Genomic DNA, 57671 nt, shown 5'->3' with positions numbered 1-57671 from the left:
TCACTCTGCACCACACATACACAGGAGCAGAAACTGAAGACCCTGCATGCCGCACGACGGGTAGGAATGGACCTTTGTTGCGGCGGTATCATCGGTATGGGCGAAACCGTGGAACAACGGATCGAGTTTGCCTTCACGCTCCGCGAGCTCGACATCCAATCCATCCCGATCAACTTGCTGCAACCCATACCGGGCACTCCGCTCGAACATCAGTCACCGCTCAGCGAAGAAGAGGTACTGACAACAGTTGCCCTTTTCCGTTTCATAAATCCTACAGCCTACCTGCGCTTTGCCGGGGGACGTTCGCAGTTAACGCCCGAAGCTGTCCGGAAATCGCTCTATATCGGCATTAACTCCGCCATTGTGGGAGATTTGCTGACTACTCTTGGCTCTAAAGTATCGGATGACAAAGAGATGATTCTCTCGGAAGGCTACCATTTTGCCGACTCACAGTTCGACCGCGAACACTTATGGCACCCGTATACTTCGACTTCCAATCCACTTCCGGTCTATAAAGTGAAACGGGCTGACGGCGTCACCATCACATTAGCAAGCGGGCAGACACTGATCGAAGGTATGTCATCGTGGTGGTGTGCAGTCCACGGATACAATCATCCGGCATTGAACCGGGCAGTACAAGAGCAACTCAGCAAGATGTCTCACGTCATGTTCGGCGGACTTACACACGATCCGGCTATCGAACTCGGCAAACTGTTGCTGCCGCTGGTTCCGCCTTCCATGCAAAAGATATTCTATGCCGATTCAGGTTCGGTAGCAGTTGAAGTAGCGATGAAAATGGCCGTACAGTATTGGTATGCAGCCGGACAACCGGAAAAAAGTAATTTCGTCACCATCCGCAGCGGTTACCACGGAGATACCTGGAATGCCATGTCGGTATGCGATCCGGTAACGGGAATGCATAGCATCTTCGGTTCGGCACTCCCTATCCGCCATTTCCTCCCCGCCCCTACTTCACGGTTCGGAGACGAATGGGATCCGGAAGACATCCGTCCGCTGGAACAACTGCTGGAAAAGCAGTCCGGAAAATTGGCAGCTCTCATTCTCGAGCCAATTGTACAAGGTGCGGGAGGCATGCGGTTCTATCATCCGGAATACCTACGGCAAGCTGCACACCTCTGCCGACAGCATGGGGTATTGTTGATCTTTGACGAAATAGCGACCGGATTCGGGCGTACCGGAAAATTCTTCGCCTGGGAACATGCCGGAGTAGAGCCGGACATCATGTGCATCGGAAAAGCCCTGACAGGAGGATACATGACCCTGTCGGCAGTACTGACCACCAACGAAGTAGCAGACTGCATCTCCAACCATTTCCCGGGTGCCTTCATGCACGGGCCTACGTTTATGGGAAATCCTCTGGCATGTGCCGTGGCGTGTGCATCGATACGGCTGCTTCTGGAATCCGGCTGGCAAGAAAATGTAAAACGGATCGAAGCACAACTAAACCGTGAACTGGCTCCGGCGCGTAAGCTTCCTCAAGTAGCGGACGTACGGGTATTGGGTGCCATCGGAGTGATCGAAATGAAAGAACCGATGAACATGGCACATCTGCAACGCCGTTTTGTAGAAGAAGGGATCTGGCTGCGTCCGTTTGGTAAACTGGTATATGTAATGCCCCCGTTTATCATTACATCCGAACAGTTGACGAAACTGACGGAAGGAATGATAAAATGTATAACCGACGACTCCACCTGTCTCTAAACTGATGATTCACCACAGAGGACACAGAGAATATATTTCTCTTAAACATCCTAATAAACAAGAGATTAAAACTCTGTGTCCTCTGTGTCCTCTGTGGTGAAATAAACTCAAAAACATTACAATCATGAACTATAATCAAGAAACGGAAGGCTATGAATCCGTCCGTTTCTTTGAGGAGTTGAAACTTCTCAAAGAACAGAATAATTTCCGTATCCTCCCTACCCTGATTCATCAAGGCAAAGAGGTCATCATTAACGGGCAACGGATGCTAAACCTATCGTCCAACGATTACTTGGGACTGGCCAATGATACTGTCTTACTAAATGCTTTCTGGCAGACAGTAAAACCGGAAGAAGTCAAATTCTCTTCCTCTTCCTCCCGTCTGCTTACCGGTAATTTTGCCGCATACGGTGAACTGGAAGATCTCTTGTCTTCACTTTTCGGGACAGAAGCAGCATTGGTATTCAACTGCGGATATCATGCCAATACAGGTATTCTGCCAGCCATATGCAACACAAAGACACTGATTCTCGCGGACAAACTGGTACATGCCAGCCTGATAGACGGTATCCGGTTATCGGAGGCCAAATATATCCGTTATCGGCACAATGAATACAGCCAGTTAGAAAAATTAGTTGAAACCCATCACAAACAATACGAACAGGTGATTATCGTTACCGAAAGCATCTTCAGTATGGATGGAGACGAAGCAGACCTGCCCCGGCTGATCAAGCTCAAACAAAAGTATCCGAACATACTGCTCTACGTGGACGAAGCCCATGCGGTAGGTGTCCGGGGAGCAGGCGGACTGGGATGCGCCGAAGCTTACGGATGCATAGCGGATATCGACTTTCTGGTAGGTACCTTCGGAAAAGCGCTGGCTTCTGCCGGAGCCTACGTAGTATGCAAACAAGTAATACGGGATTATCTGATTAATAAGATGCGTCCTTTCATCTTCACCACCGGTCTTCCGCCCGTCACCCTACAATGGACTTCATTCGTACTCCGCCATTTGGCTGAATATCAAGAAAAGAGAGAACACTTAGCAGCCATCAGTAAGCGTTTGCGAGTTGCGCTCCGGGAGAAAGGTTATTCTTCCACTTCAGTCAGTCAGATCGTGCCTATGGTAGCAGGTGAAAGTGTAACTGCCATACAGATAGCGAAAGAGTTACAACGTAAAGGATTCTACGCATTACCTGTCCGTCCGCCTACAGTACCGGAAGGTACTTCCCGCATCCGCTTTTCACTGACCGCAGACGTGACAGACGAGGAAGTGGAAAAACTCATATCAACAGTAAATGATAATCGATGAACTGTAAACGATGAATGATAAACTGTGAACGATAAACAATAAAGCTATGATACTTAAAAGACTATATCAAACAAAATATTCTCAGAACTCTCCTCTCCCCGGGAGAGAGACCGGGAGTGAAGTCATTCTCTTCTTTACCGGATGGGGAATGGACGAAACTCCCTTCATACATTATCTCCCACAACATAGAGACTTGATTATCTGCTATGATTACCGTTCCCTTGACTTTGACAAGACGTTGCTCTCCACATATACCCAAATACAGGTTGTAGCCTGGTCAATGGGAGTATGGGCTGCTTCACAAGTGCTGCAAGGCAGTAACCTTCCCATAACACAAAGCATTGCCATCAACGGTACTCCTTTCCCCATCGATGACGCAAGAGGAATCCCTCCCATCATTTTTGAGGGCACACTCAACAACCTCAGCGAAGCAACGCTACAGAAGTTTCGCAGACGGATGTGCGGTTCGGGAAGTGACTTTAAGGCTTTCTGCGAGATAGCTCCCCAAAGAACGGTTGAGGAACTGAAAGAGGAACTGGCCGCCATCCGCAAGCAATGCAACGAACTGCCCCCATCCGCCTTTGTCTGGAATAAAGCGATTATCGGAGAATCAGACCATATCTTTCCGTCCCGGAATCAGGAACAGGCGTGGGAAGGGCATTGCACTGAAATACAACGATATGAAGGAGCACATTATGACGATAAGATATTGAAAGAGAACCTCTCTCCCATTATTCCCTTTTCCAAACAGCTGATCGCCCAACGCTTCTCAAAAGCAATCGATACCTATCCTCACGAAGCCCGCGTGCAACAGCAGATTGCCCGGAAAATGTGTACCCTGTTACAGCAGCACCTCCCCCGGCAATCTTTCCGCCGCATCGTAGAGTTCGGTTGTGGCACGGGTACTTACTCGCGTCTGTTGCTCCGTTCGTTTCGTCCGGAACGCTTACTGCTGAATGATCTCTGTGAAGAGATGCGCCACAGTTGCGAAGATATCCTGAACGAACAGGTTTCTTTCCTGCCCGGAGATGCCGAAGCACTTGCCTTTCCCCACGGAACGGAACTGATCACCTCGTGTTCCGTCCTGCAATGGTTTGAGCATCCCGACGCTTTTTTCCGCAAATGCGAAAACATCCTGAATGCAAAGGGATACATCGCCTTCAGTACATTCGGGAAAGAAAACATGAAGGAGATCCGTCAACTGACCGGACAGGGACTCGCCTACCGTTCAAGAGAAGAACTGACTGCTTCGCTCTCGGCACTATACGACATCGTGCATACGGAAGAAGAAGTCATCTCACTGAATTTCAGCAATCCGATGGAAGTACTTTATCACCTGAAACAAACCGGAGTGACGGGTACCTGTAACAGAGCCTGGACCCGGAGCAAACTGAGCCTCTTCTGTCAGGAATATGAGCGTCTGTTCAGCCCTGGTAAAGGCTCTGTTTCACTGACCTATCATCCCATTTATATCATTGCAAAGAAAAGATAATAACGACCTGCGGGTCTCAAACATAAGAAGTATGAAAAAGAATGTGTATTTTATCAGCGGCATCGATACAGATGCAGGAAAGAGTTATGCCACAGGTTATCTGGCACGGGAATTGAACCGGAAAGGCCAACGTACCATTACCCAAAAGTTTATCCAGACCGGAAATACGGGTCATTCGGAAGATATCGACCTGCACCGCCGCATCATGGACATCGCCCTTACCGATGACGACCGGGAAGGATTGACCATGCCTGAAATCTTTTCTTATCCCTGTTCTCCACATCTCGCCTCACGCATCGACGGACGGCCTATCGATTTCGACAAGATAGAACGTGCCACAGAAGAGTTGAGCCACCGTTATGACATCGTCCTGCTCGAAGGTGCCGGCGGACTGATGGTTCCACTCACCGAAGAGTTCCTGACCATCGACTATGTAGCGCAAAAGGGTTATCCGTTACTTTTTGTCACTTCGGGCAAGCTGGGCAGCATCAACCATACTCTACTCAGCCTGGAAGCTATTAAAAGCCGGGGCATCGAACTGGATACGGTATTATACAACCTCTATCCCACAGTCGAAGACCGAACCATACAAGAGGATACACAGCAATTTATCCAACGGTATCTGAAGAAGCATTTCCCGGAAACTAAATTCAGGACAGTACCGGAATTATAAACGCCACGGTACACGATTGCAAAATCTCTTTCACCACAGATTAACGGATTACACAAACAGGCAATTCAAGGATAAGCAACTCCGGCTGTTATATCTTTGTGTAATCTCTTAACCTGTGATGATAACAAGTATTTTAATTGCTGTTTACGGAAACTTTATACCGATGATAAATGTTTATTTCATGACATTAGTTTTTAGACACATCAGGTTAAATAGAAGTTTTCAGTATGAGTTTCAACATTGTAAAAAACGACAAGAAGCGTGTCATCATCGTAGGTGGTGGCTTCGGTGGTCTCAAGTTGGCCAACAAGCTAAAGAAATCTGGCTTTCAGGTTGTTTTAGTAGACAAGAACAATTATCATCAGTTTCCTCCCCTGATTTATCAGGTCGCATCCGCCGGACTTGAACCCAGCTCTATCTCCTTCCCTTTCCGGAAGATTTTTCAAAAGCGAAAAGACTTTTACTTCCGCATGGCAGAGGTACGGGCCATTTTCCCCGAGAAAAAGATGATCCAGACTTCCATCGGTAAAGCAGAATATGATTACCTGGTATTGGCAGCCGGCACTACTTCGAACTTCTTCGGCAACGAACACATCGAAGAAGAAGCCATGCCTATGAAAACCGTTTCGGAAGCCATGGGATTGAGAAATGCTCTGCTGGCAAACTTTGAACGGTCAATCACCTGCGCCACAGAACGTGAGCGACAGGAGTTGCTTAATGTTGTCGTAGTGGGCGGAGGAGCCACCGGAGTGGAGATAGCCGGAGTACTTTCGGAAATGAAAAAGTTCGTACTCCCCAATGATTATCCGGATATGCCCAGCAGCCTGATGCACGTCTATCTGATTGAAGCAGGAGACAGACTGTTGGCCGGAATGTCCGAAGATTCATCGCGTCATGCCGAACAGTTCCTACGCGAAATGGGAGTCAACATCCTGCTGAACAAGCGGGTGACGGACTACAAAGATCATAAAGTGGTGTTGGAAGACGGGACAGAGATAGCCACACGCACCTTCATCTGGGTGAGTGGTGTGGCAGCCATCACCTTTGGCAATATCAGCGGAGAGTTACTGGGACGAGGAAGAAGAATCAAGGTAGACGAATTTAACCGTGTACAGGGAACTGAGCATATTTTCGCAATCGGCGACCAGTGTATCCAGACCACAGACAAGAACTATCCCAACGGACACCCGCAACTGGCACAAGTAGCCATCCAACAAGGAGAGCTGCTTGCCAAAAACCTGCAAAGACTGGAAAAGGGAAAACCGATGCAACCGTTCCATTACCGCAACCTGGGATCGATGGCAACCGTAGGACGCAACCGTGCCGTAGCAGAGTTCAGCAGTTTCAAAACCGCCGGATGGCTGGCCTGGGTGATGTGGTTGGTTGTTCACTTACGTTCCATCCTGGGAGTGCGAAACAAAGCAAACGTATTACTCAACTGGATATGGAATTACTTCACTTACGACCAGTCTCTGCGAATGATTGTTTATGCAAAAAAAGCAAAAGAGGTGCGTGACCGTGAAGAACTGGAAGCGAAAACGCATTGGGGTGAAGAGAACCATACACAGCCATAAAGGAATTATCGCTCCGCTCAGGAATCGGAGAAATTAAACCAACTGATTTTGCAATGACTTTTAATCCACCACAGAGTACACAGAGAGCACAGAGTTTTTAATCTCTGTGTACTCCGTGTACTCTGTGGTGAATTGTATTCGTATCTATTCCGTCAGGTTACTCATATCGTAATGACCGTGCCGGTTTTCCCACTATGATCTTCACTGTCTGGCAGGCTACTGTCACAAACGAAATCAGCAGCATCAACACTACCGGAATTATAAAGAACCATGCTTTCAGGTCCGTGCGGAAAGCATAATGACTCAACCAGGCATTCATGCTGAACCAGGCGACGGGCAGCGCAATGACTACTGCTACCAGGATCAATTGGAAGAAGCCTTTACCCAGTTGATAGAACAGATTCCAACGGGTAGCCCCCAATACTTTCCGGATCCCCATCTCCTTGGTACGCGTCGAGCACGAAAACATTACCAGTACCCACAATCCCAGACAAGAGATGAAAATAGCCAGACCTGTAAAACAGCCGATCATGACACCGAACACCTCGTCCTGCCGATACTGATGATCGAAGAACTGGTCGAGGAAGAAGAAGTCGTAACTGGAATCTTCGAAATAGCGATGCCAGATCTCCTCAACCTGTGACACCAGCTCCTTCGGGTCGCCGGACTTCATCACAACAGAGATATACCGCTGCGGCAACCAGTCGATTTTATCTTTATGAATCAACATAATCGGCGTATAGTTTTTATTGAGTGCCTGCTGGTGATAATCCTTCACCACGCCGATGATCTGCATCGGAGCATCGGTACACTCCACCTCTATCTCTTCGCCGAGAGCCTCTTCGTTAGAAGCAAGTCCTAAGTTACGGACAGCAGACTCGTTGACCACCAACTTATTCACGTCGTCTCCATAATCCTCGGAGAACCCGCGTCCAGCCACAAGCTGAAGTCCGTAAGCATCGATGTAGTCCGGGTCACACACCAGCATTTCATAGAGCCGGTTTTGCTTCAAAGCGTCGCTTTTCCGGCGATTGGATAAGAAGGTAGCCACCTCTTCACCCGGAACCGCACCGGAAAAAGTGACTTTATCCACCAAAGGCAGACGGGCAATAGCTTTCTTCATGGCTTCGAGTTTGGTATTCATCCCTTCGGTCCGTCCGGGGAATTTCACCACCAGGGTCTGGTCCGTCTTCACTCCCAACGACTGACTGCGCATGAAGTTCAACTGCGCAAACACAATCAATGTACCGCACAACAGAATCATGGAAGCTGTATACTGAACAACCACGAGCACTTTGCGAGTGCCTTCTCCCGACTTACTGTTGAGGAACTTTCCCTTCAGCAACGTAATCGGTTTACGATTCAGCAGTGCCAGCGCAGGATAGTAACCGGAAAGGAAAATACCGCCAACTAACACGAACAACAGTAACAGCCACCAATATCCGGTCAACCAGACAGAGAAGGTAACCGTACGGCTTACCAACTGATTGAAATACGGGAGAACCAGTTCAATCAGCCCCACAGCCAGCACAAAAGCAACCAAGTTCATCACCAAAGCCTCAAATAAGAACTGTGAAATAAGCTGTTTGCGGAAAGCTCCTATCACCCGGCGTACCCCTACTTCCTTGGCACGTTCCATCGAACGGGCTACGGTCAGGTTGATATAATTGATCCAGGCAATTGCCAGAATGGCTATGGCAGCAAAGATCAGGGCAATCATCGCCGTGCGGTTTCCCTTGATCTCGGCCTCGTATCCCACTTGGGGTTTGAGATGGATATCGGCCAATGGAGTCAGTGAAACTCCCCAGATTTTGTTCTTCAAAGCCTCGTCCGTCTTATATTTCTCCGCCATTGCCGGAAACGCTTCTTCTATTTCTGCCTTCCTTTCGGGAGAATCGAGTAATACGTAAGTATAAACCTCGTGCTTATACCAATAATCATGCAAATACTGTCCGAGCGATTTATAGGAAATCAGGAAATTGTAATGGACATGTGAATTGGAAGGCATCTCTTTCATAACACCGGTCACTTCGCAAACCACCTTGTCATAAGGTCCAGTAAAGATAAGTATCTTACCGATGGGATCTTCATCCTGAAAATATTTACGGGCAATCCGTTCGGTAATGACCACCTGCCGGGGCATGGAGAGGCAAGTGGCCTTATCTCCCTTCACCAACTCAAAGTCGAACAAACGGAAGAAGCCGGGATCGGCATAAGCAATCTGGTTTTCACGTAAAGTAAGTTCACCATACTTCACAATCTGTTCCGGCTGATACAAGGAGACCACCCGCGTATAGTCTTCAATTCCGGCCAGATTCTCTTTCATGGCCGAACCATAACCAAACGAACTGCTGGCCCAATAGTCGGTCTGTACTTCGCCTTCATAGAAAGTGCTTTCCACACGGAAAATGCGTTCGTACTTCTCGTGCATCTTGTCGAAACTGAACTCAAAAGTGACATAAGTCAATATCAGCAAGGCAGATGCCATGCCGACTGCCAATCCGAAAACATTGATGAAACTGAATCCCTTCCGTTTCATCAGGTTACGATAGGCACTATTCCAATAATTCCCTATCATACGCTCTCTGTATTAGTCCCGGAAGTTTCGGCCAACGGACGGTTGATATTCTCGGCTACGATCTTCCCATCGAGCAGGCGGATAATCCGGTGGGCATAAGTCGCATCACGCTGCGAGTGAGTAACGATGATGATGGTAGTCCCCTGACGGTTCAGTTCCTGTAGTAGCTCCATCACTTCCACACCGTTTACCGAGTCGAGGTTTCCGGTCGGTTCATCGGCAAGCAACAATTTACAGTCCGTCACCACGGCACGGGCTATGGCGACGCGCTGTTGTTGTCCACCGGAAAGCTGTTGCGGAAAATGATTGGCACGGTGCAACAAATTTACTTTCTCAAGTACCTGTTTCACCTTTTCTTTCCGTACGGCAGGTTTCATGCCCAGATATACCAGAGGAAGCTCCACATTCTCGTATACGGTCAGTTCGTCAATCAGGTTGAAACTCTGGAAAATAAATCCCAGATTTCCCTTACGCAGGGCCGTCAGTTGGTTCTCGTTCATCTTGTCCACCTGTTTGCCTTCGAAGAAGTAAGAACCGGAAGTGGGTGAATCGAGTGTACCCAGGATATTCAGCAGAGTAGACTTGCCACACCCGGAAGGACCCATGATAGCTACAAATTCTCCCCGCTCCACTTGCATGGTCACTTCATTCAACGCTTTGGTCTGCACCTCCTCGGTGGTGAAGAGCATAGACAGTTTTTCTGTTTTAATCATAATCGTTATATATTATATTAGTTATTCATATTTTAAAATGCGCATAGGTTTCTGGCGGATGGTACGCCATACCTGTTGGAACACAGTGAGAAAGGCTATCAGCATCAGCAGTACAAAAGTGGCTGCATATATCCACCAGGACAGCGAAATGTGGAAAGCGTACGTTTCCAGCCAAGCATTCATCAGCACTGCCGATACAGGAATACCGATTGCAGATGCCAATACGGTAAGCAACAACAGTTCTTTGGTCAGGACAAAGAATAGGCTGGTTTTATTTGCGCCGAGCACTTTGCGGATACCCACCTCCTTCAAACGTGACAAGGTGGAAAACAGTGTTACAATCCACAATCCAAGGCAAGCAACAAATACGGCAAGCAATGAGGCGCTGGCAAATATCCAGCCAAAATTACGATCGGATTTGTATAGGAATTCATTAAAATCATTCAAAAAGAAATAAGAAAATAAAGAAGTCGGGAAGTATTCACGATACATCTGTTCAATTTCCGTCAAGACGCCGGCATCACCCTTTCCTTTCAGACAGACAGAAATATAAGGCGTTGCAATAAAAGGAACACGCTCTTTCAAAAAGAAAATGATAGGCTTGTAAGCCACGGCAAGCGATTGCTGGTGGTAGTTCTCTACCACTCCTATTATCTCAAGCGGGTCACTAACCACTTCCATTTTAAGTTGTTGCCCCAACGCCGCTTCTGCCGATTCGTAGCCCAACAGCCTGACAGCTTCTTCGTTAAGCACCACCCGGTTAAGATCGCCACCATAATCTTCGGAAAAACTTCGTCCGCAAACCATACGGGGCATATAGGCAGACAAATAGTCGTAGTCTACAGAAAACATCTGTATCAATTTTACTTGTGAAGGATCGCTTCCATACGGCCGATTGGTAAAATAGTTGGCAACTTCCACACCGGGAACAGCTCCCGAAACTGTCACGTGACTTACATCCGCCCGTTGCTTCAAACGTTTGGTGAAGCTCTCCATGCGCAGCGACAGTCCCTCAGTGAACGAAGGATATTTAATGACCAGAATGCGGGTATTCAGATCCGATTCGGCCTCACGCTGCATGTAACGGACCTGTTGAAACACAGTAAACGTGCCTGCAATCAGAACAAAAGAAGCCAGGAACTGAACAACAATCAACGCCTTTCTGATCCGGTTGCCTCTCTTTCCGTGCAACAGTTTACCGCGCATAATCTCCGACGGACGGATAGTGACCATCAGCCAGGAAGGATAAAGCCCTACAACCAACGTACCGATGATAACCACTCCGGCTACAATCCCCCAAAAAGCGGGTTGCATAAGTATGTCTGTCCCGAAGTTTTGCCCTGCCCAGCGATAGACAAGGGGCAAGAGGAGTTCCAGCCAGCCGAAAGCTATCAACGTAGCCAGCAAGTTCATGAAACCGGACTCAAGAAGTCCCTGGATAATAATCTGACGGCGCGAAGCACCAAAAGCTTTACGGAGCCCGAACTCCCGTCCACGCTCCAAAAAGCGGGCTACGGTCAGGTTCAAGGCATTTGCCCAACCTATCAGCAGCAGAATGGCGGACATTACGAACAAAATAAGAACCGCCGTCCGGCTTCCTTTCACCTCTTTCTCGTATGCTTTTTGAGGAGTAAGGTGAATGTCTTTCAACGGGATCAGTTCTACAGCCCAGGTTTTATGTTTCAGTGCATCAGTCTTGTACTTGTCGGATATGTCACGGAAAGCCTGTTCAATTTCTCCCGGAGTCTTTCCGGGCATCAGGCGGACGTAAGTATATACACCGTGAATGTACCAGATGTCCTGCCGTTCCTTGGGAATCGTATTGTAGGAAAGCAGGAAATCGTAATGCAGGTGCGAACGGACAGGCATATCGGCAATAATGCCCGTTACTTCAAAGTTTTGCTGTGATGAAGAGGTACTGAAGGTCAGTATCTTGCCTATCGGGTCTTCTTCACCAAAATAGCGACTTGCAGCGCTTTCAGTCAGTACCACCGTATTAGGGCGTACCAGTTGCCCGGTCTTTTCTCCTTTAACTATGGGGAAGTTGAATATTTCGAAAAAGGCAGGCTCGGTATAGCAGTAATGTTCCTCGGCAAATCTCCTGTCGAAGTAATTCACCACCTGCTCGCGATCCTGAGCCGTAACACGGACGTACTTCTCAATTCCCGCTATTTCCCTGTTCATGGCAGGAGCATGCCCATAAGCCGTAGTCGCCCAATTATCCGTCAGCATCTCGCCCTCATACAGTCTGCTTTCAACACGATACACACGGTCGGTATCATGAAATGAATCATAACTTAACTCCGACCAGACATAAAGCATAATAAGAAGTGCCGCCGCAATACAGACCGACAACCCTGTTATGTTTATCAGCGTCAGAGACTTTTTAACCCGCTGGCTTCGTATCACTTGCGAAATGTAGTTCATAGTATTCGGTTCTTATTTCAATATAAGTTTCTCGTTATCCCCAAACAATTCATATCCGGATACAATCACCCGGTCACCCGGTTTCAATCCCTCGGTCACTTCATAATATTGCGGGTTCTGCCGTCCGATCCGGATGGGACGGCGCGTGGCAAATTTACCACTTTCGTCAACAACATACATCCAGCGGCCCCCGGTTATTTGAAAGAATCCGCCACGAGGAACAAGAATGGCCTGGGCAGGATCTCCCAACTGGAGATTGATGTGATAAGTCTGTCCGGCACGGATGTTCTCGGGACGTCCGGAAGTAAATTGAAGGTCGGTGCGGAACTGGCCCTCCTTTACCTCGGGATAGGGTTTGGTCACCTCGAGTTTATAGTTTCCTCCGTCACGGGTAAAATCAGCCGGAAGTCCGGGAACCACCCGTTCCACATAATGCTCATCAATCTGTGCCTGCACTTTCAAATCGGGTGTAATGATCTGTCCGATATGCTCGCCAGCAGCAATGGACTGGCCGATCTGAGCATCGAGGTTCCCCACCTGTCCGTCTATGGGAGCTTTTACTTTCAGGTTTTCCACCCGTTCACGTACCAGGGCAAGACTGCGCTTCATATTACGGATGTTTTCATCGAGACTATGAACCTGACTCTCCCTGAAAATATTGTCCTGACGGATACGTTCGTCCACAACATCCAGTTGTGCCCGTGCCGCCTCATACTCTTCACGTGCCAACCGGAAGTCTTCCTGTGCTATCAGTTGCTCTTTGATAAGACGGCTGTACTGGTCGTAACGACGCTTCTTCACAGCCAGTTCCTTACTCAGCCCGATGCGCTCCTGCTTCAGCCGCAGGTGCTCCTGTTCCATACTGATGCGGGTGTTGCGCAACTCGTTTTCCTGATAGGCGAGATCGGCTTCGCTCTGCATGATCCCGATGTTCAGGAGCGGATTGCTAAGACGGAGAATGACGTCGCCTGCTTTGACGATGGCCCCCTCTTCTTTCAGCCGCTCCTCGACACGGCCTCCCTCTACCGCATCCATATAAATGATGCGGTTGGGCATCACTTGTCCGATGACCCGGATGTAATCACTGAACTCTCCGCGGGTAACAGTAGCAATGGTCAGCCGGTCTTTTTCTACACTCATAGAAGAGGAAGTGTCCCTGAAAATAAAATAAAAGATAAGTCCCACCAGTGCCACGGCTCCGGCAATAGCATAATAATGTTTTCGCTTCATTCCGGGCTTCCGTTCGATCATTGTATCCATAGATAGTTATTGTTTTATGTATGATTCACGTTTGTTTATAAGGTTATGCCGTCAGGTCGTAAAGGAACGATGTACCGGTCACATACCCCGTATATCACTTCTCACCGGGCAACGTACAAAAGCTTCCCGTCCGATAATAAGTTTCCATCTTCCGGGTCATATCCACCTGTAAGCGCACCCGGGTCAACTCGGCCTTGGCAGAGATAAAGCGATTGCGGGCTTCCATCAGCTGGAATACGGAGATAAGCCCCTCTTCCCATTTCCGTTCGGATTCTTTCAGTACCAGTTCTTCGGCCCTGAACTGCTGCAATACCTGCCGGAATTCATCATATCCGGAACGAAGAGAAAGAACCGTTTGCTCCACCTCTGTATAGAGTTGTTGTTTTTGAAGTTCTTCCTCGTTCCGGAGACGGAATATATTCAACTTGTGTTTGCGCAGGGTGGTCAGTCGTTCCAACCCGCTCAATAAAGGGATGGAAATGCCGACACCGATATACTTTCCTAAATTGTCGTTCAGCTGTTTGGTAGAAAAACCGTCGAGATAACGGGAGGCCATTGAGAAACGGGCAAAAACCGTCGGCGAGAACTTACCGCCCGCCATGGCATACTCTTTACGGGCGGCCCGCTGCCTGAGTTCCATCATCCGCATCGAAGGCATTGCTACCAGAGATTGCATATAGAGCTCATCTGTCTGGGGCAGCGAACAAGGCGGAAGAGATTCGTAGTTGATTGTATCCTGAAGTACCAACGTATCCCCGGCATGCAGGTTCAACAATTGTTTCAGTTGGAGCAATGCCAGGCGGCAACCGTTCTCACGCACCTGGTAACGGTAAATATCACCCTCGCGACGGGCTTTGACTTCCTGTAAGTCGGAAACCGACTTCAAACCCAGTTCTACAAAAGCTTCGGTTTGTTTGAGATAACGTTCGCTTAGCCGGCTCTGCTCAAAAGCCAGATCGAGCATCCGCTCTTCAAGCAGGAGTTTATAATAGGCATCCGTCACCCGGCAGGCAAGTTCGTTGCGCCGTTCCTTCAAAGCCCATTCACTCCGGCTGCGGTTCATCTTCTCAAAACGTACCCGGTTGATGCGGGTGAAACCTTCGAAAAGGGAAAGCGTCATGTCCAGCCCCACGGTTCCTTCATCGAACGTATTATTGGTGTATCCGTTGGTGCTCGGATCGATGGAATGTCCGAAGTTTCGTCCGGCTTCGGCCGATACACTGACGCGGGGAAGGAAACTCCCCACGGCAGAGATATAGTTCATCCGGTTTTCCTTGATATCTATCTCGCTATTCCGCAAAGACGGATTCTGTTTCCATGCGATACGAATACATTCGTCGAGCGATCTCTCTGTCTGTGCAGACAAAAGAGCGGAAAAAAGAAATAAAGTACAAAGTGATATAAGATGTTTCATATAAACCATCTGGGCAAAGAGTGTGCCAAAAAGAATAAACAACTAAAATTCAACCACATAGACTTATCAATAAAAAGATACCGTCCAATATTTGGACGCTACTGCGTACAGATATTGGACGGTTGACGTCAACATTCCCCGGATTTGTCCCCACATCCCCTTCCCATATAAATTCTCAATTCGAAAACGTCTAATTATTGGACACTCTCTTGCAGGGAGTTACAAAAACAAATATCTTTACCACGAACTTAAAAACAGGAAGCGAATCAAAAGGAGATATCATGAACACGGGAACTATTCTGATTGTAGACGATAACAAAGGGGTGTTGGCTTCACTCGAACTTTTGCTTGAAAACTACTTCTGCAAGATACTGACGGCTTCGAACCCGAATCAGATCACTGCCCTGCTGACGACCCACCGCATCGACGTGGTCATCCTGGATATGAACTTCTCGGCAGGCATCAATAATGGCAACGAAGGGCTGTATTGGCTGGGACATATCCGGAAGATGGCTCCTACTCTGCCCGTAGTGATGCTGACTGCTTACGGAGACGTGGAACTTGCCGTAAAAGCACTCAAAAACGGAGCTGCCGACTTCCTCCTGAAGCCATGGGATAATCAGGCCCTGATCGATAAAGTGACGGAAGCCTACCGCAATAACATGAAACCTTCGGAACGGCAGACAAAGGAAAACAAAAAAGAAGGGTTCGAAATGCTGGTTGGACATTCGCCTGCCATGCTGCAACTGATGAAAGTAGTATCTAAAGTGGCACGGACAGATGCCAACATCCTGATAACAGGAGAAAACGGAACCGGTAAAGAGATATTGGCACGGGAGATTCACCGCCTTTCACCTCGCGGTGCACGCCCGATGCTGAACGTAGACATGGGAGCGATCAGCGAATCACTGTTCGAGAGTGAACTGTTCGGGCACGAACGGGGGGCTTTCACCGATGCTTACGAAAGCCGCCGGGGAAAGTTTGAGGCCGCCGACGGAAGTTCACTGTTTATGGACGAAATAGGCAACCTGCCCCTGTCGCTCCAGGCCAAGTTGCTCACGGTACTCCAAAGCCGCAATGTGATGCGGTTGGGAAGCAACAAAGTGATCCCGGTAGATATCCGCCTGATTTCGGCAACAAACAAGGACATACCCGCAATGGTAAAAGAGGGGATGTTTCGTGAAGACTTGTTCTACCGCATCAACACCATCCACCTGGAACTGCCTCCCTTGCGTGAGCGGGGAGACGACATTTTGCTCTTTATCGACGGTTTCTTACGTAAATTCGCTTCCAAATATCAACGTCAGGAAATACGGATGCACGAACAGACTGTTGAAAAACTGCGCGGGTATCACTGGCCGGGCAATATCCGGGAGTTGCAGCATACCATCGAGAAAGCGGTCATCTTGTGTGAGGGCAGCGTGATCCGCCCTAAAGATATCTTGGTGAAACAGACCTGGCAGCCACAGGCAGCAGTCACCGTTCCCAATCTGGAAGAGGTGGAACGGCAAGCCATCGAAACTGCCATCCTGCAAAACAACGGTAACCTGACTGCCGCTGCCGAGCAACTGGGCGTGAGCCGGCAAACGTTGTATAACAAGCTCAAACGATTCAAACTCTGACCCCGATGATATTCAGCCGACGCATCTATTTCATTATACTGCTCCACATCGTACTGATACTCGCTACGGCAGGTGCCGGACTATGGCTGATCTTATCCGGCACCGGATACATCATCGGCAGTATATTATTGCTATGTTCTCTTTTTCAGATCGGTGCACTGACCCGGCGGCTAAATACATTCAACCGAAAAATCAAATTGTTCTTCGATGCAGTGCAGGATAAAGACAATATGCTCTACTTTCCGGAAGTGAATGTCAGCAAAGAACAGGAACAACTGAACCGTTCGCTCAACCGGCTCAATGACCTGCTTGCCCGTACCAAAGGCGAAAACCAGAAACAGGAGCACTTCTACCGGTCGTTACTTGAAGAAGTGCCCAGCGGCGTGCTTGCCTGGGATGCTTCGGGCCGAATCATCACTGCCAACAGTGCTGCCTTCTCTCTGCTGAAGTGCAACCGTCTTTACACCGAAATGCAACTGGCACAACTGTTGAATGCAACCGGCATTCGCGACAGCCTCAGCATATCCCGAAAAGAGATGATCCTGGAAGGTGAAACCATAACCATCTTATCCATCAAAGATATCGGTGACGAGCTGAGTGATAAGGAGAGTGAATCGTGGAGCAAACTGACACATGTGCTGACCCATGAAATCATGAACACGATTGCACCGATCATTTCACTCTCACAAACCTTATCCGCATATCCGGATATCAACGAAAAGTCAGCCCGCGGACTACGGATTATCCAAACGCAAAGCGAACGGCTGATGGAATTCACGGAATCATTCCGGCATCTGTCCTACCTCCCTCACCCGGAAAAGAAACGTTTCTCACTGACCGATATGTTGCGCAACCTGGAAGAACTGTTGCAAAGTGATTTCCGCGAACGTGGCATTCACTTCGTGTTACAATCCACACCGGATTCGATAGAAACCAACGGCGACGCAAACCAGCTGTCACAAGTATTCCTCAACTTACTGAAGAATGCGATGCAGGCTCTCGAAGGACAGACGGAAGGCAGAATCATCCTCCGCCTGCAACAGGCAGACCGTCTGCTGATAGAAATAGAAGACAATGGTCCCGGCATCCCGGAAGAGATACGTGAGCAGATCTTCATTCCTTTCTTTACCACAAAAGCGGAAGGAAGCGGAATAGGACTCAGTCTCTGCAAGCAGATCATCCGACAACATGACGGACACTTATCGATCCGTAAGAGTCGTCCGGGACAAACAATTTTCAGTATCGACCTGCCTCAGGACTGAAACATTTTAGTAGGTGTAATGTTATAAATAGAGAGGAATCTCTACTCTCCTTTTTATTTATTATGAAAGAAAAATATTGGAAATATTCTTTGATTATCATCATCATCGGACTGGGCATCATCTTGTTCCGGCAAATTACCCCTTTTCTCGGCGGATTATTGGGAGCACTCACCATCTATATCCTGGTCCGGCGACAAATGATGTATCTCGGTGCACGAATGAAACGAAGTTTCGCAGCCCTGCTGATTACAGGTGAAGCCATCCTGTGCTTCCTGGTACCTATTTCTCTGATTGTATGGATGCTGGTCAACAAGTTGCAGGACATCAATCTGGACCCACAGGCCATTATTGCCCCTGTTGAAGAATTGGCAGGGATCATCAAGGCGAAAACAGGATATGACGTACTGGGCAGTGACACACTTTCGTTCATCGTTTCTCTGCTCCCCAAAATAGGACAGGCAGTCATGGGAGGTATCAGCAGCTTTGCAATCAACCTGTTTGTTCTGGTCTTTGTACTTTATTTCATGCTGATAGGAGGAACCAAAATGGAGTCCTATATTGACGACATCCTACCTTTCAATGAGAAAAACACCCGGGAGGTAACACACAATATCAACATGATTGTCCGCTCCAATGCCATCGGCATTCCCTTACTTGCCGTTATTCAGGGAGGAGTCGCACTGATCGGCTACTTTATCTTCGGAGCACCGAATGCCTGGTTAGTGGGTGTTCTGACTTGTTTTGCTACAATCATCCCGATGGTGGGGACTGCTCTCGTCTGGTTTCCGGTGGCTGCCTACCTTGCACTGACCGGTGAATGGGCAAACGCCATCGGGCTGGCAGCTTACGGAGGAATTGTCGTTTCGCAATGTGACAACCTGATACGCTTTATCTTACAGAAGAAAATGGCAGACACCCATCCGCTTATTACAATCTTCGGTGTAGTCATCGGATTACCGTTGTTCGGATTCATGGGAGTCATCTTCGGACCGCTTATATTATCGCTGTTCTTGTTATTTGTCGATATGTTCAAAAAGGAATATCTGGACAATAAGAAATAAGAAAGAAACAAATCACCTAATCTCTGAAAAATTATGTACTTTTGTGACGTAAACATCTTGTAAGATTCAATGGAAGCATTCACATTCAATACGGCCGAACTGATACTGCTATCAGCCGCAGGCGTTCTTTTGATCGTTCAACTTATCTACTATCTCGGACTGTATAACCGGATACACACCCACAACCTTGCTGTTGGAAAAGATGAAGTACACTTCGGACGGGAACTTCCCCCCCTGTCTGTAGTCATCTGTGCACGCAACGAATCGGAAAACCTACGCCGAAACCTGCCCGCTATCCTAAAACAGGATTATCCGGACTTTGAAGTAATCGTCATCAACGATGGTTCTACGGACGAAAGCGAAGATCTCCTGTCAGAGTTGGAAGAAGAATACCCGAACCTGTATCACAGTTTCACACCGGACAGCGCGCGGTACATCAGCCGGAAGAAACTGGCACTGACGCTGGGCATTAAAGCCAGTAAATATGACTGGCTGGTATTCACCGAGGCCGACTGCACTCCGGTCAGTGACAAGTGGCTTCGACGGATAGCACGCAATTTCACGCCGAGTACAGACATCGTACTGGGATATAGCGGTTACGAACGGGGAAAAGGATGGCTACACAAACGGGTATCTTTCGACTCGCTTTTCACCTCGCTTCGTTATCTGGGTTTTGCCCTGGCGGGTAAACCGTACATGGGCATCGGGCGCAACCTGGCCTACCGCAAGGAATTGTTCTTCAAAGTCAAAGGATTTTCTACCCACTTGAACATGCAGCGGGGAGAAGATGACCTGTTTATCAACCAAATTGCCAATGAAAACAATACCCGGGTGGAAACCTCACCGGATTCAGTGATACGGATGCAACCTGTGGAACGCTATAAGGACTGGAAAGAAGAAAAGGTAAGCTATATGGCAACCGCACGCTTCTATAAAGGTTCACAACGCTGGTTACTGGGGTTGGAAACCGCCACGAGGCTATTGTTTTATGTCGCCTGCCTATCGGGAATCGTATTCGGTATCCTCTCTTTTCACTGGCTGGCTGCGGGACTGGCTCTATTGTTATGGATCGTACGTTATTCGGCGCAAGCCTACGTCATCAACAAAACAGCCAATGAGATGGGAGACAACCGCTCTTACTACTTTACACTACCGGTTTTCGACATCATCCGTCCGCTACAATCCCTGAAGTTCAGACTCTACCGTCTCTATCGCAGAAAGGGTGATTTTATGCGAAGATAACTTGACTACTCGTACCGCATAGAACTGGCTGGATTGATCTTGGTAATCAAATAAGAGGGACCGACCAACATTAATACAGAAGCCAATAAGGTGCCGGCATTGATCAGAAGGAAAAGCCAGATGTTCATGGAAACCGGCACCATACTTACATAGTAAGTTTCGGGATCGAGTTTAAAAAGTCCCAACTGTGACTGCAAAACACAGAAAGTAATCCCAATTGCATTTCCCCACAACATCCCTTTCCCAATCAGAAAAACAGAGAACCACAGAAATACTTTACGGATAGTGAAATCATTGGCTCCCAAAGCCTTCAGGATACCAATCATCTGTGTGCGTTCAAGGATGATAATCAATAATCCGGAAATCATCGTGAAGCCGGCTACCCCAATCATCAGGATAAGAATGACCCATACATTCAGGTCGAGCAGATCGAGCCAGGCAAATATCTGAGGATTCATTTGTTCGATGCTCTGTACGTAATAAGTCCCCCCGTAAACATCTTGCTTATTGTCCGTATCAACGGCTATACCATAGGTTATATCTTCCAGTTTGTCATAGTCACGTACCTGCAACTCTGCTCCGCTCACTTGTCCGGGGGCCCAGTTATTCAAACGGTTCACCAAATACAAGTCAGTCAGCAGAAAGAGATTATCATATTCAGAAAAGTTCGTTTGGTAAATACCTTTCACCGTCAATCGGCGGGCACGCACATCTTTCTGGATAAAATAGGCATATATTTTATCTCCCAGTTTCAGTTTCAGCCGGTCAGCTATCGCTTTCGATATGACCACCTGATTGGTGGAAGCCGTATCACTGAAGACCGGTATCTCTCCTTCTACCAGATGGTCGCGGAAAAAGGCAGGATCAAACTCCGGACCGACACCTTTGAGCACCATGCCCTGAAAAGCGTCATCTGTCTTTATCATCCCCGGTTTGGTGGAATATCGCTGCACATGTTTCACTTCCGGACGGGCGGAAAGAGCGATCATCATACTGTCATCCACCACAACCGGATGAGTTTCGTAGGACCCTACCGCATCAAAATTACTGATTTGGATATGGGAGCCGAAGCCGATCACTTTATTACGTACCTCACTCTTAAAACCAATCACTACAGATACGGCAATGATCATCACCGCCAAGCCGATAGCAATGCCAATCATGGCAATCAGGACAGCAGGACGGGAAACTTGTTTCCCCCCGTCCGTATCACGATAAATCCGACGGGCAAGAAAATAGGAAAGCCTCACCTTGCCCTTCTCTTTGGAAAAGGGAACGGAGTTGCTTTGACTATGTGAATGAATGGATGACATCAGGTCTTATTCTGTTCTTCCCGGATAAGCCTCCAATGCTTTTTGCAGAACAAAGAGCGCACGGGTTAAATCTTCCTTTTTCAATACGTAAGCAATACGGACTTCATTCTTTCCGGAGCCCGGAGTAGTATAGAAACCGGAAGCCGGAGCCATAAACACTGTCTGTCCTTCATACTCAAACTCAGACAGACACCAGGCACAGAATTTATCCGAATCATCGACCGGTAACTTGGCTACTGTATAAAAAGCTCCCATCGGAATGGGGGAATAAACACCCGGTATACGGTTCAGACCGTCAATCAGACATTTACGGCGCTCAACGTATTCGTCATAAGTTTCGCGTGAGTACTCTTCGGGAGCATCCAGTGAGGCTTCGGCAGCAATCTGTCCGATCAGCGGAGGACTCAAACGTGCCTGACAGAACTTCATCACTGCATCACGCACTTCTTTATTCTTGGTTATCAAGGCACCGATGCGGATACCACATTCCGAATAACGCTTGGAAACAGAGTCAATCAGTACCACGTTATTCTCAATTCCTTCCAGATGGCAAGCCGAAATATAAGGGGAACCGGTATAGATAAACTCACGGTACACTTCGTCGGAGAAAAGGAAAAGATCATACTTCTTCACCAAGTCACGGATCTGGTTCATCTCACGTCGGGTATACAGATAGCCGGTCGGATTATTCGGATTACAGATCAAGATACCCTTGGTACGTTCGTTGATCAACTCTTCAAATTTCTCTACTTTCGGAAGAGAGAACCCCTCCTCAATTGTCGTAGCAATGGTGCGTATTTTAGCTCCGGCCGAAATGGCAAAAGCCATATAGTTGGCGTAAGCAGGTTCGGGAACAATGATCTCGTCTCCCGGATTAAGGCACGACATGAATGAGAAAAGTACAGCTTCGGAACCTCCGGTAGTAATGATTATATCATCTGCTGTCAGGTTGATATTGAATTTCTCGTAATATCCTACTAATTTCTCGCGATAGCTACGATAACCGGCACTGGGACTATATTCAAGCACCTTGCGGTCGATGTTGCGTATCGCGTCAATCGCGGCCTGAGGAGTGGGCAGGTCCGGCTGTCCGATGTTCAGGTGAAATACATGGATTCCCCGCTGCTTGGCAGCATCTGCCAGGGGAGCCAGCTTTCTGATAGGAGATGCAGGCATCTCTGTTCCGCGAATCGATATGGTTGGCATAATCTTGAATTATAAATGGTCAATTAATAAATATGAGCGGCAAATGTACACAATAAATCGGACACAAAGACATAAAAACTTTAAAAACCTTATCAAGGGTAAAAACGTTGTGGTAATATCAACGGAAAACGATACATTTGTATAACTACAAACCTAAAACGATAACATAATGACCATAAACCTGATCACATTTGCATCGATTCTGCATAAGCAAGCCACTGTACGTAGTTCGCACGAAGCGATTCTCAGTGAACTGGAAAAATATTTCACCGTAAATTTTATTGATTACCGGGACATCAGCCAGTTGCCAAAAGATGAATTCAGCATCATTTTCATTGCTACCGGAGGGGTAGAAAGACTGGTAATGCAATGCTTCGAATCGCTCCCCCGCCCTGCCATTATACTGGCCGACGGAATGCAAAACTCCCTGGCTGCAGCACTGGAAATTTCCTCTTGGTTACGTGGGCGGGGTATGAAAAGTGAAATCCTCCATGGAGACTTTATGAGTATCGTTCAACGAATCCAGGTACTTTATACCAATTTCAAGGCACAACGTTCATTAGTAGGGCTTCGCATCGGAGTGATCGGCACCCCTTCTTCATGGCTGATTGCAAGTAATGTGGATTATCTGCTCGCAAAGCGGCGTTGGGGAATTGAGTATCTGGACATTCCGTTGGAACGGATTTATGACGTATACGACCGTATTACAGACAACGAAGTCGGTGCCTCATGCGCCGCGGTTGCTTCGCAAGCTCTGGCATGCCGTGAAGGGACTCCCGAAGATATGATTAAGGCAATGCGCCTTTACCGGGCCGTCAAGCGAATCTGTAAAGAAGAAAAACTAAGCGCCGTCACCCTGAGTTGTTTCAAACTGATAGAGCGCACCGGTACTACCGGTTGCCTGGCTCTTGCCATGCTGAACGACGAAGGGATCATTGCCGGATGTGAAGGGGATCTGCAATCTGTATTTACATTACTCGCCGCCAAAGCACTGACCGGGAAAGTAGGTTTCATGGCAAATCCTTCAATGATTAACGCCCGGAGCAACGAAATAATACTGGCACATTGCACAATCGGAATGAAGCAAACCGAACGTTACATCATCCGCAGCCATTTTGAAACGGAAAGCGGTATCGGTATTCAGGGACTGCTGCCGACCGGAGATGTCACTATCGTGAAATGTGGTGGAGAATGTCTGGACGAATATTACCTTTCTACGGGAACTCTGACCGAAAACACCAATTACATCAATATGTGCCGTACACAAGTACGTATAAAAATGAATGCACCGGCTGATTATTTCTTGAAGAATCCACTCGGGAACCATCACATTTTGTTACAAGGTAATTATGAAGATGCACTGAACGAATTCTTACAGGCAAACTCCTGTAAACGTACGGAGTAAATGCACTCAGGGCTTAACGGAGGTAAATTCAGAACTCACCACAGAGAATACAGAGTGACACGGAGAGAATCTCAGATCATTGGTTACCAACACAGATAATCTGTGTTACCCCGTATTCTCCGTAGTGGAAAGAGTATTGACACATTCCTCCCGTCAAGGCCTAATTTAATACATGCAATGAAAGACACACGATATATGAAAAGAATCTTCCTATCAGTACTGTTTATCTGTACTTTCCTTTCTCATCTTACTGCACAAACAGGCAAAGAAAGCGAACTTATCAAGCAGAATTATATCCGGTCGGTTATCGGACAGGACGAGAGCAAACAAGCTTTCTTACAACTATTATCTAAAATTCCTCCCGAAAAAGAGGTATCCGACCAGAACGTTATCGAACTTCAACAACTTTACCCTATTCGCCGGGAAGAGATACACCGACTGATCAGTACGATACGGGGAGACGGTTCATGGCCGGACATCAATTATGCCGATACCAAACGTTCGGGATGGGAACCGAAACAACACACAGAGCGGATACTGAAACTAACCAAATATTATGCCCGCGAAAAAGAGAATGCTTCCGCACAGGAGATTTCAGCCGTAACCAGCATTATTCACCAAGCCATGAATTACTGGTTCACCGAAAAACTGGTCTGCAAAAACTGGTGGTACAATCAAATAGGTATTCCCCGCACCTTGGGACCGGCTTTCCTCCTTTTCGAAGCAGAAATAACGGAAAAAGAAAAGCAGGAAGCCGTGCGGGTGATGGAACAATCCCATTTTGGCATGACAGGACAGAACAAAGTATGGCTGGCAGGCAATGTACTGATCCGGGGCTTGCTCTTGAATGACTCCCAACTGGTAAAAGAGGCACGGGAAAACATTGGCTCGGAAATCGTACTGGGACAGAAAGAGGGTATTCAGCCGGACTGGAGCTTCCATCAGCATGGTCCCCAACAACAGTTCGGCAATTACGGACTTTCTTTCCTCTGCAACATGAGTTTTTATTCCGAACTGTTTGCCGACACCCCTCTTGCATTCAGCCAGGAACAACAGGATATCCTTGTATCCCTTCTTCTGAAAGGGTATCAGTGGATTGTATGGAAAGGTCATTGGGACGTAAACGGATTGAACCGGCAACTCTTCCACAGCGCCGATCTTCACAAATCATTCAACCTGCTCTTCGCAGCCTGCTCACTGATGAAGGGAAGCAATGAACAGCAGACACAGGAAATAAAGGCATTTATAGCCCGCAACTTTCTACATCCGGATGCAAAAAACGATTTCACAGGAAATAAGTTCTTCAAAGATTCCGACTTGACCATTCACCGTACCTCTGACTGGATGGCATCTTTACGCATGGCATCCAGTCGGGTGATCGGTACGGAACTGGTAAATGAGGATAACCTGAAGGGATATTACATGGCAGACGGAGCTGTCTATACGTATATTCGGGGAGATGAATACCACAATATTTTCCCTTTCTGGAACTGGCGTCGGATACCCGGTATCACAACCTATGAAAGCAATGCTCCCATCCCGACAGATAACGGACCGAATTCACGCAACAAAACCAATTTCACAGGTGGAGTAACAAACGGAAAACAGGGAATCACCGCCATGCACTTGAACCGTAACGGGCTATCCGCGAACAAAGTATGGATATTCACCAATGAATTTATCCTGTGCCTGGGAAGCGATATCCATGCAGACAGCACTGCCACACTTATCACCTCCATCGATCAACGGTTCAAGAATGGTGAAATATGGACGGAAGGAAACCGCCGTTATTTCCACGACAACACCGGATATATCCTTCTGCAGGACGAACTTTGCCTGGCACTGGCAGAAAAGAAGAAAGGACAGTGGCACGACTTCATGGGAATGTACGCTCCCCGGATGTTGGAAGATGAAATTTTCTCTATTTACATCAAACATCCGTCAGGTGTCCCTGCTACTTACCGGTATTTGGTGCTCCCGGCTTCCACTCAGGAGAAGACGGCTGCATTCGATATTTCAAAAGTACAGGTATTGCAAAATGACAAAAAGGCACAGGTGGCATTTATCGACAAAATGTACTACGTTGCTGTTTGGCAGGCAACGACTCTCAAGCTGTATAACGGAAAAAAGATACCTATAAAAAAACCGGGAACCTATCTGTATCGTGCAGACGGTACCCCGGTTTCCCAAGCTGTTTTTCCCAAAGGAGAGATCTAAGAATCTACCTTCCGGCTATCTCATATTTTCAGGCAATTCGTAATATCTCACCCAGTCGACCTCCATCTGTACGGGAAGCTCCGCATCGTCTATCTCTCCTGCCCATCCCCCGAGTATCTGGTTGAGCAGCAGGAAGAACGGAACATCGAAAGGCCACTGCACAGAACCCTCCTCTTTGATGCGGGGATAACTGAAAGTGAGCGAATCATTGATGAACATATCAATCTTATCCGGTGTCCATTCCATCCCAAACACATTAAATTCATGCGGATTGTAGGATGCAGTGGTATAATAGTCCGGATCTGTTTTATGTCCTAACACTTTGATATATTCGGTATGCATGGTATGATAGACGAATGTATCTTTGTTCAATTGTTCCATTATATCGATCTCTCCACATTTGGGCCACGCACCATACGTTGTAGAATCGGTCGGTTTGAGCCAGATAGCAGGCCAGGAACCTTTAGCACTGCCCAGTTTGGCACACACTTCAAAGCGTCCGTACAAGAAATCTTTTTTACCCAAAGTCTCGACACAACCGGCCATGTAGCGGATCGTATCATTCGGATCGCTATTGGGCAAAGCACGCAAAATCAACTTACCGTCTTTTACGAATGTAACAAAGTTATTGTCCCGACAAAAGGGATGCCAAGGAGAGAACACCCACTTTTCCGGATCGGGTGTACCGTCTTTCTCGAACTCATCTTGCCAAGTGAGCTTCCAGTCTATATCGCTTTTATAAAGCTTACGGACAGGAGTATCTTTACAGGATGACAATGATATGCCGGCAAATGTCCAAAAGACAAACGGCAAGGTTAACAATAAGTTTTTGTGTTTCATGATATATTGATTTAAAGTGAGACCTCCACCCATTTTCCACCATGCCATTCGGTCACTGTCTCAAACCCGTCCTTCCGTAAAGCCTCCAATGCTTCGGGACGTCCGCTGTTGATACGTTCGGGATAATGCGAATCACTGTTCACCTGTACACGGACACCCAACTCCTTCAACAACGGGAAATAGCGTTCGTTCGGGAAGAAGGTACCCAAGTGATGCAAAGCCTTGGTATTGATCTCTACGATATACCCTTTGGCCGCAACAGCAGAGAAATAATCGTGCATCAAGTCATCATACCAAGGTTCGTCCAACAGGCCGGGACGATAACAGGCTGCATTGTGATGCATCTTGTCGGCATGTCCTAAGATATCAAACCCTCCCAATTCCACCATCCGCAACAGACGTTCGTAATACAGACGTACCACACGATCGAGATCACCACCGAAATGCTGATCGACAATATCCCTGAATACTTCCGCACACACATCGATATCAACCACTTCTTCCCGGTCGTTATAGAGCAAATGTACCGAGCCGATACGATAATCGAGCGGCAATTCGCGGAAACGCGGCACAGCCGGATTACTGTCTTCATTCAGGTAGTCTATCTCCAGCCCGATAGCGAGTTCAATCTCCGAAGCATACTTCTCCTTCATCCGGGCAAACTCAGCCAGATAGTCGTCCATACGATCCCACTCCATCGTCCAATGGGTAGGGAACGGTAGCGGAGCATGCGAAGAAATACCATAGGATGTAAATCCCTGGCTGATGGCAAAACGGATAAAATCCTCCATGCCGGCCCGGCCGTCACAATAGAGGGTATGGCTATGATAATTAGTCAGATTCATGATTCTATTTCACTAAGTTCAAGCCAGCGCATGGTTTTCTCGTCTATCAAATCGTTTACCTCCGGCAGCCGCTTTGATTTATCGGTCAGTTCATCCACCGAAAGTGTACCGCTGCAAAGCAGTTCCTCTATCTGTGCTTTCTCGGCTTCCAGCCCGGCTATTTCTTTCTCCAGTTGTTCGAACTCCCGTTTCTCTTTGAAACTCATCTTACGCTTATCGTTCAGACGGACACGGGCTGTCTTTTCCTCCTGCGGTTTCTCAGCTTCCTTCTCCTTTTGGGACTTCGCTTCTTTCCAGTCCCGGTAATCGCTATAGTTACCGGGAAAGTCACGGATATCTCCCTGTCCATTGAATACCAGCAAGTGATCGACCACCTTATCCATAAAATAGCGGTCATGGGAAACGACAATCACGCATCCCTTGAAGTTCTGCAAATACTCTTCCAGCACATTCAGGGTAATGATGTCGAGATCGTTTGTCGGTTCATCAAGTACCAGAAAGTTCGGATTACGCATCAGCACGGTACAGAGATAAAGACGACGGCGCTCTCCACCGCTCAGCTTATAAACATAGCTGTGTTGAGTTTCGGGAGTAAACAGGAAATGTTGCAGGAACTGAGAGGCTGTCAGCTTCTTGCCGTTACCCAGCTCAATCACTTCGGCGATATCCTGCACAACGTCAATCACCTTCATTTGCTCGTCAAACTGCAATCCGTCCTGCGAGTAATATCCGAAACGTACGGTCTCCCCGATATCCAGCGTACCGCTATCGGGCTGCACCTGTCCCATCAATATCTTTATAAAAGTAGACTTACCCGTACCGTTGTTCCCAACAATCCCCATCTTCTCGTAACGGGCAAAGATGTAAGAGAAATCTTCCAATATCTTCAGGTCACCGAAACTCTTATAAAGATGATCGGCTTCAAATATCTTACTGCCAATGTAGGAAGCCTTCACCTCCAGTTTCACATTATCGTTGTTAAACCGTTGTTTGGCTACTTTCTCCAGTTCGTAGAAAGCATCTTCACGATACCGGGCTTTATGTCCGCGGGCTTGCGGCATACGGCGCATCCAATCCAGCTCGGTACGATATAAATTATTGGCACGCTCTATCTCTACCGTCTTCGCCTCAATCCGTTCCTGGCGTTTCTCCAGATAATAGCTGTAATTCCCTTTATACTGATAAACCTGACAGTTGTCTATCTCGATGATTTCAGAACAGACCCGGTCGAGGAAGTAACGGTCATGCGTTACCATCAACAGACTAAGGTTCGTACGACGAAGGTACTCTTCCAGCCATTCGGTCATATCAAGATCGAGGTGGTTGGTGGGCTCATCCAGAATCAGCAAGTCCGGTTCGGTAATCAGGGCATTGGCTAAAGCCACCCGTTTGAGTTGGCCTCCGGAAAGATGTTTCACCTGTTGCTCAAAATTCCGTATCTTGAGTTGAGAAAGAATCTGTTTGGCTTTCTGTTCGTACTCCCAGGCTTTTTCATGGTCCATACGCACCAACAGGTCATCCAGTCCCGGATGTCCTTCGGTTTCCATACAGCGTTCGTATTCCTTAATAAGCTCCACCGTACTGTTGCCATGATGAAAACAGGCTTCCAATACAGTCAGTTCTTCGGGATATTGCGGATCCTGTTCCAGATAGTCTACACGAAGGTCACGGCGGAACACAATATTTCCACTGTCATATCCTTCCTTACCGGAAAGTATATTCAGCAAGGTGGTTTTACCTGTACCGTTTTTAGCTATCAAGCCGATACGCTGTCCTTCGGCAATACCGAAGGAAATATTTTCGAAAAGTACCAGATCCCCAAAGGATTTGGTAAGGTTATCTACTTGCAAATAAGGGGTCATAATAATCGTATATGATAAAATGTGGTTAGTGTGCCAGTGCTTTCTTATATGCCTCTGCCACCTCGCATCTTTCTCCGGCTTTCACCCGGCTCCACAACAGTTTCATCGGATCAATCAGATGTTCCGCATCTTTATACCGAAGCACCGGTACTTCCCGGTTACCGTCAACCAGCGTCATCCATTCCATGCCTTCCACTTCATTAGCCAGAATCGTGCAGATGGCAATACCGAATGCCAGCCAGGGCTCTTTCTTTTTGGGCGAAAGGACACCGCTGTCAATCACCTCCTGTATCTTTTCGAGGTCTTCCTCCACACCCTGAAAGTCCTTCTTCAGCTGTGTCTTCACTGTATCTGTCACCCACTCATAAGCCTCGTTCACCTGATAGATTTCAGAAAGGCGAATGGGAATTACTTCTGCGGGATACTTCTGTCCGTCTTTACGAATTTCAAGGCTGGATATGATCTTTTCCGCCTCCTCCACACGCTCTCCTTTCGGTACGGTGAACGAACATTCAAAGGCCATATTGTCAATGCCTGTCACCCAAAGATGGCTGGTGTAATAGGTACCTTCTTCCTCAAACATCTCTTTACTATAGGCACACTCCAGTTGCCCCACCTTCACCAAGGAGGCCGAAGGATTTTCCTTGAGTTCTTGACGGATGGAGTCCTTTCCATAATTCATGCCACCTTGAGCAGCAGCATCCGCTTTATAGGCCGAGATACGGAAGTTACCCGTCCAAAGTTCGGGATTATAAAAGAGGAAGGAGCCTTCGCCGTCTTCAAATTCGCTCCAATCTGACGGATATATCATTGAGAACCATGTTCCCGGAGAGATAAATTTCTTACCTTGTATCATATTGCTTACTGAATGTTGATAACCTCACAAAAGTAACAATCCCAACGCTGATATGCAAAAAATAGAATAAAAAAACAGCCGATTCTCACGAACCGGCTGTTCCAATCATCATCTATGAATGAAGACAGCTTTTAGCGTCCTCAATATTTTCTTAACTCCAGACGGGCATAGTCCGACCGGAGAATCAATTTGTTACTGTTCAGTTTCTCTACGGCAAAATCCTGTACCCGGGCATCCATGCCGAAAGTTTTCATCTGTTCCGCCGTAGCGTCAAGTATCTGTATATGCATAGAATCGTTCTCGTAGGTATATGTCCCATAGAACTCACCATACCCCAACTTCTTCAGATTGATAATGTCCATCTGGAAACTGAAATAAGTGTCCAGCGGAGTTTCCGCATTACCATCTTTATATTCTATACGCTGCATCTGCCACATCCCATCCAGATAGCGATGCCCGAACTTCTCTCCACAAGACGTAAAAGCCATCAGGGCGACGAACAATAATAGGATTCCTTTTTTCATTTCTTCTTACCAATTAAACCTGTTTTACGAATGGTGAGCATACCGCCCCAGCTCTCTCCCAACATATTACCTCCATCCACTGCACCGGCCAGTGTGAAGCTCCATCCCGGAATCTGTTCGGGTTTATAAGTCACCTCCAACAATCCGTTCTGGTTTCTCCTGATAGTCCGGTAAGGACTTCCGTAAGTTCCCCAATGCTTGGCTACACTTACCAAAATCCGGTAATCTATCTCCGGAGTCGGACTGCCGTTCAGCCCGATATGGAATCCTTTAACACGGTTACTTTCAAAAGCCAGATTTCCATCCTTATTATATATAGGCGAGGTAACCAGCGGATTGCCGATCCCCTGTCCCCAATGTTCCCAACCGGCATACTGCGAGTTATTGTAATAATTATCAGCCCCGGTAAATGAATGATCAATGGCCGGAGTAGCAAAATAATGGAAAGCACCTGACTGGTGCTTCGTATACAAAAACTCTCCGACAACCGTCTTCACAAAAGGATTCTCCGGCAAAGTCACCTCCAATCCGGTCAGACAATCACGCCACATACCGTAAGTCAGCGTCATCCCCGAACGGTCTTCAAAAAAGTGTTCCCAATATGCTTTTACTTTCCAGGTCGGGAAATGATACCCCACAGCAGCACTGTAACTGCCTACGTGGTTTCCCAGAATATTGATCTGGTCACTCTCCGATGCGCCACTGTCTCCATTACTCGGAAAGAAAATACGGAAAAAGTCCTTCCAACTGTCCGGTGTGCGCAACACCGTTCCGTCCGGATAATAGCAATCGCCTCCGAACTGGGCCGCCATTTCAATACCCAATTCCACCGAAACCGGTGATTTCTCCAGGTTCTCGACTTTCAGGAAAGCCGCTTTCGAGTGAAACAACGTCTCTTTCGTATATTTAGAACGTCCATCCGTGAAACGCTCCTGAAACTTTTCATCCGTAAACATTCCATAAGCCACGTGTCCCTTTATATGCAACCAATGTTTGGTCCATGGAAAAGGTATATATTCGGGAATTGAAATCCGAACCTGCGGGATGGGACGGGCATTGGTAGAAAAAGTCATGCTACCGGAACTCAACTGGTCATTTTTCATTTCGTTGCCACGCTCCTTACTGCCGACACTGATTTCCATCCCCCGATAACGCAAGTCTACATAGGCCTGTTGAATGAAGAACTTAGACGTGAAGCGACTCGCACCGACCATTTCCAATCCAAAAGCATAAGAGAACTTTTTATCCTTCTCCAAATCCCGAAAGATTCCTGCATCCAAGTAAGCATTGTTTTTACGAATAGACGACAGCCCGTGCTTATTTGCCACGAGCCAGAAAGGCGTATTGTGTCCACCACTTACAGTTGCACTGGTTTCAATCTTATAGTTTAGGCCTTTGTCAAACTGCGCCTGCACAGTGGCAGGGGCTATCAGCATCAAGCAGCTGATAATGAAATAGTTTCTTCGTTTCATTCTAACGTGTGTTTGGAATATATCCAAATATTGAACGACAAAAATACAACAAAGAGGCGAAACTCATCGATATATCAGAGTTTTATTAGGATTATTTAGCTACGAACCAGACAACGGGAATAGTGATTCACTTCCCTATCGGCTGTATTCTCCTGCGTACATCTTTCGATATTTCAAGGAACATATAGTTCAGTTTACCGGAATGGATACCCTTTTCATTCTCTTTATACTTCTTATTGGCATATTGCTTCGACTTCTCGAAAGTGAGCAGGGACATCTGATTCTGTGATTTGCCTACCATGGTGGAATCTAACTGCTCGTCTGGGAAGAAGTCGTCCAGATCGACATCGCCTATCATGGTTGTTTCCAGGAAATTCATATCCTTATGCGAATTGTCGGTATAATATCCCACGAACATATGGCCGGGAGTACGCACCAGAATCGGTTCGATATTAATGGCACGGAGCAAAGAGGCAAACAAGACACTGCCATCCACACAGTTGATCTGTGACGACTCCAGTGCATCATCAAATGTACGCACACGCTGCGAATAGACCACATTGCTGGAAAGGCTGGTGTTCGACACCGAACTATAGCGGAATTTACGTTTCTGCAAAACGTTCCATAACGCATATACCTGCTTATCCACAGCTCCGGGAGCCGGATTCTGATAGCCCAGAAAGCGGTTGACGATACGGGTATTCAATGCTTCGCGCAGCAGCTGGTCGATCATCGGATTTTCTTCGTTGACATAAGCGGCAAAGAAAATACCCGTATCATGGAATTTCGTACCATTCGTCACATACCCCAGCAGGCACTCGTTGACACTGCGTACAGAGAAGGTACGCACTCGCTGTCCCAGATCTTCCCCATTCATCTCTACCGTAACGGCTACGCTGATGGGTTCTGCCTGGTTGTTATTCTTTAGCGCTTCATAGTTCCAGATGATATCGGGATAAATCGTATACTCGGTACGGGGCTTGTTGAGTACAAACTCCGACACGGAACGGGAAAAGAAAGGGGTTTCGGCTACGTCAATCCGCACACGGCTATAGGCGGAACGGGACTTCACCTTGATGGCAATGCATGATTTGGGATTGCCCAAGTATACGGAGTCACCCGGCTGAATGACCTGGGCATCAGTCGTTGCCACCGAAAGGATGGCCGAAGGAAAAATGTTCCCTCCCAGTTCATCGGTTATCTCAAAACCGGAAGTAGCAGAAGAGAACTTAAACACGGACACGCCTATTGCTATAAAGAACAAAGCGACAACCGTCCAAAGCACTTCACGTTTGCGTTGCCTGAAATCTATCTTAATCATTGTGGCATTTCAATTTATTGACATAACAAAGATACGACTTTTTTGTTGATAAAGTATCTCCGAACCTGCGGATTGTTGGTTTAAAACCAAGATGTCGTTAGTTTAAAACCAAGAGAACTTTGGTTTAAAAGGTAGGCACTGTCGGGTTTAAAACCAACCGTATCAGCCTATAGAGGCTCTCAGAGGGGATAAAATGTAATCAAATCGTAATACGTGTTTCACCCCCTCGTAACAAAAAGCCTCCATCTTTGCAAAAGAAAAAGGAATAAAGTTTAACTTTGTAGCATTACATTAACAAAGAATACAATGAACGATTACCGTATTTTAGTGGTCGACGACGAAGAAGACCTCTGTGAGATTCTGAAGTTCAATCTTGAGAACGAAGGGTATGAAGTAGATACAGCCAATTCTGCCGAAGAAGCTCTGAAAATGAATATCAGCAGTTATCACCTGCTGCTATTGGACGTGATGATGGGAGAAATCTCCGGATTCAAGATGGCCAATATCCTGAAGAAAGATAAAAAGACAGCTCAGGTTCCCATCATATTCATTACTGCCAAAGATACGGAAAACGATACCGTCACCGGATTCAATCTGGGGGCAGACGACTATATATCGAAACCTTTCTCACTGCGTGAGGTCATTGCCCGCGTGAAAGCCGTGTTGCGTCGTACCGCCACTTCGGATATGGAAAAGGTACCGGAACAGCTCAGTTATCAGTCACTGGTAATCGATATCACTAAAAAGAAAGTAAGCATCGATGGTGAAGAAGTGCCGCTGACCAAAAAGGAATTCGAAATCCTCTTCCTGCTGCTACAGAACAAAGGACGTGTTTTCTCGCGCGAAGACATCCTGAGCCGTATCTGGAGCGACGAAGTCTACGTACTGGACCGCACCATCGACGTCAACATCACCCGACTGAGAAAAAAGATCGGCATTTATGGTAAACGTATCGTCACCCGGTTGGGATACGGTTATTGTTTCGAAACGGAATAGAAATGAATACGATTCACCACAGAGTACACGGAGGACACAGAGTTTTAATCTCTTGTTTATTAAGATGTTTAAGAGAAAGATATTCTCTGTGTCCTCTGTGTCCTCCGTGGTGAATTAAACTCAAAAACAAATGAATAAAGAATCATCTGTTCTTTTGTTCTTATGTCTAAAAAAAACTCCGTGTCCTCTGTGTTACTCTGTGGTGAATCCAACTTAAAAACCAAATTTGTATGAACCTACCTGTCACCCAAAAGCATTTTCTCTCTTTCAGCCGGAAGTTATTTCTTTCGGTCATCTCCCTGTTTCTGGTCTTCGCGGCTTGCTTCATGGCCTATCAGTATCAGCGGGAGAAAGAGTATAAAGTAGAGTTACTGAACATACAATTGCAGGACTGCAACAACCTGCTGTACGAAAAGCTATACGACCACCCTCAGGATATGACTCCAATAATCACCGATTACCTGCGTCATAACGTACTGAAAGACTTACGCATCACCGTAGTCAATCTTGAAGGAAAAGTTCTTTTCGATAGCCAGGAGCAGAACACGGGACAGTTAGGCAACCACATCGGACGCGAAGAGATACAGAAAGCCCTGCATAACGGCATCGGTTTCGATGTTCGCCGCACCTCCGAAACCACCGGAGTCCCCTATTTCTACTCCGCTACTTTATATAAAGATTATATCATCCGCTCGGCTCTGCCCTACAGCGTCAGCCTGATCAATAACCTGAAAGCAGACCCACACTACATCTGGTTCACCGCTATCGTCACTCTGTTGCTAATGGTCATCTTCTATAAGTTCACCAACAAACTGGGCACTTCCATCAATCAACTCCGGGAGTTCGCCATGCGCGCCGACCGTAACGAGCCTATCGAAATGGCGATGCAGTCCGCCTTCCCCCACAACGAACTGGGAGAGATCTCGCAACATATCATCCAGATATACAAACGCCTCCACGAAACGAAGGAAGCACTCTACATAGAAAGAGAGAAGCTGATCACACACCTCCAGATTTCGCACGAGGGACTGGGGGTATTCAGCAAAGACAAGAAAGAGATTCTGGTAAACAACCTGTTTACGCAATACAGCAACCTGATATCGGACTCAAACCTTGAAACGGCAGAAGAGGTATTCAACATCAGCGAACTGAAAGAGATAACGGACTTCATCAACAAAGCTCCCAAACGCCCCGTCGGCAAAGAAGAGAAACGGATGTCCATCACGATCAACAAGAACGGAAAGACCTTCATTGTGGAGTGCATCATCTTCCAGGATATGAGTTTTGAAATCAGTATCAACGATGTCACTCAGGAAGAGGAACAAATCCGTCTGAAACGGCAACTGACACAAAACATTGCCCACGAGCTGAAGACCCCGGTCAGCAGCATTCAGGGTTATCTGGAAACCATCGTCAACAACGAAAATATCCCAAGGGAAAAGATCAACGTCTTCCTTGAACGCTGCTATGCACAAAGTAACCGCCTGAGCCGGTTGCTGCGCGACATCTCCGTGCTGACCCGCATGGACGAAGCCGCCAACATGATCGACATGGAAAAGGTGGACATCAGCGTACTGGTGACCAACATCGTGAACGAAGTGTCATTGGAGCTGGAAGAGAAGCATATCACGGTTGTCAACTCACTGAAAAAGGAGATTCAGATGCGGGGCAACTACTCATTGCTCTACTCCATCTTCCGCAACCTGATGGACAATGCCATCGCTTATGCCGGAAACAATATCCACATCCACATCAATTGTTTCCGCGAAGACGAGAACTTCTACTACTTCAGCTTTGCCGACACAGGTATAGGCGTATCGCCCGAACATCTGAACCGTCTTTTCGAACGCTTCTACCGGGTGGACAAAGGACGCTCACGCAAGTTGGGAGGTACAGGGCTTGGCCTGGCCATTGTCAAGAATGCGGTCATCATCCACGGTGGAAGCATTTCGGCCAAAAACAGCCAAGGCGGCGGACTGGAGTTTGTATTTACTTTGGCTAAAGAAAAGTAAATCCTGTCACCACACTCTGTCTTTAAACCATTTAGTGTCCAGATTCTCCAATCCGGAGTTTCCGGACAAGTTGTCTATAGCTACCTGCACAGCCTCTTTTTCGGTGGAATGGCGTCCGGACAGAGAATCACTGCTTATCCAGAAAGCCTTGAGGAAGCGGAGCCGTTCGGTCACCTCCTTCTTCCGGGCTTTTCCCGTAAACGGGGCAAGCGGATAGGCACGCACCCAATCTTTGTTCCGGTTATCCATCACCAAGCCTTCCAATTGCTCTACCGTATACTTCCCGACAAGCGCATCGGTGTATTTCCGAAGTCTGCTATATACTCCGGCCGAATCCGTAATGGCCTTGGATGCCGCAAAAACCTTTTCGTAACGTTCGCGCCCCAGCGTATTGTATACCGACCAGAACCATGCCGTATCCAGCACACCCATAGAAATCTCCAAGGCCGAAAGGGTGGTGTAAGGCGTAAATCTCGACTCTTCCATATCCCGATGATACTCCCTGGTATAAGCATAGAAGAAGTCGGCCGCAGCGGTCAGCCCTTCCCAACCGATAGCCCCTTCCGTCATCCTGAGCCAACGGGGGGAATATACAGCCATCTCGACCATGCGCTTCGGAGTAATGCCGGCACGTTCGGCAAGCATCTTCAACCATTCCGGTGTGTCCGTAGGCAGAGGGGCACAATGAAGCATCAGGTTGCAGAACATGCCGATACGGCTTTCGCTGGTATCATAGTACCACTTGTCCAGTCGTATGAACTTCTCCTTCCTCATCAGGCTCAGCAGGCGGATCATCACTTCGGCACCGAACACCCCGTCCAGTTTCTGGGCCAGCGAAGTAACATCGGTACGGGCTTTCCCCCGTTCCAGTTCGATGTCCAGAATGCGTACGGTCACCTTTTCCAGCACTTTCTTAAATCCACTGAAATCATAATCCCGGCAGTCGGTATATATCCGTCCGTCCCTTCCCTTTTTCTGATAAAAAAAGCCCGCAGCCTCCTCTATCAGCGTAGGCGAAAGCGGGCGATCCATCAGTTCGGTGATCAAGGCATCTTCGGACAGAAGTCCCATCTGGTAGGCCCTGCCGAAATCGACGGCACGAATGGGAAACTCAACCGGATAAGGCTCTACCTTATAAGAAAGGAAATTACACAAGCGGTACAACTCGTAGCGGATCTTGAAATCGGTTATAAACTCATTATCCGTCAGCAAACGTTTCGGATGTTTCAGCCAGCAATCTATCCAATAGCAATGAACCAGTACGACACGATAATCGTGGGAGGAACCATACCATTCGCGGACGCTGTACAGAAAGGTGATATTCTGGGGAGTAAGCATCGGAAGCAAATGAAGCAGGACGTAGTGTGAATACTTCAGATACACCTCCTGGTCGCGGTAATCCCACTCCAATGCCCAGAGAATCTCACTCAGTGCATAGGGATGTTCAAGGCGCTCCAATGCCTGTTCGTATGGCGCCAGAGGGATTTCTCCGTATAATTTATCAAGTAACGTACCGAAACCTTTGCGCCAGACACAAGTCCTCGAATGTGACGCCATAAGGCACATTTCCAACAGAAGTGAGTAATCACGCACTTCTTCTTCATAAAACCGTATCCATACATCGGCAAACGGATAGCGCCCTATCGCTGTTGGTGAATCCGAATCATGCTTCGCACTTTCAAACTGTTCTTTGAACAAATGCACCTCCCCCCAGGGATCGCTATAGGTCAATTCACCATGAATTACGATCTGATATTGCAGTTTGTCAAAAAGATCAAATACTTCTCCTGACTGTATTCCTTTAAAGATTGCCTCTGTAGTTGGTTGTCCTTTTTTATTCTTCATGTCTGACTTGTTTGTTGTGTGTATAACGTTTTCATCACTGAGTACAAATATAGAATAAAAATACTATCTTTGTCCCATATCAAAACAAAAGATTATGATAAGCAATGTAAAATACCTTTCATTTATACTGTTATTGGTGCTTACTGCCTGTAAAAGCGGCCCCGCGGCCAGCCAGGAGCAGAACGGAAAGCAAGATACGGTTAAAGTTTTCAATTTACCCGACATACCCGTAGTGCTGAACACGGTGTCGCAACGGGCAGATTATATGGTAAAGCACTATTGGGATCGCTTTGACTTTACAGACACCACCTACGTCAGTCAGATCGACGTTGCCGAACAGGCTTGGGTGGATTATTGCGATTTGTTGGAACATGTGCCCTTGTCCGACGCGCAAACTGCCATAAAAGAGACGATCGGCCGGGCCGGGAAAAACAAAAAGATGCTGGACTTCTTTGCGGAACTGGCCGATAAATATCTCTACGACCCTAACTCGCCTATGCGTAACGAGGAGCTTTACATCCCCGTGCTGGAAGCTCTGACAGCCTCCCCCATGCTGAATGAAACGGAAAAGATACGTCCGCAGGCGCGGCTGGAACTGGCACAAAAGAACCGGTTGGGCACAAAAGCCCTCAACTTCACCTATACACTGGATTCGGGTGCAAAGGGTACGCTTTATCAGTTCCCGGCGGAATACACGTTACTGTTTATCAACAATCCCGGCTGCCACGCCTGCTCTGAGATGATAGAAGGGCTAAAGAGTTCTCCGGTCATCAACGGGTTCATAGCCGACAAGAAGCTGAAGGTGCTGTCTCTCTATCCGGATGAAGAACTGGATGAATGGAAAAAGCACCGGAGCGATTTCGCGAAAGAATGGACCAACGGATACGATAAGGAGCTGGTCATCAAAAACAAAAACCTGTATGACCTGAGGGCTATTCCCACCCTCTACTTACTGGATAAGAACAAAACCGTATTGTTGAAAGACGCCACCCTGCAAAAGGTAGAGCAATATCTGGCAGAGCGCGGTTAAGAAAAACATACCGGAACGGAGCATTTGCCCCAAAGATGTGAAGAAGGTCGGATTATCATTTTGACAGAATGATAATCCGACCTCTCTATTTTCCATTCTTTCGGCCCGACGCACGATACGCCTCTCAAAAACGTCTCCAATTCGATTTACCGATTATCTCTTTGCCCGTAATTTCCTACTTTTGCTTACCGAAAGAAAGAGACCGGAAAGTGTTCCGTCCATAAAGCAGGTTTTAACCTTGAAACCATCTCTTTCCGACACTTCCGGAACGATCATATCGGGTGAGCAACCGGAGCAAAATCCGGAGCTATAAGCCCCGGTTTTCATAACAATATATGTAATGGAGCATAACATATAGAGATATTTGAAAAAGAAGTAAGCATTTTCGGAAAATGCTTACTTCTTTCGGGGGAAATGTAACCGTCTTTTGGAGTGAATGCTTACTGCTTTTCCGCAAAACCCCGGCTCTAATCCACCCAAAGCCCGGCTTTCGGAACAGAAAAGGCCGGCTTTCCCCTTGTTTTCCCTCCGGTTCATCCGTTTTAAAGAAAGAGTGTGTCAGTCAAAAGGCTGATTAACCATCATTCTGCCATCATAACCCTCCGGAATCAAGATAAATGGCATCGCCTATCTAAGTCATTCCAATGTGCCGCCTGACACTATCCGGACGACCTGTCCGATGTTGCTCCGTCCGTTCCGCAATGCATAACGAATAATCACAAATTATTATGCTATTTCTAATATTCTTTTTATCTTTGCAGTGCATTGGTTTGTATTCTCCGTGTACCGGGGATGCAATTAAAAGGGAATCAGGTGCAAATCCTGAACAGTCCCGCTGCTGTAAGTTTCACATCAGATTGTTGTAAGCAACCACCACTTGCCACTGGGAAACGTTTTCCTGGGAAGGCGCTTATCAACAGAAACGAGTCAGAAGACCTGCCTGTGCATCTATTTCATTGCTTTCGAGGAAAAAGCGTTGAGTCTAATGAGCCGGAATTATTCCATCCGTCATTTCATTCATCACTCTGATTCAGAGAAAGTAAGTTATGATAATAAACTCTGCCAAGTTTATTTAGTATGTCCGGCCGAAGTGACTTCGTCCGGACATTTTAACAGTAAAAAAACGAAGATGAATATATTTAGATTGCCTAAGCTACTACACGTCTGTGTTGCTTTCTGTTGCTGCCAGGGGCTTACCGTTTCACTTTTCGCCCAACAGCAGAAAGTAGATACCGCCCGTATTTATTCAATCCCCGAAGTAACCGTTGCCGAAGCTTACCACACCCGCGAAGTAAGAGCGATGGCTCCCACCCAAGTGTTCTCTAAAGAAGAACTCAAAAGCCTCAACGTATTGCAAGTATCGGATGCCGTGAAGCACTTTGCCGGAGTTACGGTGAAAGACTACGGCGGCATTGGCGGACTGAAAACCGTTTCATTGCGAAGCCTCGGAGCCGAGCATACCGCCGTGGGATATGACGGAATAACAATCAGTGACTGCCAGACGGGGCAGATCGACATCGGACGCTTCTCACTGGACAATGTAGACCGCCTCTCGCTCAGCAACGGACAGAGTGATAATATCTTTCAGCCCGCAAGGTTTTTCGCTTCCGCCGGGATACTGAACATACAGACGCTGACACCGCAATTCAAAGACAACCGGCGTACCAACCTGAGCGCCTCGTTCAAAACGGGTTCGTGGGGACTGGTCAATCCGTCTCTCCTGATCGAACAGAAACTGAGTCGGAAATGGGTGCTCTCCGCCAACGGCGAGTGGATGTCGGCTGATGGGCACTACCCTTTCACATTGCATTATGGCGAAAACAATGACCTGAGCTCGCGCGAGAAACGGAAAAACACGGAAGTGAAAAACCTCCGTGCCGAAGCGGGATTGTTCGGCAACTTTTCGGATACGGAACAATGGCGGCTGAAAGCCTACTATTATCAGTCGTCCCGCGGACTGCCCAATGCCACCACTTATTATTACGACTACTCTTCACAGCACCTCTGGGACAAGAATGTCTTCGTGCAAAGCCAATATAAGAAGGAGTTCAACCGCCAATGGGTTTTCCAGACTTCAGCTAAGTGGAACTGGAGCTATCAACGTTACCTCGATCCTGATTATAAAGGTTCGGAAGGCAAAACGGAAAACAGTTATTATCAACAAGAGTATTACCTCTCGGCTTCGGCGCTCTACCGGGTGCTCAGCAACCTCTCATTTTCGCTTTCGACAGACGCAAGCATCAACCGGCTGAACGCGAACCTGAAAGATTTTGCGTATCCTACCCGCTATTCGTGGTTGACGGCCTTTGCCGGAAAATACGTCAACGACTGGTTGACCGCTTCGGCCTCGGTACTGGCAACGGTCATCAACGAGGAGGTGCGCCAAGGCAGCGCCGCAGCCAACCGACGGAAACTCTCTCCGTACGTCAGCGCGTCGTTCAAGCCCTTTGCCGGCGAAGAGTTCCGCATCCGCCTGTTCTATAAAGACATCTTCCGGTTGCCCAGCTTCAACGACCTGTACTACGGACAGGTGGGCAACACGAACCTGAAACCGGAAAGCACGACACAATACAACTTAGGACTGACATACAGCCGGTCGATCTGTGAACTGATTCCCTATGTATCCGTCACGGCAGATGCTTATTATAATAAGGTGAAAGACAAAATCATAGCCATACCCACCAAGAACCTCTTTATATGGAGTATGGTGAACCTCGGCAAAGTGGACATCAAAGGAATCGACGTTGCCGGAAACATCAGTCTGCAACCCTGGGAGAAACTACGGGTGAACCTTTCGGGGAACTACACTTACCAGCGCGCATTGGATATGACCGAACCGGGAGGAAAAACCTACAAGCAACAAATCGCCTATACTCCCCGTGTATCCGGATCGGGACAAGCCGGTATCGAGACTCCGTGGGTGAACCTCTCCTACTCGTTCCTCTTTTCGGGCAAGCGCTATATGCTGGGGCAGAACCTCCGCGAAAACCGGCTGGACAGCTACAGCGACCATAGTGTATCCGTCAGCCGCGATCTGCGCATCCGTAACGTAAACACATCCCTGACAGTGGAAGTGCTGAACCTACTGGACAAGAATTACGAGATAGTAAAAAACTTCCCCATGCCGGGACGCTCAGTGAGAGTGACGATGAAAGTAAGATACTAAAGATACTTCAGACATTGAATCAGTAATTATCAAAAGAAACAGCAATATGAAAATGAACCCATTTAATAACAGCAGAAGCAATTCTTCTCCTCGCTTCCGGAGAGGAGCTGGAGGCGGGAGCTTCCTTTTCCTCCTCTTCCTGCTTCTCTTCGCCTCGTGTGACGACCTGGAAGACACGGATACTCCTTCGGGCGGTGGCGACGGTATGCCTGTCGAAACCGGAACAACCGAACTCTACATTCTCAGCGAAGGGCTCTTCAACCTGAACAACAGTTCGCTCGCTTTGTATTCCTTCAAGAACAATCAGCTGAATACCGACTACTTCCGCAGCATCAACCGACGCGGCCTGGGAGATACCGCCAACGATATGGCCATCTATGGCAGCAAACTCTATATCGTAGTCAATGTATCGAGCCAGATAGAAGTAGTCGACTTGCAAAGCGGAAAGTCTGTCAAACAGATACCGATGTTATCGGAGAACGGCAGTTCCCGGCAACCCCGTAACATCGCCTTCGAGGGAGGAAAAGCATACGTATGCTCCTTTGACGGAACCGTTGCGCGGATAGATACCGCTTCCCTCTCTATCGATGCACTGACCCGGGCAGGCAGGAATCCCGACGGCATTTGTGTGCAGAACGGGAAGTTGTATGTCTCCAACTCCGGAGGCCTGGACTGGGAAGGCATCGGGGTAGACCGTACGGTCTCTGTGATCGACATCCCTTCTTTTACCGAAATCAAGAAGATAGAAGTAGGTCCTAATCCGGGAAAGATACAGGCCGGACCGGACGGAAACATCTATGTAGCCACGCACGGCGAGAATATCGAAGCGGGGGACTATCACTTCGTGCAAATAGACGGTCATACTGATCAAGTGGTACGGACCTTCGACGAAAAGGTGTTGAGTTTCACCATCCACGACAACATGGCCTATTTATACAATTATGATTACCGGACTCAGGACTCGCAAATCAAAGTGTTCAACCTGAAAACCGGAAAGACGGAACGGGAAAACTTCATCACGGACGGCACCGCGATACGTACTCCTTACAGCATCAGTGTCAACCCTTACAGCGGAAACATCTACATCACCGACGCTTACGACTACAAGGTGAAAGGCGATGTGCTCTGCTTCAGCCCGCAGGGACAACTTATATTTAAGTTGCCCAATGTGGGAATCAACTCCAATACCGTCCTGTTCCGGAACAAAGCCTCGCAAGGCAATCCCGACGAAAATCCCGCAGACCCGGAAGCAGGTGCTTTCGCCAATAAAGTATTGGAGTATAATCCGGCGCCATCACAATATATGAATACTTCTTATACAGCTTACGAAGAGGGATTCACCGACGTTCAGGTATTGGCACGCGCCACCGAACTGCTGCAGGACCGTACCACCTGCCTCTTCACTCTCGGAGGATTCGGGGGCAACATTACCGTGGGATTCGACCACACCATCCCCAACGTCCCCGGTGAATATGACTTCAAGATATACGGCAACGCCTATTATGATATGTATGGCACGCTGCTGGATAAACCCGGAGGAAACTCCGAACCGGGAATCGTACTCGTATCCAAAGACACGAATGGCAACGGACAGCCGGATGATGAGTGGTACGAATTGGCAGGAAGCGAATATAACTCGCCTGCTACCATCCGCAACTACGAAATCACTTACTACCGTCCCACTCCGGTAGACGGGGATGTGAAGTGGAAAGACAATCAAGGCAAAGAGGGATACATCTACCGGAACACGTATCACACCCAGGGTTCTTATTATCCGGCATGGATGCCGGACCAAATCACATTCCGGGGAAGTCGCCTGGCGGACAACTCCATCAACGAGCCGCGTCCGGGCATGCCCGAGCATTGGGTAGGCTACTGTTATGCCTGGGGATATGCCGACAACCACCCGAACAATACGGAATATTCTCAATTCAAGATAGACTGGGCGGTAGATAAAGACGGCAAGCCGGTTCATCTGGACGGTATCGACTTTGTGAAGATTTATACAGCCGTCAACCAGAACTGCGGCTGGCTGGGTGAAGCCTCTACGGAGATACAGGCGGTGGAAGATTTGCACTACAAGAAATAAAACCAAGTGGAAAAGAGATAAGAAATGAACATTTACCAATTACTTAATTTATGACTCAAAAAATGAAAATGAAAAAGTATCTATTGCTATTTGTGACAGCATTAGCGTTAGGATTTGCTTCTTGCTCGGATGACGAAACCATCCCTAATCTGACGGGTATCGCCATCGAAAGTGAAGGCGGAGTGACCGAAGTTATCCAAGGTGGAACACTCGCACTGACCGCCAACTATACAAGCAACGTGAACCCCGAAGTAAGATGGGAAGTCAACGGAGAGGTGAAGTCAACTGATAAGGAGTTCAGCTTTACTGAAGCCGAACCGGGAAAATACTATGTAACTCTGGTGGTATCTACGGAAGTAGGAGAGAAAAGAGTAAACCTTCCGGTCACCGTATACGGCAAATACAAATATGGAACCTTTGTTCTGAATGAAGGCAACTTCGGCAATCCTCCCAGCTCTCTCATCTTCATTTCTCCGGAAAATGAAATGACGGAAGAAGCATACTTCGAAGCAAACGGTACACACTTGGGAGTTGTATCACAAGACCTGTTCATTGCAAACAATAAGATGTATATCATTTCTCAGAATGGCGGCGAAGACGGTATGCTTGTAATTGCCAATGCCGAAACATTGAAAAAAGAGAAAGGATTCAGCAAGGATCAACTGGCCGACCTCAATTGGCCTACCCACGTAGCCGCTCTGGATGACTCACACGTATACATCCGTGACAACAACGGCGTGCACTTGTTCGATCCGACAACAACCTCCCTGAGTTTAATAGAGGGAACAGACGGAGCGATAAAAAACAGAATGGCGGTAACAGCCCAGAAAGTATTCGCAGGAGCCAACAACAGTCTGCTGGTGATTAAAGATAACAAAGTGATAAAAACCATCGCTTTGGAAGGCACACCGACAGGAGTTGTAAAAGCTTCGGACGGTAATGTATGGGTTTCTGTCAACAGCACTCCGGCAAAGATTATGAAGGTATCATCTAAGGACTACTCAATCTTGAAAACGAATAAATTAGGAAGTTTCCAGGTATCAGCCGGCTGGGGAGCTACTCCGGCAATCAGCGCCAAAGGTGACAGCATTTATTTTGGTAACAACAGCACTACTATCTATCTCCATGATTTCGCGAAGAATCAGACCAAAGAGCTGGCTAAAATCGGTGATTACATACAAAATGCCACAATGACTTACAATAACCTTGCAGTAAATCCGAAAAACAGTGATGTATACGTCACTACAATCAAAGGTTACGGTAACGATTACCTGACCAACAGCATCGGCGTATTTAACTTCACAAGCGGTACTACTAAATTGGTGCAGGATTACAAAAATGCGACTCGCTTCCCCGCGGGAGTATTCTTCACTTACGACTTTGAATAAAAGTAAAAAGGTGTAGTCCCCGGCATACCAGGATATAACCATATTAAAAAGGGGATGTGTCATCATTCACCACAGAGTAACACAGAGTTCCATAGAGCGAACTTAATCTATTGATTTATCTGTGTAGTCTGTGGTGAATACGAATTTCGACACACCCCCTTTTTATTTTTTAATACTGCACCGGTGGTGTACTCCAGCTACCGGACAGCGTCAGGTTATCGGTTCCAAGCAAAGGAAGATTCACCGGAACGGTAACCGTTATATTGCCAATCAATAATTTAACGGTTCCATTCAACACAGGACCGAGTAAGGGGATTCCTCCCAATATACCATCCAGGTTAGCAATATTCTTCAACTGTACAGAGAGTGTCAGCGAATGGTTTCCGTCGTTCTGTTGTGCATACGATTTCAGCCCCAGGCTGACAAACGAATAGTTCGAACGATACCTGTAATTCGTATTGACTGTTGCCTGTATCGGATCTGTGATATTCACAAATACTCCATTCAGCAACAACGGACCGTCAATCACATCGTCCACCAACAATCCGGAGATCAGTCCGGGTTTGGCAACATGAATCTCCCGTACGTCATAAAGGCCATGAAAACCTCTGATCAGAATATCCTTCTCACTATTCGTCGTACCGGGTGTAGGTGTAAATCCATACCGGAAACGATGATTACCCGTATAGAAATCCTTCACATTCAGGTCTAAGTCCACAGTCTTAGGGAAATTGTTTATGGTCACTAAAGCATAAGCAGCATCACTGCCCCTCCAGGGATTCAGTAAATCGCCCAATGCTCCCAATGCACCATTCTGCGTAGCATTACCGGAGAGAGTCAGCCCTATCTGATTGACCAACCCTTGCAAAAGTTGTGCATACAGTACATCCACGACCGGTTCGACCAATGCCGCCACCACCAGATTGACTGCGGCATCGAGTCCGCCAACAACATTATAGACAGCATTACCAACCACTCCCAAGTCCATTGCCGTTTTCAGTAACCCTGGCAAAATGCCTTGTACCGTCGTCCGGATTATATTCCTATATCCTATTTGCGTCACAATATTGTTGGTCAGAGAATTCAAAGCGGTTTGTGCATCCACAAACACTCTTCGCAAATTCAGCATACTGATAATGCGCTGCAACAGTACATAAGGCTGAGCAGAGGTATCCGAGAAAGATACATTGGCCAGATAAAATTCCGAAGTGTCGGTAAACTCCGCACCGGGTAACACGATCCGGGCATTCGCACGTGTTGTCTGGTAATTCGTCAACACATCCGCATAGTTGGTTCCACCGCCCGAAACGGGAATCGGGAACTGTGTTTTCTCTACATTGGCCAGAAATACAGCTGTATACTGTCCTTTCGGAAGCGTATCTTTCAAGGCAGCCATCGGCCAGGAAGGAGCAGCATCCGTAGTCTTCAGCACCACCTTTTCTTTCACAAACTCACCTGTCGACTTATAAATGACGTAACGCAGGTGACGAACCCGTGAATCGGTCCCCGTGACGGGCGTACGGGTATCCGCTCCTCCGTATCCGGCAGAGAAGGTTACTTCAAAATATCCGTCGGGCAAGTCCGAAGGCTTACCTTCCGGAGGAAGTTGCCCGGAGTCTTCACCGGGCACTTCGACCAGCTCTTTCTCACATCCCGTCAGGAAGAAAGAAAGAAAAAGGCTTATCATTATTATCACTTTCGTTTTCATCTCCGGTTCTTTTTGCTTTCAGTTTCTATTGAAGGCCATCCCAGGCATTGTCATCCAAGTTGATGTTTCCTGCCAAAGTGAAACCTATATTGATATTCGCATAACTTCCGGTCACTTTCACCCAATGATTAGGAGTAAAAATAATCCGGTTTCCCGAAACCACACCGGGAGTATCCGGCAGTTTCACCGTATAACGTTCGGTGAAGAGTCCATAAGAAGACACATCCAGATAGAACAGAGTCTTTCTACTGTCCGGAATAGCCAGCAGAAACTGGTTGAAACTGACTTTCCCCGAGACCGGTGCCTGAGTAGCCAACGTCTTCGTACCGCTGTCACCGGCTGTTTGCCATGTCAGTGCCGTCCCATCCGTTGCACGGGTAGCCGTCACAAGTTGCTCGGCTATCAATGTCATAGAGTTGACATATGCGGGAATATTGGTCACTTCGAGCGTTAAACCACTAACCAGCCTTTTCAGTGTACCTGTCACATAATTGATTTGCGAAGGTTTAAAAACAGGACCAACCAACGTTGTACCCTGGTAACCGTTTCCGAAACACGAAAAGAACTCCGGAACTACCGTCGGATTGACCGGTTGCAAATACAAATTAGCCAACGTAGCCGGATTACCAGTCGAACCGATATTAAACCGCTTCGTTGCACCTCCGCCACTGGCAAAATCATAATCACTCCGATTATATCCGATCACCAACAACTGATAGGTAGAGGCTGCTGAAAGATTAAGCATCGTGACTACTGCCGGAAACGAATTGACATCCAATTGTCGGGCTGCGCTATATTCCGGAACGAAATTAGCTGCATCGTTTGGCAATGCTTCATCCGTTTTCCGAAATGGCAGAATCAGTATCCTGTTGACAGAGAGAGCTGCATCTCCCGGCGCACGACTCATGACCCCGTCCCGCTTTATTTCAAAACGGACCGGAACCCCTTCTTCCAAGGGGAGTTCGGCAACATCATCTGTTGAGCAGCTGCCCAACAAGAGCGTTGCCAGAAATCCCGTCAGAAGGATAGTTATATAGCCTGCCTTTCTCATAGCCATACCATGATTCTGTTTTTGAGTTACTTTTACTGAATTACCAGGTTATGTATCAATTCCCATGCCGGACTGATAGTGATCACAATATTCTGATCGGTCAGCAAATCTACCGGAGCATCATCGTCACCCGGGTTACCCGGTGTTCCGCCATCCACACTACCCGTAGCACCTTTCACACCTAATGCATAAAAATGATTTGCCAGCAGATTAAACTGTGTTGCTCCCGAACTATTAGTGTCGCTCACGGTCCACTCTTTTATAGCGGTACCACTCGCATCATAAAGTCCTAAAGTCATGCTCACGCCACTAACCGGCATATAGAACGAACCTCCCAATTGTGAATTAGGCACTTTCACCACTCCCTGTCCGGACAAATCGTTGCCCACATACACGCCGTTGGAAACAGCCTGGCCGGAAAGATCCATATCTATTATATTATAAGGAGTAGCGGCAGTATTGATACCTACACCATTAGTCAGATTCACCTGCTGATTGGAGTTGCTGACTTTCAGACGCAAATACTTCACAGTGGTTCCGTTAAGCACTTGAGGAACATTCTTGAAGTATCCCAGTACACCGGCCACCTTACGGGTCATCTCAATGCTGACACGAGTTCCGCCCTGAGCCATTACTTCCGCATCGGCCGAACCTGCAAAGATTTCCGATTCATCGCCCGAATTCACGATAGTAGCAAGCATATCCGTATAATTGGTATTACCGGAAGTCGGCGTAGTCACAGAGAAGCGGTCACTTGCGTCACGGCCTACAGCCAAAAACTTATATACCCCTGCAGGAAGCTTGTCAGCATCGGGAACGGCAAAACGTTTGAAAGTAGTACCATCGGTCCAGCCGGTGATATCATAGGTCTTTTGATGCAGATAAGTCGAACCGTTCTGCATAAAAGCATAAACACTGACACGAGTGACATGCTGTGTAGCCTCCTGGCTATACACCGGCATTCGGGTTCCAATCCCATCTGTCAGACCATTAACCGCGGACAGTTCAAATGTAATCCCATTATTTTCAGGATTCACTTCAGACGAAGGATCATCTTCGCTGGAACAAGCAGCAAATACAAAGAGGCTTGCTGCCACCAGAAACATTAATTTTTTCATAATAGCAAAGTTTAGTTTAAATAAATAGATAAGGAAAAAGAGATCAGTAGATATCCAGGCGATGTATCGTGAGCCATTCCCCACGGATAAACATCTTGATTTCCCAGATTCCTTCTGATGTATTGTAGTCTATAGAGACAGCGGTTATTTCATTGCGCCGCATGTCCACTTCCATTTCGGGCAATTTCAAATAAGGAGATTCAGAAGCTCTTGTATCGGTGGCATAGAAAGTTAAAGCTAACTTTGAATGTCCATCTACCGAAGAGGGTGCAAGCACTGTCTCCAACATATTGGTAAATGGCACACTTTTGTCAACCTGCGTGCTTCCGCTATAATTGAGATCGGCATCCACCGACTGATAAACGTGGTTTACATGTTGTTCTATCCGACTTATTTCAGCCGGGAAATTGGAACAGAGTAACAACAGCTTTCCCTTGGTACGTTCCAATGTCAATTCTTCTGTCTGATATTCGGGAGAGAAATGCAAGACACGGGTCGCCACATAAATATCCGTATGCTCCTTCCCGTCCTGATGCAAAATGCCGTCGGGGTAATCAGTAGTCAGGTTCCCCCAAACAGCCAATTTATAATCACCATCGGGTATTCCGGCGAAAGAAATAGTATACTCCTTATCTTCACCGTTGATTTGATCAATCTCCGACTCTCTTTTCAATGCTCCGGTAGAAGCGTCGTACAGAGCATAATAAATAGTTCCCGTATAGGTGCGGAAAGGCTGGTTCTCGTCTACGCTACCCAGCTGCGGAAACTGCGATATATTCAAATAGTTCTTGTCCTTAACAGATACCCGAACCGAGTAAGGTTGTTCTACCGGACATTCGTCTCCGCAAGAGGAAGCAAGTACTATGCCAACTACCATGCAGAAGATCTGTATTACTCTTCCATTCATAATCTCTAAAGTTTAAATATAAAACAATTCGTTCATTCACTCAGAAATCAGTATCCCAAATCAAGATACTCCCATATGGTAGTTTTGCAGGCGGAGCGCTGTTGCCCCGCATTTGTCCAATATCAACAGAAAGAGTATGCATTTGTTTTGCCACGAATCATTATTATCTGTTAAAATTATGACCGGTATACAATTGTTTAAACGATTCATAAACAGGCAATCGGAGGAAACAAAATATCACCTTCAAATGTTGTAGAATCAAACAATTTTTAAAAGAAAAATGATTATGGCTGAAAATTATGAACTGATAGACAATGAAGAAAAACATCAATATGAATTCCATATTGAAAGTTATACTCCCCGAATAGAATACATCAAATCCTCGAATGGTGAAATCTACCTCACGCACACCGAAGTCCCTGCCGCTTTAGGGGGGCACGGAATAGGTTCTCAGCTCGCAGAAAAAGTCCTTACCGACATTGAGCGGCAAGGTCTGCGCTTGGTTCCTCTTTGTCCGTTCGTTGCGGGATACATACATAAGCATCCGGAATGGAAACGCATTGTACTTCGTGGTGTTCACATTCAATAATATAAAAAACAGTTATGGGAAAACAAATAGAATACAGCAATGGCGAACTGACCATTGTATGGCAGCCGGAGCTTTGCCGGCATGCCGGAATCTGCGTGAAGACATTGCCCAATGTGTATCACCCTAAAGAACGTCCGTGGATAAAGATGGAAAATGCTACTACCGAAGAACTGATTGCTCAAATCAAGAAGTGTCCATCGGGGGCTCTAAGTTATAAACTAAAGAAATAAAAAAATCTCCGGGAGCCTTGTTTAAAAGATGTTCCCGGAGATTCTTTTGTTTTTATCCGTAGTCATAGATGATTTACAAAACTTAATTAGCTTTTCTAATCACTCTGAATTCGCATTTATCACTCCCTAAAAGACCTGTTCCATCCACTCCCTCCGCCATGCCAATGAAACCTGTATTGATATCCGAACAATAAAATGAAACGGTGGCTTCTCCTTTCTCATCCGTCACAACCATAGGCGACCAAAACAATGTATTGCGGGCATCCGGTATAGGCAACTGCATGTCCACTTCATCCGGTTGATAGAATTCGCGAAGAGCATAATATCCTTTCGTACGCCAAAGGTTATTCATGCGGAGCAGTTCTTTTTCAGAATATATGGGGCCGTGATATGTCACAGTCTGCCGGTCTATAACACTGAAGGCATTGCCTCCCAAATGCTTGAACTTCACAATTTCATACTGTTTTCCTTCCACCGGTTTAGTCCTTTTATCAGACGGTTCACCACAAGGTTTCCACCAAGGATGGGCATCATATCCGGGTTTATAATTTTGCAGATAGCCACATCCGCAAACATAAACATTTTCCATGCTCATCTGTGTCATGCTGTCTAACCGCCCCATAAACTTATCTCTAAATGGTCTGCGTGCCTTACGGCTGACTACGACTTCATCCAGCAGGATTATACTGTCACTGCTTACAACCGGCATATCAACGAACTCTTCTTTCACCGCCTGTGTCCGGACTGTAACCGAATGACCGGGATATTTCTTTCTTCTCACACTGTCAATCACCGGAAAGTAATCTACGATCTCCAGTTCAGGCTTAAACTCTTTCGACAACATTGGTTTCAGATAAATATATCCACCACGAAGCTCTTTCATCCGATTCGTATCAATCGTGAAGTGTCCTACCGAGTCTGTCCACAAGAACGCAGAATTACCTTCAGCACCCGTAACCTGAACAAGTTGCTTATCCCCCTGTTTTTCTCGGCTCTTTTTCCTGCCTCCTGTAACCTGAACTCCTGATATATCATCGCTTAAAAACGCTTCTCCCTGATAAACCGGGCCATTAAACTCCCAGATATATCGTCTCCACCCCTGTGTCAATAGCAACAAATCCATTGCCTGCACACGATCTTTGTTCCTTTCATCAAAATAATAAGACGGACGATGAACTGCACCGCGTATCTGCGACGACAGATAGCAATGGGTCAGAATATTCACAGGATCAACCGGATTACTATATGCTTTATCAAAAACGCTAATTCCCAGATTGACTTTTACAGGCCGGTTCTTATCATCCGTAACCTTAATATGTAAGGCCGCTTTTTCACGAAGAGCGTAGCTTTCCTTCTCCGGTACGATACGAATATGCAGTTTCTTTTCGGGATGTACATACACCAGCCTCTCGGCAACCGGCTTCATTGCATTGTCAAAGAGGGTAAACTCGACTATCCCCTGATAAGGAAACTCGGCCAGAGGCATCTTTATCTTCAAACGGTCTTTAAGCATTCCCTTTGCAACACAACACACCATCCCCCGCATCTGACCCACCAAACAGACTTCCTGATCAGGCAAATCTTGTGTTTGAGAGATGATAAACTCCAATTGTTCCTGATCCTGTTTCAATAATCGCAGTGCTACTCCTTGTTTATACACCTCAGGCAAAAGGTAACTATGTCCATCCTTCAGCTCTATCCGGTATTCTTTATCGGCAAACGGAGTAAAAAGTAACTTTCCCATTCCGTCATGGCTGCTTTTGAATGGCATAAGAGGAAGTCCGCCTTCACACAGCACCCCTTCCACATCGACCGGATACCCTTTCGTGTCAGTAGCTTTGAACGCCAGGCAAAACGGCAAACCCGAAACCAGATTTCCGCCTTCGGGGAAGAGTTCGAATCTTAAATCACCTGTCTCCTCTCCCTCTTTTGCCGGAGTATTATAGCTGATGTTCTTTAATACTTTGATTTTACGTACCGGAGATATTCCGACCGTATCTTTATAATAGGAATGACGGGTATAGGCTTCCAACCGATAACTCCCTTCCGGCAGTTTCGTATCCACATATATGTGGCCGTCTGCAATACCGTTTTCTATGGGATACTTCTCTTGCCAGACTACACTGTCTTTATCACTCAACATTTGCAGATAAAGTGTCTTGCTCTGGGTTGACAAACCGAATGATTTCGCATCAAGCTGATATGCTTTAAACCAAAGATCTTCTCCCGTTTCATAAATCTCCTTACTGGTCTGCAAATACACCAGTTCAGAAGGATAACCCGAAAAGCGTTGGCTAACAGATGTAAATAAGGAATCGACACGATTCTGAGCAGCAACTCCCATACTGTAGCCAATGACAAGCACCAGCAATAAGATACGATTTATCATTTTGTTTACTTCATTGAAAATCAATCATTTTTTCCAAACGAAGACCCCACCTGCCAGGTCATCACAAAATCCGGATGCAGCAAATATCGGATATGGAATTTCATCCGGCGTTCCGTACGATATTCCTCGGCAAAAAATTCTCCGCATTCACATACCTGAAACGGTACTATACGGAGATGCTCCCGGAAATCGACCTCATCCGCATCCATACACTTAAACATCACTTCTTTGGCGGACCAATGTAAAAGCAGCGACCAGGTATCGTCTCCCTGATAAACGGACATCGTTTCATCCTCACGCATATATTTATGTGCAACCTTGTGTACCCGTTGTCCATATTGCTCAATGTCAATACCGACTTCGGATACGGCGCTTAAGATAACCGCCACATATCCGCGGGTATGGGAAATACTAATAAAAAAAGAGGAATCCGCCAAACGGGGTTTACCACTGGGAGCATATTCTATTGACTTTTCTTCCCCCAGCAACCGATAAAGCAATACACGCACAGAAAGCCACTCCAACCGGCGGTGGGGTGAAGAGAAACGCTTTAGCTGCCGTTCGTATTTCTCAGGACCAGGGAGCAAAGCCAAAAGTTCTTCGAGAGATTCATCTGTTTTCCAGATACCCCAACGATAACAGTCCGCCTTATGTTCCGACAACAATGCCATAATGAAATCAGGAAGCAACTTCCGTTGTGGAAGGCTCGTTTATGGTAAACTTCACTTTCAGGATGCGGCGGCTGTCCATCGCCAGAACTTCAAATTCATAATGATGATAAAGTACTTTCTCATGCAGCGCGGGAAACTCCCCTTTGATCTCAAGCAACAGTCCGGCCAGCGTATCGGCATCACCGTCCACCTTCTCAAAATCGTCCTCATTTACCTTAGTAATCTTGTAGAAGTCTGTCAGCTGGGTCTTTGCTTCAAAAACCCAGGTATGATCGTTGATCACTGTATAGGTACGCTCTTCATCATCATACTCATCATGGATTTCTCCAACAATTTCTTCTATAATGTCTTCCATTGTCACTATTCCCGATGTACCTCCGAATTCATCAACGACAATGGCAATATGAATTTTATTTGCCTGGAAGTCACGCAGAAGATCGTCGATCATTTTAGTCTCAGGCACAAAATAGGCGGGACGAATCAATGATTGCCAACGAAAATTATCCCCCTTATTCAGATGGGGCAGCAAGTCCTTGATATAAAGCACTCCTTTGATATTATCGCGTGTACCGGAATAAATAGGGATACGGGAGTAGGCATTATCAATTATGCACTGAAGCACGTCTTTAAACGAAGTACGTATATCAAGATCCACTACATCCAAACGGGAAGTCATAACCTCTTTGGCCGTCTCCCCGCCAAAACGGATAATTCCTTCAAGAATATTGTTTTCTTCCGAAAGTTCGGCTTTATCTGTCAGTTCAAGGGCATGGGAAAGTTCATCAACAGATATATTATGATTTTTCTTGGCGAAGTGTTTATTTAAAAAAGCGGTAGAATGTACCAGTACGGCAGATATCGGTGCAAATACCTTGCGCAGGACGTAGATGACCGGAGCGGAAAAACGGCAGAAAGCCAACGTCTTTTGTGCTGAATAGATCTTAGGCATTATCTCTCCGAAAAGCAACAACAGAAAAGTGAGGATGACTGTCAGTATCAAAAACTCTGCGAGAACCGAATGAAAAACAAAAACATTCATAAAAAAGAAGTTACAGAGCATGATGATGGTCACATTCACAAAATTGTTTGTGATAAGAATGGTTGCCAGCAAACGTTCGGAATCTGCAAGCAGATTGCTGATCTTTCCATCAGAAGGGTGATTACCCTCCTCTATATCATTCAGATCGGAAGGTGAGAGTGAGAAGAAAGCAATTTCGGATGCCGAAGCAAAGCCCGAAGCGAGCAGGAGCAAACCGGCCAGTACGATGGCTATTATTGCTGATAATGATGGTGTGTGTACGGATATTCCGTTAAAAATTTCTGCCAACTGGCATAAATAAGCGTCTGGGTCCAAAATATTGGTTTTAAGTTAATAATAAGCAGCCGCGAGTTAAACTCTGGCTACAAGTTGTTAGTCAAGAGTTATGAACTACAAGTTAAGGTAACAGCCGGATGACAACTATCATCCTTAACTTGTAGTCCGCAACCATTAAAACGGCAGATCGTCTGCCGGATTATCTTGTGAAGATGCCGATTGCTGCGGTTGTTGCGGTTGAGGCCGTACGGGAGCAGCAGCAGCCTGCTGCTGTGACGGAGCATACGATCCGGCACCGGCACCTTTCGGAGTCAGCATTTCCATATTATCTACAAATATCTCGGTAACATAGCGTTTTGCCCCACTCTGGTCATCATAAGAACGAGTTCTTATCTTACCTTCCACATAGAGCTTATCACCTTTATGTACATATTTCTCGGCAGTTTCTGCCAGTCCTCGCCAAAGTACAAGATTGTGCCATTCAGTCCGCTCAGGCACTTGTGTACCATTAGACAAAGTATATGCACGGTCGGTTGTAGCCAAAGGAAAACTGGCCACAGCAATACCCGTATCCAAATATCTCACTTCAGGGTCTTTACCGACATTTCCTATCAATATCACTTTATTTACTGACATATTCTCAGAGTTTTATGTTTCTAAATACCGATTTTTGTTGCCAAAATTAAGTAGAATAACAATAGAATGCAAGAATTGTTACAACTTTTATAAAGCTCTATAAGTTTTATTGCGCACTTTCCTTAAAATCGTTTGCAGTTCAAAGAGCTTTGCCGGGTTCTTCTCTGCAAGGTTTTCTTGTTCATAGGCTTTAGTCATATCATACAATTGAGGGATACTCGAATTGCCGGTTTCGATTTTCGGTCCCCACGTAATCATTTTCGGTCCGTCGTTGGGTTCAATGTATTTCCAGTCCTTGGTACGTACCGACAACGTATG

43 protein-coding genes and 1 riboswitch (2 of these 44 only partly in view) are annotated in these 57671 nt (G+C 46.9%); of the genes, 19 read left to right on the top strand and 24 right to left on the bottom strand.

Features of this window, described 5'->3' with window-relative positions:
- The 5 genes from bioA to R3O62_RS12035 form a co-directional block, all read left to right on the top strand.
- Nucleotides 1–1722 carry the 3' portion of an adenosylmethionine--8-amino-7-oxononanoate transaminase gene (gene bioA / locus R3O62_RS12055; protein ID WP_317472630.1) on the top strand. Its footprint begins 516 nt before the window's first position, so only the last 1722 of its 2238 coding nucleotides appear in the window; its start codon lies off the left edge, out of view; the stop codon is at nucleotides 1720–1722.
- Nucleotides 1723–1846: 124 nt separating this feature from the next.
- Nucleotides 1847–3034, top strand: coding sequence for an 8-amino-7-oxononanoate synthase (locus R3O62_RS12050; RefSeq protein ID WP_032531860.1), 1188 nt, complete (start codon nucleotides 1847–1849; stop codon nucleotides 3032–3034).
- A gap of 46 nt (nucleotides 3035–3080) precedes the next feature.
- A complete protein-coding gene (gene bioC, locus R3O62_RS12045; RefSeq protein WP_317472632.1) occupies nucleotides 3081–4526 on the top strand; it encodes a malonyl-ACP O-methyltransferase BioC in 1446 nt (481 codons plus the stop codon).
- Between the two features lie 31 nt (nucleotides 4527–4557).
- Nucleotides 4558–5199: a dethiobiotin synthase gene (bioD, locus tag R3O62_RS12040; RefSeq protein ID WP_032539804.1), complete on the top strand. Its 642-nt coding sequence runs from the start codon at nucleotides 4558–4560 to the stop codon at nucleotides 5197–5199.
- A 227-nt stretch (nucleotides 5200–5426) separates the two neighbouring features.
- Entirely contained in the window at nucleotides 5427–6773 is a 1347-nt protein-coding gene (locus R3O62_RS12035; protein ID WP_005776382.1) for an NAD(P)/FAD-dependent oxidoreductase, read from the top strand.
- A gap of 157 nt (nucleotides 6774–6930) precedes the next feature.
- Here the strand turns inward: R3O62_RS12035 and R3O62_RS12030 are convergent, their stop codons facing one another.
- The 5 genes from R3O62_RS12030 to R3O62_RS12010 form a co-directional block, all read right to left on the bottom strand.
- Complete coding sequence (locus R3O62_RS12030) at nucleotides 6931–9351, bottom strand: ABC transporter permease (RefSeq protein WP_005776381.1); 2421 nt, start codon at nucleotides 9349–9351, stop codon at nucleotides 6931–6933.
- Nucleotides 9348–10064 (bottom strand): ABC transporter ATP-binding protein, encoded by a 717-nt coding sequence (locus R3O62_RS12025; RefSeq protein ID WP_250704248.1) that lies wholly within the window; start codon nucleotides 10062–10064, stop codon nucleotides 9348–9350. The genes R3O62_RS12030 and R3O62_RS12025 overlap by 4 nt, the downstream gene beginning before the upstream one ends.
- A 21-nt stretch (nucleotides 10065–10085) precedes the next feature.
- A complete protein-coding gene (locus tag R3O62_RS12020; RefSeq protein ID WP_250726633.1) occupies nucleotides 10086–12491 on the bottom strand; it encodes an ABC transporter permease in 2406 nt (801 codons plus the stop codon).
- A 12-nt stretch (nucleotides 12492–12503) separates the two neighbouring features.
- Nucleotides 12504–13751 carry an efflux RND transporter periplasmic adaptor subunit gene (locus R3O62_RS12015; protein ID WP_022013030.1) on the bottom strand — a complete coding sequence of 416 codons (1248 nt, stop codon included), beginning with the start codon at nucleotides 13749–13751 and terminating at the stop codon, nucleotides 12504–12506.
- A 94-nt stretch (nucleotides 13752–13845) separates the two neighbouring features.
- Nucleotides 13846–15165 carry a TolC family protein gene (locus R3O62_RS12010; protein ID WP_032536354.1) on the bottom strand — a complete coding sequence of 440 codons (1320 nt, stop codon included), beginning with the start codon at nucleotides 15163–15165 and terminating at the stop codon, nucleotides 13846–13848.
- Nucleotides 15166–15446: 281 nt separating this feature from the next.
- Between R3O62_RS12010 and R3O62_RS12005 the strand changes: the two genes are divergently transcribed.
- The 4 genes from R3O62_RS12005 (at nucleotide 15447) to R3O62_RS11990 (ending at nucleotide 20352) form a co-directional block, all read left to right on the top strand.
- Nucleotides 15447–16787 carry a sigma-54-dependent transcriptional regulator gene (locus R3O62_RS12005; protein ID WP_032531853.1) on the top strand — a complete coding sequence of 447 codons (1341 nt, stop codon included), beginning with the start codon at nucleotides 15447–15449 and terminating at the stop codon, nucleotides 16785–16787.
- Between the two features lie 5 nt (nucleotides 16788–16792).
- Entirely contained in the window at nucleotides 16793–18049 is a 1257-nt protein-coding gene (locus R3O62_RS12000) for a sensor histidine kinase (RefSeq protein ID WP_044301645.1), read from the top strand.
- Between the two features lie 62 nt (nucleotides 18050–18111).
- Nucleotides 18112–19110 (top strand): AI-2E family transporter, encoded by a 999-nt coding sequence (locus R3O62_RS11995; RefSeq protein ID WP_005809158.1) that lies wholly within the window; start codon nucleotides 18112–18114, stop codon nucleotides 19108–19110.
- Nucleotides 19111–19179: 69 nt separating this feature from the next.
- On the top strand, nucleotides 19180–20352 hold the full coding sequence (locus R3O62_RS11990) for a glycosyltransferase (RefSeq protein WP_005809282.1): 1173 nt from the start codon (nucleotides 19180–19182) through the stop codon (nucleotides 20350–20352).
- 5 nt (nucleotides 20353–20357) lie between these two features.
- On the opposite strand, the gene R3O62_RS11985 is transcribed toward R3O62_RS11990, so the two are convergent.
- Both R3O62_RS11985 and R3O62_RS11980 read right to left on the bottom strand, forming a co-directional pair.
- A complete protein-coding gene (locus R3O62_RS11985) occupies nucleotides 20358–21602 on the bottom strand; it encodes an ABC transporter permease (protein WP_032531923.1) in 1245 nt (414 codons plus the stop codon).
- A gap of 69 nt (nucleotides 21603–21671) precedes the next feature.
- Nucleotides 21672–22871, bottom strand: a complete 1200-nt coding sequence (locus R3O62_RS11980; protein ID WP_005776370.1) for a pyridoxal phosphate-dependent aminotransferase — start codon at nucleotides 22869–22871, stop codon at nucleotides 21672–21674.
- Nucleotides 22872–23040: 169 nt separating this feature from the next.
- Between R3O62_RS11980 and R3O62_RS11975 the strand changes: the two genes are divergently transcribed.
- Complete coding sequence (locus R3O62_RS11975; RefSeq protein WP_005809286.1) at nucleotides 23041–24276, top strand: fucose isomerase; 1236 nt, start codon at nucleotides 23041–23043, stop codon at nucleotides 24274–24276.
- A 195-nt stretch (nucleotides 24277–24471) separates the two neighbouring features.
- Nucleotides 24472–26493: a polysaccharide lyase 8 family protein gene (locus R3O62_RS11970; RefSeq protein WP_317472636.1), complete on the top strand. Its 2022-nt coding sequence runs from the start codon at nucleotides 24472–24474 to the stop codon at nucleotides 26491–26493.
- A 15-nt stretch (nucleotides 26494–26508) separates the two neighbouring features.
- Here the strand turns inward: R3O62_RS11970 and R3O62_RS11965 are convergent, their stop codons facing one another.
- The 7 genes from R3O62_RS11965 to R3O62_RS11935 form a co-directional block, all read right to left on the bottom strand.
- Nucleotides 26509–27333, bottom strand: coding sequence for a glycoside hydrolase family 16 protein (locus R3O62_RS11965; RefSeq protein ID WP_022013027.1), 825 nt, complete (start codon nucleotides 27331–27333; stop codon nucleotides 26509–26511).
- Nucleotides 27334–27344: 11 nt separating this feature from the next.
- Nucleotides 27345–28178 (bottom strand): histidinol-phosphatase, encoded by an 834-nt coding sequence (locus tag R3O62_RS11960; protein WP_186993416.1) that lies wholly within the window; start codon nucleotides 28176–28178, stop codon nucleotides 27345–27347.
- Nucleotides 28175–30040, bottom strand: a complete 1866-nt coding sequence (locus R3O62_RS11955; RefSeq protein WP_005776365.1) for an ABC-F family ATP-binding cassette domain-containing protein — start codon at nucleotides 30038–30040, stop codon at nucleotides 28175–28177. Before R3O62_RS11955 ends, R3O62_RS11960 begins: the two co-directional genes overlap by 4 nt.
- Nucleotides 30041–30065: 25 nt before the next feature.
- A complete protein-coding gene (locus tag R3O62_RS11950; protein ID WP_186993415.1) occupies nucleotides 30066–30896 on the bottom strand; it encodes a DUF3805 domain-containing protein in 831 nt (276 codons plus the stop codon).
- 140 nt (nucleotides 30897–31036) lie between these two features.
- A complete protein-coding gene (locus R3O62_RS11945; protein WP_005776362.1) occupies nucleotides 31037–31420 on the bottom strand; it encodes a lipocalin-like domain-containing protein in 384 nt (127 codons plus the stop codon).
- The gene (locus tag R3O62_RS11940; protein ID WP_005809301.1) at nucleotides 31417–32892 is read right to left on the bottom strand and encodes a capsule assembly Wzi family protein; all 1476 of its coding nucleotides are present in this window, start codon (nucleotides 32890–32892) and stop codon (nucleotides 31417–31419) included. The genes R3O62_RS11945 and R3O62_RS11940 overlap by 4 nt, the downstream gene beginning before the upstream one ends.
- 127 nt (nucleotides 32893–33019) lie before the next feature.
- Nucleotides 33020–34213, bottom strand: coding sequence for a hypothetical protein (locus tag R3O62_RS11935; RefSeq protein WP_005809303.1), 1194 nt, complete (start codon nucleotides 34211–34213; stop codon nucleotides 33020–33022).
- A gap of 306 nt (nucleotides 34214–34519) precedes the next feature.
- Here R3O62_RS11935 and R3O62_RS11930 point away from each other — a divergent pair, with 306 nt between their 5' ends.
- Together R3O62_RS11930 and R3O62_RS11925 are read left to right on the top strand one after the other, a co-directional pair.
- Nucleotides 34520–35209 carry a response regulator transcription factor gene (locus R3O62_RS11930; RefSeq protein ID WP_005776359.1) on the top strand — a complete coding sequence of 230 codons (690 nt, stop codon included), beginning with the start codon at nucleotides 34520–34522 and terminating at the stop codon, nucleotides 35207–35209.
- A 230-nt stretch (nucleotides 35210–35439) separates the two neighbouring features.
- On the top strand, nucleotides 35440–37221 hold the full coding sequence (locus R3O62_RS11925; protein ID WP_005776358.1) for a sensor histidine kinase: 1782 nt from the start codon (nucleotides 35440–35442) through the stop codon (nucleotides 37219–37221).
- Nucleotides 37222–37227: 6 nt separating this feature from the next.
- Here R3O62_RS11925 and R3O62_RS11920 read toward each other — a convergent pair whose 3' ends face one another.
- Nucleotides 37228–39066, bottom strand: coding sequence for a DUF5724 domain-containing protein (locus tag R3O62_RS11920; RefSeq protein ID WP_317472638.1), 1839 nt, complete (start codon nucleotides 39064–39066; stop codon nucleotides 37228–37230).
- A gap of 94 nt (nucleotides 39067–39160) precedes the next feature.
- Between R3O62_RS11920 and R3O62_RS11915 the strand changes: the two genes are divergently transcribed.
- The 4 genes from R3O62_RS11915 to R3O62_RS11900 all read left to right on the top strand — a co-directional run bounded on the left by R3O62_RS11915 (nucleotide 39161) and on the right by R3O62_RS11900 (nucleotide 46739).
- A complete protein-coding gene (locus tag R3O62_RS11915) occupies nucleotides 39161–40096 on the top strand; it encodes a DUF5106 domain-containing protein (RefSeq protein WP_022013024.1) in 936 nt (311 codons plus the stop codon).
- Between the two features lie 749 nt (nucleotides 40097–40845).
- Nucleotides 40846–41055: riboswitch (cobalamin riboswitch) on the top strand.
- A gap of 170 nt (nucleotides 41056–41225) precedes the next feature.
- Nucleotides 41226–43262, top strand: a complete 2037-nt coding sequence (locus R3O62_RS11910) for a TonB-dependent receptor plug domain-containing protein (protein ID WP_317472640.1) — start codon at nucleotides 41226–41228, stop codon at nucleotides 43260–43262.
- Between the two features lie 46 nt (nucleotides 43263–43308).
- On the top strand, nucleotides 43309–45351 hold the full coding sequence (locus R3O62_RS11905) for a DUF5074 domain-containing protein (RefSeq protein ID WP_317472642.1): 2043 nt from the start codon (nucleotides 43309–43311) through the stop codon (nucleotides 45349–45351).
- 68 nt (nucleotides 45352–45419) lie between these two features.
- Nucleotides 45420–46739, top strand: coding sequence for a DUF5074 domain-containing protein (locus R3O62_RS11900; protein ID WP_234168621.1), 1320 nt, complete (start codon nucleotides 45420–45422; stop codon nucleotides 46737–46739).
- Between the two features lie 169 nt (nucleotides 46740–46908).
- Here R3O62_RS11900 and R3O62_RS11895 read toward each other — a convergent pair whose 3' ends face one another.
- The 4 genes from R3O62_RS11895 to R3O62_RS11880 are packed head-to-tail and all read right to left on the bottom strand — an operon-like array spanning nucleotide 46909 to nucleotide 51523.
- Nucleotides 46909–48447: a FimB/Mfa2 family fimbrial subunit gene (locus R3O62_RS11895; protein ID WP_317472643.1), complete on the bottom strand. Its 1539-nt coding sequence runs from the start codon at nucleotides 48445–48447 to the stop codon at nucleotides 46909–46911.
- A 25-nt stretch (nucleotides 48448–48472) separates the two neighbouring features.
- The gene (locus tag R3O62_RS11890) at nucleotides 48473–49504 is read right to left on the bottom strand and encodes a hypothetical protein (protein WP_022013019.1); all 1032 of its coding nucleotides are present in this window, start codon (nucleotides 49502–49504) and stop codon (nucleotides 48473–48475) included.
- Nucleotides 49505–49530: 26 nt separating this feature from the next.
- The gene (locus tag R3O62_RS11885; RefSeq protein ID WP_270819826.1) at nucleotides 49531–50616 is read right to left on the bottom strand and encodes a FimB/Mfa2 family fimbrial subunit; all 1086 of its coding nucleotides are present in this window, start codon (nucleotides 50614–50616) and stop codon (nucleotides 49531–49533) included.
- Between the two features lie 43 nt (nucleotides 50617–50659).
- Nucleotides 50660–51523, bottom strand: a complete 864-nt coding sequence (locus R3O62_RS11880; protein ID WP_270721741.1) for a FimB/Mfa2 family fimbrial subunit — start codon at nucleotides 51521–51523, stop codon at nucleotides 50660–50662.
- Nucleotides 51524–51809: 286 nt separating this feature from the next.
- On the opposite strand from R3O62_RS11880, the gene R3O62_RS11875 reads away from it, so the two are divergent.
- Both R3O62_RS11875 and R3O62_RS11870 read left to right on the top strand, forming a co-directional pair.
- On the top strand, nucleotides 51810–52112 hold the full coding sequence (locus tag R3O62_RS11875) for a GNAT family N-acetyltransferase (protein WP_005776345.1): 303 nt from the start codon (nucleotides 51810–51812) through the stop codon (nucleotides 52110–52112).
- A gap of 14 nt (nucleotides 52113–52126) precedes the next feature.
- Nucleotides 52127–52342 carry a (4Fe-4S)-binding protein gene (locus tag R3O62_RS11870; RefSeq protein WP_005776344.1) on the top strand — a complete coding sequence of 72 codons (216 nt, stop codon included), beginning with the start codon at nucleotides 52127–52129 and terminating at the stop codon, nucleotides 52340–52342.
- An 82-nt stretch (nucleotides 52343–52424) separates the two neighbouring features.
- Here the strand turns inward: R3O62_RS11870 and R3O62_RS11865 are convergent, their stop codons facing one another.
- The 5 genes from R3O62_RS11865 to R3O62_RS11845 all read right to left on the bottom strand — a co-directional run.
- Complete coding sequence (locus tag R3O62_RS11865) at nucleotides 52425–54731, bottom strand: hypothetical protein (protein ID WP_317472644.1); 2307 nt, start codon at nucleotides 54729–54731, stop codon at nucleotides 52425–52427.
- 20 nt (nucleotides 54732–54751) lie between these two features.
- Nucleotides 54752–55402, bottom strand: a complete 651-nt coding sequence (locus tag R3O62_RS11860) for a 4'-phosphopantetheinyl transferase family protein (protein ID WP_032536358.1) — start codon at nucleotides 55400–55402, stop codon at nucleotides 54752–54754.
- Between the two features lie 7 nt (nucleotides 55403–55409).
- Entirely contained in the window at nucleotides 55410–56756 is a 1347-nt protein-coding gene (locus tag R3O62_RS11855; protein ID WP_022013013.1) for a gliding motility-associated protein GldE, read from the bottom strand.
- Between the two features lie 135 nt (nucleotides 56757–56891).
- Entirely contained in the window at nucleotides 56892–57353 is a 462-nt protein-coding gene (locus R3O62_RS11850) for a single-stranded DNA-binding protein (protein WP_317472645.1), read from the bottom strand.
- Nucleotides 57354–57440: 87 nt separating this feature from the next.
- A protein-coding gene (locus tag R3O62_RS11845) for a sulfatase family protein (protein WP_032540016.1) crosses the window boundary here: on the bottom strand, nucleotides 57441–57671 show its end. It continues 1338 nt past the right edge of the window; only the last 231 of its 1569 coding nucleotides appear in the window; its start codon lies beyond the right edge, outside the window — the gene reads right to left on this strand; it ends in the stop codon at nucleotides 57441–57443.

This window comes from Bacteroides hominis (assembly GCF_033042785.2).
In the GTDB taxonomy this organism is placed as follows: Bacteria; Bacteroidota; Bacteroidia; order Bacteroidales; family Bacteroidaceae; genus Bacteroides; species Bacteroides hominis.
Note: the sequence above shows the minus strand (reverse complement) of the source record. Positions and strands in the feature narration are given on the sequence as shown.

Excerpts from the sequence above, each read along its gene's own strand:
- R3O62_RS12010 (WP_032536354.1), bottom strand. The coding sequence starts at position 15,165 with ATGAAACATCTTATATCACTTTGTACTTTATTTCTTTTTTCCGCTCTT.
- R3O62_RS11935 (WP_005809303.1), bottom strand. The coding sequence starts at position 34,213 with ATGATTAAGATAGATTTCAGGCAACGCAAACGTGAAGTGCTTTGGACG.
- R3O62_RS11930 (WP_005776359.1), top strand. The coding sequence starts at position 34,520 with ATGAACGATTACCGTATTTTAGTGGTCGACGACGAAGAAGACCTCTGT.
- R3O62_RS11980 (WP_005776370.1), bottom strand. The coding sequence starts at position 22,871 with ATGCCAACCATATCGATTCGCGGAACAGAGATGCCTGCATCTCCTATC.
- R3O62_RS11895 (WP_317472643.1), bottom strand. The coding sequence starts at position 48,447 with ATGAAAACGAAAGTGATAATAATGATAAGCCTTTTTCTTTCTTTCTTC.
- R3O62_RS12000 (WP_044301645.1), top strand. The coding sequence starts at position 16,793 with ATGATATTCAGCCGACGCATCTATTTCATTATACTGCTCCACATCGTA.
- R3O62_RS11870 (WP_005776344.1), top strand. The coding sequence starts at position 52,127 with ATGGGAAAACAAATAGAATACAGCAATGGCGAACTGACCATTGTATGG.
- R3O62_RS12020 (WP_250726633.1), bottom strand. The coding sequence starts at position 12,491 with ATGAACTACATTTCGCAAGTGATACGAAGCCAGCGGGTTAAAAAGTCT.
- R3O62_RS11890 (WP_022013019.1), bottom strand. The coding sequence starts at position 49,504 with ATGGCTATGAGAAAGGCAGGCTATATAACTATCCTTCTGACGGGATTT.
- R3O62_RS12050 (WP_032531860.1), top strand. The coding sequence starts at position 1,847 with ATGAACTATAATCAAGAAACGGAAGGCTATGAATCCGTCCGTTTCTTT.
- R3O62_RS12015 (WP_022013030.1), bottom strand. The coding sequence starts at position 13,751 with ATGGATACAATGATCGAACGGAAGCCCGGAATGAAGCGAAAACATTAT.
- R3O62_RS11975 (WP_005809286.1), top strand. The coding sequence starts at position 23,041 with ATGACCATAAACCTGATCACATTTGCATCGATTCTGCATAAGCAAGCC.
- R3O62_RS11950 (WP_186993415.1), bottom strand. The coding sequence starts at position 30,896 with ATGATACAAGGTAAGAAATTTATCTCTCCGGGAACATGGTTCTCAATG.
- R3O62_RS12035 (WP_005776382.1), top strand. The coding sequence starts at position 5,427 with ATGAGTTTCAACATTGTAAAAAACGACAAGAAGCGTGTCATCATCGTA.
- R3O62_RS11880 (WP_270721741.1), bottom strand. The coding sequence starts at position 51,523 with ATGAATGGAAGAGTAATACAGATCTTCTGCATGGTAGTTGGCATAGTA.
- R3O62_RS11955 (WP_005776365.1), bottom strand. The coding sequence starts at position 30,040 with ATGACCCCTTATTTGCAAGTAGATAACCTTACCAAATCCTTTGGGGAT.
- R3O62_RS11960 (WP_186993416.1), bottom strand. The coding sequence starts at position 28,178 with ATGAATCTGACTAATTATCATAGCCATACCCTCTATTGTGACGGCCGG.
- R3O62_RS11875 (WP_005776345.1), top strand. The coding sequence starts at position 51,810 with ATGGCTGAAAATTATGAACTGATAGACAATGAAGAAAAACATCAATAT.
- R3O62_RS11925 (WP_005776358.1), top strand. The coding sequence starts at position 35,440 with ATGAACCTACCTGTCACCCAAAAGCATTTTCTCTCTTTCAGCCGGAAG.
- R3O62_RS11945 (WP_005776362.1), bottom strand. The coding sequence starts at position 31,420 with ATGAAAAAAGGAATCCTATTATTGTTCGTCGCCCTGATGGCTTTTACG.
- R3O62_RS12005 (WP_032531853.1), top strand. The coding sequence starts at position 15,447 with ATGAACACGGGAACTATTCTGATTGTAGACGATAACAAAGGGGTGTTG.
- R3O62_RS11920 (WP_317472638.1), bottom strand. The coding sequence starts at position 39,066 with ATGAAGAATAAAAAAGGACAACCAACTACAGAGGCAATCTTTAAAGGA.
- bioD (WP_032539804.1), top strand. The coding sequence starts at position 4,558 with ATGAAAAAGAATGTGTATTTTATCAGCGGCATCGATACAGATGCAGGA.
- R3O62_RS11885 (WP_270819826.1), bottom strand. The coding sequence starts at position 50,616 with ATGAAAAAATTAATGTTTCTGGTGGCAGCAAGCCTCTTTGTATTTGCT.
- R3O62_RS11940 (WP_005809301.1), bottom strand. The coding sequence starts at position 32,892 with ATGAAACGAAGAAACTATTTCATTATCAGCTGCTTGATGCTGATAGCC.
- R3O62_RS11910 (WP_317472640.1), top strand. The coding sequence starts at position 41,226 with ATGAATATATTTAGATTGCCTAAGCTACTACACGTCTGTGTTGCTTTC.
- R3O62_RS12025 (WP_250704248.1), bottom strand. The coding sequence starts at position 10,064 with ATGATTAAAACAGAAAAACTGTCTATGCTCTTCACCACCGAGGAGGTG.
- R3O62_RS11965 (WP_022013027.1), bottom strand. The coding sequence starts at position 27,333 with ATGAAACACAAAAACTTATTGTTAACCTTGCCGTTTGTCTTTTGGACA.
- R3O62_RS11990 (WP_005809282.1), top strand. The coding sequence starts at position 19,180 with ATGGAAGCATTCACATTCAATACGGCCGAACTGATACTGCTATCAGCC.
- R3O62_RS11915 (WP_022013024.1), top strand. The coding sequence starts at position 39,161 with ATGATAAGCAATGTAAAATACCTTTCATTTATACTGTTATTGGTGCTT.
- R3O62_RS11860 (WP_032536358.1), bottom strand. The coding sequence starts at position 55,402 with ATGGCATTGTTGTCGGAACATAAGGCGGACTGTTATCGTTGGGGTATC.
- R3O62_RS11970 (WP_317472636.1), top strand. The coding sequence starts at position 24,472 with ATGAAAAGAATCTTCCTATCAGTACTGTTTATCTGTACTTTCCTTTCT.
- R3O62_RS11905 (WP_317472642.1), top strand. The coding sequence starts at position 43,309 with ATGAAAATGAACCCATTTAATAACAGCAGAAGCAATTCTTCTCCTCGC.
- bioC (WP_317472632.1), top strand. The coding sequence starts at position 3,081 with ATGATACTTAAAAGACTATATCAAACAAAATATTCTCAGAACTCTCCT.
- R3O62_RS11850 (WP_317472645.1), bottom strand. The coding sequence starts at position 57,353 with ATGTCAGTAAATAAAGTGATATTGATAGGAAATGTCGGTAAAGACCCT.
- R3O62_RS12030 (WP_005776381.1), bottom strand. The coding sequence starts at position 9,351 with ATGATAGGGAATTATTGGAATAGTGCCTATCGTAACCTGATGAAACGG.
- R3O62_RS11900 (WP_234168621.1), top strand. The coding sequence starts at position 45,420 with ATGAAAAAGTATCTATTGCTATTTGTGACAGCATTAGCGTTAGGATTT.
- R3O62_RS11995 (WP_005809158.1), top strand. The coding sequence starts at position 18,112 with ATGAAAGAAAAATATTGGAAATATTCTTTGATTATCATCATCATCGGA.
- R3O62_RS11865 (WP_317472644.1), bottom strand. The coding sequence starts at position 54,731 with ATGATAAATCGTATCTTATTGCTGGTGCTTGTCATTGGCTACAGTATG.